The sequence below is a fragment of the Afipia clevelandensis ATCC 49720 genome (genome assembly GCF_000336555.1).
Taxonomy (GTDB): domain Bacteria; phylum Pseudomonadota; class Alphaproteobacteria; order Rhizobiales; family Xanthobacteraceae; genus Afipia; species Afipia clevelandensis.
On sequence record NZ_KB375281.1, the window covers coordinates 3,541,610 to 3,597,153 of the forward strand.

A 55,544-nucleotide genomic window follows, 5' to 3' on the forward strand; every position below is an offset into this window, starting at 1 on the left:
TCTTCGACGATAGCCCCGAGTCGCCCGCCGTCACCGCCTTGGCGGCGTTGCGTGCGGCATCGTTGAGCGCGGTGACGCGGTTCTGCTTCGGCCCCGGCGCGGGAGGTGCCGCGGCGGCAGCCTGCGCGGCGCGCCGTGCGGCCTGAATGAAGTTGGCCGAACTGACCGGCTCCTGCTTGCCGGCGGAAATCTCGTTCAGCACGTCTTCGGATGCTGCGATCCGCTCCGATGGGCTGGAGCCGGATCGCCCCTGCATCCGGGTGCCGGGCTCAAGGGGATGATCCGGCGGCAGGCTCGGATCAATCGGGCTCCGCGGTGTGGGAGGCGGGCGCACGGCGGCGACCGGCGGCGCGGCTTCCGGGGCGTCGTAGGATGGCGCGAGCGCGGGAGCCTGAACGACAGGGGTCGCGGCCGACGCCGGTGCGCGCGCGATCGGAGCCTGGGCCGCAGCCGGATTCGGCATTTCCGGACGCGGCACCGGCGCGAACGAACTGGCCGAACGCGGCGGCTCTGGTGTGTAGGTTTCGCGCGCGCGAGGTTCGGCCATCGCAGGCGGTATGTCGCGTGGGGCGGGCGCGGCGCGTGCGTTGCGCAGGTCGCCCTCGATCTGGGTCAGGCGATCGACCACATGGCCGAGCGTGTTGTGAACCGCCTCGAGCGAATCTTGGGTAGTCCGGTTGGTTTCCGACTGGCTGAAGCGGATATCGGAGAGTTCGCGCTTGATGGTGTCCACCACCTCGCCATCCATCGGCGATACGGCGCGCAATCCCTGATCGGCGCTGGCGCCGCGCTGGCTCTCAAGATGCCGCAGGATGTCGGACAGGCCTTCCTCGACCCGCGAAAGATTCCCGCCGCGCGGGTCCGCCATTTCCAGCCGCTCGAGCAGATGATGCACACGCTGCTCGACATGGTTGAGGGAGGCGGAACTGTCATTGCCGACCTGAAGATTGTCGAGCCGGTCCGAAATGGTCCGCACCGCATTGTCGAAGTACACGGTATCGCCGACGGCGGGCCGGTCGCGCTGCTCGAGCGCAGTGGTCAGCACCGCGATGCGCTGTTCGAGCGCGGAGAGGATGTCGTTGTTGCCGCCTGCATGCGCCAGTTGATCGACCTTGGCTGAAAGACTCTGCACATGGCCTGCGAGTTCGTTCAGCGCCTCGTTCGATGCGACGCTGGAGACGATCCCCTTGAGCGCAGCGATGGCGTCTTCAAGCTGGCGGACCGTGGCAGGATCGGTGCTGGAGCGCACGATCATGTCGATCTTGCCGCCGAGATTGCGGATCGCGTCGTCGAATCCGGCCAGTTGCTCGGCAGGCTTCAGCGTGCGCAGTTCGCTGTAAATCTCGGACAGCGCGCGTTCGATGCCGGACAGGGCGCTGCTGTCGATCCCGGTGGAGCGGGTTTCGTCGATCCGCCGCCCCAGCGACCGGATTTCGCCTTCAAGGGATTCGATCGCGCGGCGCGGCATCGCCTCGGTGATGGCCTGGCGGATTTCGGCCAGTTCGCCCCGGAAGGCGGCGATCGACTGTTCGACGCCGTCGGGACGGCGGAGCGTTTCGATCTGGCTGGTGATCTGGGAGAGTTGCCGCTCCAGCCCGGAGAAGTCCGGCTGGATCGGCGGCGCATGACTGACGAAGGATGGCGGCGGCATCCGCGCCGCTGACGTCATCTGGCGCGGCGCCCCGTCAAGTTCGCCTTGCCGCGCGACGATTTCCGCGATGGAGAAATCCATCGGAGACATTGCAGGGGACGAGACCATCGGTGACGCAGCGGGCGGCGTCATGCGCGGGGCAGGCGCCGCGCGATAGGCCGGATTGGCCGAACCGTTTGAAATCTGCGACAGCCGGGCGTCGAGCCGGGAAATAGCGTCGTTGAGCTGGCGCGCCACGGCTGGCTCGCCCGCAGGTGCGCCGGGTGCACGCGAAATATGCTCGACCTGACGGGCGATGGAGTCGAGGCGGCGATGGATTTCGGCCACCTCCTGCGCCTCGCGGGAATTGCCGCCGGGGCTGCCGATTGCCGAATTCAACCAATCTCCCAAGGACATGCCGGCACGGCGCGCGGAGGCTTCGGCCCTTTCCCGGACCGATGGCTCAATGCCGTCCACACTCCACGATACGCGCGCTGTCATGCCCAGGTCCGGTCTCGGCTCCGGCTTCGGCCAGAGCGCTGCAGGCCCCCGCGTCCCTTTGAAGAGACAATCAAATTTCGGCGCGGGACGTCTGTTTCCAGACCTGACTTTTTCGCGTTACGGTAAATACCGGGTTAATGAAACGCTGGCGGGCTTATTAATAATTATTGCGCCGGGCCGGGAGCGTCAGTTTGAGGACGGCCGGGTGAACAACCCGCTGAGATCGCCCAGATCCGCTTCCGTGATGGTGCAGTGAGCAGAATTCATGACCGACGACTGGCCGATATAGGCCCAGTAGATGAACTCGGCGCGGGGGAGCGACGCCCGCGCGTCGACGCCGGATTCCCGCAGCAGCTTGGCGATATAGGCGACACGCCCGGCATCGACGGTCGCGACGACCCTGGCGGCAACGTCATCGGAGGCGGCCCACGCGCGGAAGGCGCGATCAAGGCTCCGGTCTTCGTTGAACGCCAGCTTCATCAAAGAGGTCAGCCGCGCAGGCCCGACGATCGACGAGTCGATCTCGCGAATCACCCCGTCCGTCGCGCGTTCCTGCCAGGTCGCGAGCAACTGGTTGCGAAAGTCGGCAATGCTCTCGAAATGCCAGTAAAAACTGCCTCTTGAGACCTGCAGGCCCTCGGCCAGCATGCCGGTTTTCAGCGCCGCCTCGCCCTGCCGGGCAAGGGTCCGCAGCCCGTGAGCGATCCATTGCTCACGGGTCAGCCGGTCTTTCGAGAGCGACGATTCGACACTTTCAACCATACACAAGTGTATTGACACAAAATGGCGCCCGGCGCTAGGCTCCGTACAGAGGTGTATGGAGGCCTTGCAGAACTGCGGCACCTGAACTGGCGCGCCCGTCCTGCCGGTGAGCGGGACGCGCAGCGCTGCGGTGGTTGAATTCAACAGAGATATCCGAGGCGTCGGGAGAAATAGCGCCGCTGTGCTGGCCGATCACGGCGCGGATCGCGCGGTTCCGTGTCATGGTGCGGTCATCGAAGGCGGTCCATGTGCTGAAGCCTCGTCGTCAGACAATTCGCATCATCCACGTCCAATTGTGAACCGAGAGACAGTCCAATGACGATCTACAAAGCACCAGTCGAAGATGTGAACTTTCTCCTCAACGACGTTTTCCAGATCGACCGCTACAACAACCTGCCGGGCTTTGCAGACGCCTCCGCCGATGTTCGCGCCGCGATCATCGACGAAGCCGCCAAACTCAGCGAGCAGGTGCTGCATCCGCTCAACCATTCCGGCGATCAGGAGGGTTGCACCCGTCACGACGACGGCCGGGTGACCACGCCGAAAGGTTTCAAAGACGCTTTCAAGCAGCTTGCGGAAGGCGGCTGGCTCGGCCTGTCGGCTCCGGCGGAATTTGGCGGACAGGGCCTGCCGGTCACGCTGTCGCAGACCGTCAATGAATTCATGATGTCGGCCAACATGGCCTTCTCGATGTATCCAGGACTGACGAAGGGCGCGATGGCCGCGCTGCTGGTGCATGGATCGGACGAGCAGAAGAAGACCTTCGTGCCGAAGATGGTCGAGGGTCGGTGGGCCGGCACGATGAACCTCACCGAGCCGCAATGCGGCACCGATCTCGGCTTGATGCGCACCAAGGCGGTGAAGCAGGCCGACGGCACCTACAAGATCAGCGGCACCAAGATTTTCATCTCGGGCGGCGAGCAGGACCTCACCGAGAACATCGTGCATCTGGTGCTGGCGCGCATCGAAGGCGCGCCTGCGGGCATCAAGGGCGTGTCCCTCTTCGTTGTGCCGAAAATGAAACTGAACGCCGACGGCTCGCTGACCAATGAGAAGAACGGCGTGTCCTGCGGTTCGATCGAGCACAAGATGGGCATTCACGGCAATTCGACTTGCGTGCTGAATTTCGACAACGCGGTCGGCACCCTTGTCGGCGAAGAGAACAAGGGCATGCAGGCCATGTTCGTCATGATGAACGAGGCCCGCCTCGGCGTCGGCGTGCAGGGTCTGTCGCAGTCGGAAGTCGCCTATCAGAACGCGGTGAACTACGCGCGCGAACGTCTGCAGGGCCGCTCGCTGACGGGCGCGAAGGAGAAGGACAAGCCCGCCGATCCGATCATCGTGCATCCGGACGTGCGCCGCACGCTGATGTCGATCCGCGCCTTCAATGAAGCGGCGCGCGCGCTGGTGGTATGGACCTCGATCAAGAGCGACCTTGCCCATCGTTCGGACGATGCCGGCGAGCGTCAGGCCGCCGACGATCACATGGGTCTTCTGACCCCTGTCATCAAAGGCATGCTGACCGACCAGGGTTTCGCCAATGCCGTCGCCGCGCAGCAGATGTTCGGCGGCCACGGTTACATCGTCGAGACCGGCGTCGAACAGTTCGTTCGCGATGCGCGCATCTCGATGATCTACGAAGGCGCCAACGGCATCCAGGCGCTCGATCTTGTCGGCCGCAAGCTCGGCCGCGATGGCGGCCGCGCGATCACCGCGTTCTTCGGCGAGGTCTCGGCCTTCATCAAGGAAAACGGCGCGAACGAGGCGCTCAAGCCTTTCATCGCGCCGCTCGGCGCCGCGCTGAAGGATCTGCAGCAGGCTACCATGTGGCTGATGCAGAACGCGCTGGCCAAGCCCGACAATGCAGGCGCCGCCTCGACCGATTATATGCATCTCTTCGGTCTTGTGACGCTCGGCTATATGTGGGCGCGGATGGCCAAGGTTGCGCAGGACAAGCTGGCGGATGGCGGCGATCAGGCCTACCTGAAAACCAAGCTGGTCACCGGAAAGTTCTTCATGGAGCGCATGCTTCCCGAAACCTCGCTGCGGCTGTCGCGCGTCCAGAGCGGCGCCGACACGATGATGGAATTGTCCGCCGAGGCGTTCTGATTTTCCCGATATCATCCCGCGCCGGTTCCCGGCGCGGGATTTTTCCATCACACTGCTTCAAACACATCCCAGGAGGACGTCATGGCAGAGGCATTTATCTACGACCATGTGCGCACGCCGCGCGGCAAGGGCAAATCCGACGGTTCGTTGCACGAGGTGACTGCGCTGGCGCTGGCGACGGCGCCGCTGAAGGCCCTCAAGGAGCGCAACAACCTCGCCGCCGACAGCATCGACGATGTGGTGCTCGGCGTGGTCGATCCGGTCGGTGAGGCGGGCGGCGACATCGCGCGCTTTGCGGCGCTGAATGCCGGGTTCGATACCTCGGTGCCGGGTGTGCAGATCAACCGCTTCTGTGCCTCGGGCCTGGACGCGGTGAACTTCGCCGCGGCGCAGGTGATGTCCGGCCAGCACGAACTGACCATCGGCGGCGGGGCGGAATCCATGAGCCGCGTCGGCATCATGTCGTCAGGCGCGGCCTGGCCGATGGACCCCTCGATGGCGGTGCCGAGCTATTTCATGCCGCAGGGGGTGGCGGCGGATCTGATCGCGACCAAGTACGGCTTCTCGCGTGACAACGTCGATGCCTATGCGGTGCAGAGCCAGCAGCGCGCGGCCAAGGCCTGGGATGAAGGCCGCTTCAAGAAGTCGGTGGTTCCGGTGAAGGATATCAACGGCATCACCATCCTCGACAAGGACGAGCACATGCGCCCGTCGACCACGATGCAGTCGCTCGGCCAGTTGCAGCCGTCTTTCGCGGCGATGGGTGCGATGGGCGGTTTCGATGCGGTGGCCGTGCAGTCGCATCCGGAAATCGAGGCGGTGAATTACGTTCATCACGCCGGCAATTCGTCGGGCATCGTCGATGGCGCAGGTGCCGTGCTGATCGGCAGCGAAGCGGCGGGCAAGAAGAACAACCTGAAGCCGCGCGCGAAGATTCGTGCCTTCGCGAACATCGGCTCCGAACCCGCAATGATGCTGACGGGTCCGGTCGATGTGACCAGGAAGGTGCTGGAGCGTTCCGGCATGAAGCTGTCGGACATCGACCTGTTTGAACTGAACGAGGCGTTCGCCTCGGTTGTCCTGCGCTATATTCAGGCCTTCGACATCGACAACGAGAAGATCAACGTCAACGGCGGCGCTATCGCGATGGGCCATCCGCTCGGTGCAACCGGCGCGATGATTCTCGGCACCGTGCTCGATGAGCTTGAGCGCACCAACAAATCCACCGCTCTGGTCACGCTGTGCATCGGCGGCGGCATGGGCACCGCGACCATCATCGAGCGCGTTTGAGGATCAGCACATGGCTTACAAGAATTTCAAGGTTGAGACCGACGCCGACGGCATTGCTGTCGTCACCTGGGATATTCCCGGCAAGTCGATGAATGTGCTGGACGAGACCACCGGTCTCGAACTCGCCGCCATCGTCGATGCGACCAGCAAGGACGCCGCGATCAAGGGTGTGGTTTTCACCTCCGGCAAGGAAGCGTTCTCCGGCGGTGCGGACCTGACCATGCTGGAAGGCATGAACCGCGCCTATCTCGAACTGCTCAAGAGCAAGGGCGAGGAAGCCGCAAACACCTATGTGTTCGAGGAAGTCCGCAAGCTGTCGCAGACTCTGCGCAACATCGAAACCTCGGGCAAGCCGTGGGTTGCCGCGATCAACGGCCTTGCCTTCGGCGGAGCGTTTGAGCTGGCGCTGGCCTGCCACTATCGGATCGCGTCGGAAAATCCGAAGACCCGTCTCGGCCTGCCCGAGATCAAGGTCGGCCTGTTCCCCGGCGGCGGCGGCACCCAGCGCCTGCCGCGCATGATCCAGCCGATGGAAGCCTTGCAGATGCTGCTCAAGGGCGACGCCATCGACCTCATCAAGGCGAAGTCTCTTGGCATCGTCGGCGCGGTCGTGCCGGTAGCGGATCTGATCAAGGCGTCGAAGGAGTGGATCAAGGCCGGCGGCAAGGCCGTCGCGCCATGGGACGAGAAGGGCTTCAAGCTGCCGGGCGGCGCCGTCTACTCGAAGGGCGGCATGCAACTGTTCCCGCCGGCCAACGCCATCCTGCGCCGCGAGACCTACGACAACTATCCGGCTGCCCGCGCCATCATGCAGTGCGTCTATGAAGGCCTGCAGCTCCCGATGGATGCGGCGCTGCGCGTCGAGTCGCGATACTTCTCGAAAATCCTGCGCTCGAAGGAAGCGGCGGCGATGATCCGCTCGCTGTTCGTGTCGATGCAGGAGCTGAACAAGGGCGCGCGCCGTCCCGCGAACGTTCCGCCGACCAAGGTCAAGAAGCTCGCCGTCATCGGCGCGGGCTTCATGGGCGCCAGCGTCGGCTTCGTCTCGGCGCAGGCCGGCATCGACGTCGTGCTGATCGACCGCGATCAGGACAGCGCCGACAAGGGCAAGGGACACGCCAAGACCATGCTCGACGGCATGATCGCCAAGGGCCGCATGAAGCAGGACAAGGCCGATGCTATTCTCGCCCGTATCTCCGCGACACCGGACTACAATGCGATCAAGGATTGCGACCTCGTGATCGAAGCCGTGTTCGAGGATCGCAAGGTCAAGGCTGAGACCTATGCCAAGGCCCAGCCGCTGCTGAAGGACGGCGCGATCTTCGCCTCCAACACCTCGACCCTGCCGATCAATTCGCTGGCCGAGGAGTGGAAGGACCCGTCGAAGTTCATCGGTATCCACTTCTTTTCGCCGGTCGAGAAGATGATGCTGGTGGAAATCATCGTCGGCAAGAACACCGGCGATCTGGCGCTGGCCACCGCGCTCGATTACGTGCGGCAGATCAACAAGACGCCCATTGTTGTGAACGACTCGCGCGGCTTCTTCGCCAACCGCTGCGTGCTGCGTTACGTCTCGGAAGGCTACGAGATGTTCAAGGAAGGCGTGCCGCCCGCGATGATCGAGAATGTCGGCAAGATGGCCGGCATGCCGGTCGGCCCCCTGTCGCTCAACGACGAAGTCGCCATCGACCTGTCGCTGAAGATTCTCAAGGCCACCGAGGCCGATATGGGCGCGCAGGCCGTCGATCAGGAGCAGAAGGCACTGCTGGTGGAAATGGTGGAGAAGCGCGGGCGTCTTGGCCGCAAGAACGGCAAGGGCTTCTACGACTATCCGGAGAAGGGCAAGGGCCAGAAGAAGCTCTGGCCGGAGCTGACCTCGCTGCAGTCCAAGCACCTCGATCCCGATACGCTGGATGTTGAGGAGTTGAAGCAGCGGTTCCTCGTGGTGCAGGCGGTGGAAGCCGCACGAACCGTCGAGGATCATGTCATCACCGATCCGCGCGAGGCGGATGTGGGCTCGATCCTCGGTTTCGGCTTCGCGCCGTTCACCGGCGGCACGCTGTCCTACATCGACTTCATGGGCACCAAGAACTTTGTCGAGCTGTGCCACAAGTTCGAGAAGAAGTACGGCTCGCGCTTTACGCCGCCGAAGCTGCTGGTCGACATGGCGGCCAAGGGCGAAACCTTCTATGGCCGCTTCGCACCGAAGAAAGCGGCGGCGTAAGCTACATCGTCTTCTAAAGAAAAAGGGCGGGATCATGGGTCCCGCCCTTTTTCGTTGCCGACAATGTGATTGCGCTTACGACGCCTTCATAAGCCCTTCGGCGGTGAGTGCTTCCTGCACCTTCGGGCGCGCCGCGACACGGGCTTTGTAGGCGACGAGATTAGGCAGGCCCGAGATATCGAGGCCGGTGCGATCCGCCCAGGCGAGCATCGTGAACAGATAGGCGTCCGGCACGGTGAATGCGTTGCCCATGATGTAGTCGCGGCCTTTCAGGGCCTGATCGACATACTTGAACTTGCCCATCAGGCGGTCCTTGAAGAATGCCTTGGTGTCGTCGGACAGCACCGGCTGGAACAGCGGGCTGAAGTTCTTGTGCAACTCGCTGGCGATGAAGTTCAGCCACTCCTGCAGCTTGTAACGCTCGCCGGTGCCGTGGGCGGGCGCCAGGTTCTTTTGCGGGGCGCTGTCCGCGATCATCTGGACGATGACCGCGCCTTCGGTCAGCAGGTCGCCGTTGGTCAGGCCAAGCGCGGGCACCTGACCCTTGGGGTTGACCGCAAGATAATCGCTGCCGTCCTCGAGTTTCTTCGCTTTCAGGTCGACCCGGACCAGGTCGAACGGCAGGCCGGCCTCTTTCAGGGCGATATGCGGGGAGAGCGAGCAGGCACCGGGCGAATAATAGAGTTTCATAGGAGGTATCCCTTTGAGAATTCTGCAGGTTGGGGCATTGGCAAGACCGATCGCCACCTCCTAAATGCAGGGATGTCAAGATTGATGCAACTGCATTTATTAGGGTAGACTGGGTCAGCCCGCAGATCGGGCGTCCCAGCGGCATGGACACGACGATGAAACGCAAACCATCCACCGAGGCGACGGAGGTCTGGATCCGCCTGATGCGGGTCCAGAACAAGGTGCTCGGCGCGGTCGAGCAGGATCTCAAGAAGGCGGGTTTTCCGCCGCTGGCCTGGTATGACGCGCTGCTTGAACTGTCGCGTGCGCCGAGCGGCGAACTGCGTCCGGTCGAGCTCGAAAAGCAGATGCTGCTGCCGCAGTATTCGACGTCGCGGCTGATCGACCGTCTGGTCGAGGAAGGCCTCGCGGCGCGGCGCGAGTGCAAGATGGACAAGCGCGGCCTGTTCGTCGAGATCACCGAGGCCGGACGCGAACTGCAGAAGAAAATGTGGAATTCCTATTCGGCAGCGATCGAGCGGCACATCGGCTCAAAGCTGTCGGATGCCGATGCGGTGAAACTCGCGGGCCTGCTGGATCGCCTCGGCTGTTGCGCCGGTGCGCCGGTGGCGATGACGGTCTCGAAAGAGGCCGTCAAGGAATCCCCCAAAGAAGTCACATCGGCCCGATGATTCTTTCTTTACCTCTCGCGGCTACGGATGCCCGCGTCCGTGGCGTCCGCCTGCATCGTGCGCTGACCCTTCAATCACTACGGCTTGTCTGGATGTCCCATGGCGCGTGATCAGATAGATATGACTCCGCTGGAGTCGCGGGACGAACTGGTCGCGTGGCTGGAGGCCGGGGTCAAGCCGAAGTCGGATTTTCGCATCGGCACCGAGCACGAGAAGACACCGTTCACGCTCGAGGGTCACAGGCCCGTACCTTATGAAGGTGCGCGCGGCATCCGCGCGGTGCTCGAAGGCATGCAACTCCTGCTCGGCTGGGAGCCGATCATGGAGAACGGCAACATCATCGGTCTTTACGATGTCACCGGCGGCGGCGCGATTTCACTGGAGCCGGGCGGGCAATTCGAACTGTCCGGCGCGCCGGTCGAAACCATTCACCAGACTTCTTCCGAACTGATGGCGCATCTGGCGCAGGTGCGCGAAGTCGCGGCTCCGCTCGGCATCGGTTTTCTCGGTCTCGGCATGACCCCGTCGTGGTCGCGCAAGGATATTCCGGTGATGCCGAAGGGCCGCTACCGGATCATGACCAATTACATGCCGAAGGTTGGCCAGTACGGTCTCGACATGATGTACCGGACCTGCACCGTGCAGACCAACCTCGACTTCTGTTCGGAAACCGACATGGTCAAGAAGCTGCGGGTGTCGGTGGCGCTGCAGCCGGTGGCGACCGCGCTGTTCGCGAACTCACCATTTACCGAGGGCAAGCCGAACGGCTTCTTGTCGTTCCGCTCGGAAATCTGGCGCGACACCGACAACGCGCGCGCCGGCATGATCCCTTGGGCGTTCGAGGACGGCATGGGCTTCGAGCGCTGGGTCGATTACGCGCTGGATGTGCCGATGTATTTCGTCAAGCGCGGCGATGACTATATCGACGTATCGGGATCGTCGTTCCGCGATTTCTTCGACGGCAGGAACAAGATCATTCCGGGCGAGAAGCCGACGCTGTCGGACTGGGCCAATCATCTGTCGACAATTTTCCCCGAGGTGCGCCTGAAGCGTTATCTCGAAATGCGCGGCTCGGACAATGTGCCGTCGCAACAGTTGCCGTCGCTGCCGGCATTCTGGGTCGGTCTTCTCTACGACGACGAAAGTCTCGATGCGGCTTGGGAAATCGCCAAGGGCTGGACCGCGCATGAGCGGCAGGTGCTGCGCGATGACGTGCCGCGGCTCGGCCTCAAGGCGAAGATTGGCAATCGCTATCTGTCCGAGGTTGCGAAAGACTGCATGGCGCTGGCGCACAAGGGTCTTGCCCGCCGCCACCGGCTTGATTCGCTCGGCCACGACGAGACGCGGTATCTGGAGCCGCTGGATCGGATCATGGACAGCGGCCTCACACCGGCCGAACGGCTGCTGGAAAAATTCAACGGCCCCTGGAAGCATTCGGTCGAACCGGTTTACACAGAATACGCTTTCTAATTCAGCAGTTTATCGCCATCACGCGATTGTTGTTCCGGCATTTATCTGCCGTTCATCTGCCGTACATCCGCGCGGCGATTGAATAAGCAGGGCATCTGCCCGGTTCATCACCGTCCGTCCTGCCGAAAGCGATCTCATGCTCAAAATCTGCGATTTCAGATCATGCATGAGCTTTTCCGTTGCAGCCGTTGTTGCAATCGCCCTCTCGTGTCTTGCTGGAATTCAGCCTGTCCATGCGCAGGCCAGCTTTGATCGGCCGGGCAACGACTATCTGCGGACGGAAATGCCGTCCGGCGATCCCGCGGTCTGCGCCCTGCAATGCGAGCGCGACCGCCGCTGCCGCGCCTGGAGTTTCAACTATCCTGCCGTCAGTGACGAGCACGCAGTATGCTGGCTCAAGAATGCGGTGCCGCCACGGGTGCCGAGCAGTTGCTGCGTCTCCGGTGTGCGCGGCGCGGGCGTCATCGAGCCGCGCAACATCTTCCTCGAGGTCGAAACCGACCGGCCCGGCGGCGACTATCGCAATGTCGAGGTCGAGCACGATCCCAAGGGTGAGACCTGCAAGGCTGTCTGCGAGAGCGACAAGAAGTGCCGGGCGTGGACCTACGCGCGGCCCGGCTATATCAGCAAGTCCGCGCGCTGTTTTCTCAAGGATCACGTCAAACCGCCGCGCCGCAAGCCGGGATTCATCTCGGGCGTGGTGCGGTAGGTCGCGGAATCAAACGATTCCCGGAATGTGTGCTGACACTCTGCGTTGAGTGAATTTTTAGCCTCCGGCGGCGCGTAACATCCGGCCTCCTGCTTTCGTAACTCCCCGAGGGCGACCACGCTGTGCGTTGCCTTCGCGCAAACCCGGGAGGAATTCAAATGCGACAGGTTTACAAAGCACTCAGCATCGCCTTGCTCGTGGCGGCTTTTGCAGTTGCCGGCCTGATTCATGCGGCCTTGGCGTCCACGCCTTATTCGGAAAGCGCGTTCAAGTCCGCTCAGGCCGCCGGCGCTCCTATCCTTGTGGAGATTCACGCCGGCTGGTGCCCGACCTGCAAGGCTCAGGCGCCGATCATCGATGCCCTGGCCGCGGAGCCGAAATTCAAGAACCTCAAGATTTTCCGCGTCGATTTCGATAGCCAGAAATCCGACGTGCAGAAGTTCGGCGCCAAAATGCAATCGACGCTGATTGTCTACAAGGGCAATTCGGAAGTGGGCCGCTCGGTCGGCGATACCAAACGGGATTCGATTGCGGCCCTGCTCAACAAGGGTCTTTGATTCACCGTGACCGTCATCGCGTTGGCGTTCGCGGCGGGGCTGCTGTCGATCCTGTCGCCGTGCGTGCTGCCGCTGCTGCCCATTGTATTGGGCACGGCGGTCACGCAGCACCGATGGGGGCCGATTGCACTCGCATCGGGTCTGGCCATTTCGTTTACGGTGCTCGGGCTGTTCATCGCAGTCGCCGGTTTCGCGCTCGGCCTGGACGGAAACGCATTTCGTCTGGCCGCGGCGATCGTCATGATTGCGATCGGGATGGTTTTGCTGATGCCATCCTGGCAAGTCCGTCTTGCTGCGGCGGGCGGTCCTGTGTCCGGCTGGGCCGACCGGACGCTGGGTGGATTTTCCGGTTCGGGTCTGTGCGGTCAGTTCGCAATGGGGCTGCTGCTGGGGGCCGTCTGGTCGCCTTGCGTTGGACCGACACTCGGCGCGGCGTCGCTGCTCGCTTCGCAGGGACGTGACCTTTTTCAGGTCGCGCTCACGATGATGGCATTCGGCTTCGGCGCGGCCCTGCCGCTGGCTGTTCTGGGACTTCTGTCCCGCTCGGCCCTGATGAACATGCGCGGGCGCATGCTGTCAGCCGGACAATTCGGCAAGGGACTGCTGGGAGTGGCGCTGATCCTGATCGGCGTTGGCATCGTCACCGGCGCAGACAAATGGATCGAGACCGTGCTCGTCAATATCTCACCGGCCTGGCTGACGGAATTAACGACGCGATTCTGACGCGCGGGACAGTGCGCGCTAGCCGGTGCCGCCGACCGTGATGCGGTCCATGCGCAGCGTCGGCTGGCCGACGCCGACCGGCACGCCCTGTCCCTGCTTGCCGCAGGTGCCGATGCCGTCATCGAGCTGCAGGTCGTTGCCGACCATGGACACACGATGCAGGTCCGTCGGCCCGTTGCCGATCAGCATGGCGCCCTTGAGCGGCGCGCCGACCTTGCCGTTCTCGATTCGGTAAGCCTCGGTGCACTGGAAGACGTACTTTCCGGAGACGATATCGACCTGGCCGCCGCCGAAATTCACGGCGTAAATGCCGTTCTTCACCGACGCGAGGATTTCCGCCGGATCGCGCTCGCCCGCCAGCATGTAGGTGTTGGTCATGCGCGGCATCGGCACATGCGCATAGGATTCGCGCCGGCCGTTGCCGGTGGGCTTCATGTTCATCAGCCGCGCGTTCTGGCGGTCCTGCATGTAGCCGACCAGAATGCCGTCTTCGATCAGCATGGTGCGGTTGGTGGGCGTGCCTTCGTCGTCGATGGAGAGCGAGCCGCGCTTCGAGGAGATCGTGCCGTCGTCGACGACGGTGACGCCTTTCGCCGCGACCTGCTGGCCCATCAGGCCCGAGAACGCCGAGGTCTGCTTGCGGTTGAAGTCGCCTTCAAGTCCGTGGCCGACCGCTTCATGCAGCATCACGCCGGGCCAGCCGGGCGCGAGCACCACATCCATTTCACCGGCGGGCGCGGGCACCGATTCCAGATTGACCAGCGCCTGACGGATCGCGCCGTCGGCGGCCGTGCGCCACGCTTTCGTTTCGATGAAGCGCGCATAGCCTTCACGTCCGCCATAGCCGGCGCTGCCGCTTTCCTGCCGGTCGCCTGACCCGGCGACGACGGAAATGTTCACGCGCACGAGGGGGCGGATGTCGCGGTAGCTCTCGCCGTCAGGACGGACGATCTCCACCACCTGCCATGTTGCGCCCAGCGATACCGACACTTGGCGCACGCGCGGATCCTTGTCGCGGACATAGGCGTCGATCTCGGCCAGCAGCTTGACCTTGGTCTCGAAGGTTTGGCCGTCGAGCGGATTGTCGTCGCCATAGAGGCGAACGTTGGTGTGGGACGGCGCGGCCGCGAACGTTCCGGAATAACCGCCGCGCACTGCGCTGACTGTATCGGCGGCGCGGATCAGCGCCGGCAGCGAGACGTCGGAGGAGTGGGCGTAACCCACCGCGTCGTCCTTGACCGCGCGCAGGCCGAAACCCTGCGCCGTGTCATAGGTCGCCTGCTTGAGGCGGCCATTGTCGAAACTCAGCCCCTCGGACTGGCGGTATTCAAGAAACAGTTCGCCGTCGTCCGCGCCGGCGAGCCCGCGAACGATTTCCCGGCGCACGTCGTCGCGGCCAAGACCGGCGCGATCGAGCAGGGAGGTGGTCGCGGGCGTAGCGTCGGACGGATGGCTCATCAAGAACTCCTGGGAATGCCGGGATCGCAGGGCATGGCGGCGGGATCAGGTCCCAAGATAGGGACGATCGTGCCCGAGGGCGAGGGCCGGAGGGACAGGTTCCGCAGGCTCAAGGCAGCTTGTCGTAGCCTTCGCCAAGACCCTTCAGACTGAGCGGGAAGCCGATACCTTCTTCCGGGGTCTCGAAGATGATGAAGGTCGCCGTCTTGGCGGTCTTGAGCTGGTTGAGCAGGGTGTCGTCCATCACGACTTCGGCAACGCAGCCGTTGGGCAGGCAGCGCACGAATCCGGCCCGGCCCACATCCTTGTCGTCGAGCTTGAGTCCGAGGCCTGAGGGCAGCAGCACGCCCAACGGGGCAACCACCCGCATCAGCTTGCTCTTCTGGTCTGCGGTTTTAAGAATAATGACGGTCAGGCCCGCATTGGAGCGGTCTTCCGCCACCACGCTCTGGATCAGGGCGCATTGTTCGGCCTGCGCACCGGCGGGGGTGTCGCAGCGAATCTGCCAGTCGCCATGGACCGATTTGACGGCTCCCTGAGCCAGGGCTGGCGCGGTCCCTGCAAAAACCGCCACAACGGCTGCAGCGACAAGCCAGACCGGCGCCATCGCGCGGCTGCGGGTCAGGGAAGGCTGGTTTCGCACGCCCATCGGGCTCAATCCTTGCTCAATCTCTGGCATAAGTCCGGTAATCCGGCGTTTTCCCGCGCCACGCCTGTCTGGCCGCTGGTTGACAGGGCAATGACGGCGGCTTGAGGGCAGGCCTGCGGGCAGAATCTGCCACCGGAATACACCATCACCGCCGCGAATCGGGTCCTCGCTGCGTATCTCGCCCGTGCGTACAACGGGCATTCCAAGTGTCAAGCATTCTCGGGCCGCCGGGGTGCCGGTTTTCAGCCCATTTGCCAATGGGATTCCGCCTGTGTGCCCGCCTTATTACGTGCATTGCGGTAGGCATGGAATTATGGTTTGAGAAGCTTGAAATTCGACGCGTTCTAACCTTCGGCTTTCGGCCGAAACAATGACCGCGCCTGAGAATGCAGGCTTAAATGCAGATCTTGCCGCCCGGCAGGATCGCTGGGGTGACGAAAGCAGGAGCGATAGCGGCATGAAGATGTCGAATGGCCAGATGGGCCGGCGAGTACTGGGCTTTGCGGTGGCTGCCACCGTGCTTGCCGCGGCAGGGGCAGCTTTCGCGGCGGGCGGGACCCTCGGTCAGCCGTCGCCCTGGGAATATACGCTCCAGCCGTCCGCATCGCCGGTGATGGACAACATCACCTGGTTCCACAACTTCCTGCTCTGGATCATCAGCGCGATCACGATTTTCGTGCTGATCCTGCTCATCCTCGTTGCGGTGAAGTTCAACGCGAAGTCGAACCCCGTTCCGTCGAAGACCACCCATAACACGCTGATCGAAGTGGTCTGGACCATCGTGCCGGTCCTCGTTCTCGTCGGCATCGCGGTGCCGTCGTTCCGCCTGCTGTTCCAGCAGCTCGACATTCCGAAAGCCGATCTCACCATCAAGGCCACCGGAAAGCAGTGGTACTGGACCTACACCTATCCGGATAACGGCAAGTTCGAGTTCGATTCGCTGATGGTCGCCGACAAGGCGCCGCGCCTGCTCGCCGTGGACAACGAGGTCGTGGTGCCGGTGAACAAGGTGATCCGGGTGCAGGTCACCGGCGCCGACGTCATCCATTCCTTCGCGATGCCGGCGTTCGGTGTGAAGATCGACGCCGTTCCGGGCCGCCTCAACGAAACCTGGTTCAAGGCGACCAAGGAAGGCATGTATTACGGCCAGTGCTCCGAGCTTTGCGGCAAGGACCACGCCTACATGCCGATCGCGATCAAGGTCGTGAACGATCAGGAATTCACCACCTGGGTCGAGGCGGCGAAGAAGAAGTACGCAACCAACCCCGCAAATTCCTATGCGTCGATCGGGACGGTTGCGCAGTAAGCACATTAAGACGGGCGGGCGAGGCGCAAGCCGCCCGCACCGCAAGGCTGACAGGATTAGCTGACGGCACTACGAGGCTAAAGGGATTAGAAAATGGCCACCTCCGCTGCAACACATGATCACGCCCATGACGACCATGCGCACGATCACCCGACCGGGTGGCGTCGCTATCTCTATTCGACGAACCATAAGGACATCGGCACGATGTACCTTATCTTCGCGATCATGGCGGGCATCATCGGCGGCGCGATGTCGGTCGCGATCCGCATCGAGCTGATGTATCCGGGCGTGCAGCTCTTCCACGAAGCGCACACCTACAACGTGTTCGTCACCTCCCACGGCCTGATCATGATCTTCTTCATGGTGATGCCGGCGATGATCGGCGGGTTCGGCAACTGGTTCGTGCCGCTGATGATCGGCGCGCCGGACATGGCCTTCCCGCGCATGAACAACGTCTCGTTCTGGCTGCTGCCGGCCTCGTTCGCGCTGCTCCTGATCTCGACATTCGTCGAGGGCGAGCCGGGCGCCAACGGCGTCGGCGCCGGCTGGACCATGTACGCGCCGCTCTCGACCTCGGGTCACCCGGGTCCGGCGGTGGACTTCGCGATCCTCTCGCTCCACATCGCGGGCGCGTCGTCGATCCTCGGCGCGATCAACTTCATCACCACCATCTTCAACATGCGCGCGCCGGGCATGACCCTGCACAAGATGCCGCTGTTCGTGTGGTCGATCCTGGTCACCGTGTTCCTGCTGCTGCTGTCGCTGCCCGTTCTCGCCGGCGCGATCACCATGCTGCTGACCGACCGTAACTTCGGCACCACCTTCTTCGCGGCCGAAGGCGGCGGCGATCCGGTCCTGTTCCAGCATCTGTTCTGGTTCTTCGGCCACCCCGAAGTGTACATCCTGATTCTGCCGGGCTTCGGCATGATCTCGCAGATCGTCTCGACCTTCTCGCGCAAGCCGGTGTTCGGTTATCTCGGCATGGCCTACGCGATGGTCGCCATCGGCGGCATCGGCTTCGTGGTCTGGGCGCATCACATGTACACGGTGGGCATGTCGTCGGCGACGCAGGCCTACTTCGTGGCGGCCACCATGGTCATCGCGGTGCCGACCGGCGTGAAGATCTTCTCGTGGATCGCCACCATGTGGGGCGGCTCGATTGAATTCCGCGCGCCGATGATCTGGGCGATGGGCTTCATCTTCCTGTTCACCCTCGGCGGCGTGACCGGCGTGGTGCTTGCCAACGCCGGCGTCGACCGCGTGCTGCAGGATACGTATTACGTCGTCGCGCACTTCCACTACGTGCTGTCGCTGGGCGCCGTGTTCGCGATCTTCGCGGGCTGGTACTACTGGTTCCCGAAGATGTTCGGCTACATGTACTCGGAGACCATTGCGAAGGCGCACTTCTGGGTCACCTTCGTCGGCGTGAACCTGATCTTCTTCCCGCAGCACTTCCTCGGCCTGTCGGGCATGCCGCGCCGCTACGTCGACTATCCGGATGCCTTTGCTGGCTGGAACCTGATCTCGTCGATCGGCTCCTACATCTCCGCTTTCGGCGTGCTGATCTTCCTCTACGGCGTGATCCAGGCCTTCGTCCGCAAGGAACGGGCCGCGGACAATCCGTGGGGTGCCGGTGCGACCACGCTGGAATGGACGCTGTCGTCGCCGCCTCCGTTCCATCAGTTCGAGGTTCTGCCGCGCGTTCAGTAAGCACGCGGATTCAAGACAGGCATCCGCCGCGGCCCAGCGGCCACGGCGGATGAAACGTTCAGGAAGCGAGTTCAGATTTTGTCGGTTGTCGACCATCACGCGATTGATCTGTCGCCCCGCATCTCGGAAGCGGGCGTCGCCGATTACATTGCGCTGCTGAAGCCGCGGGTGATGTCGCTGGTGGTGTTCACCGCGCTGGTCGGCCTTGTCATCGCTCCCGGCCATTTCCATCCCGTGCTGGCGATCACCTCGATCCTCTGCATCGCCGTCGGCGGCGGCGCCTCCGGCGCGCTGAACATGTGGTACGAGGGCGATATCGACGCACTGATGTCGCGCACCGCGAACCGTCCGATCCCGCGCGGCCGCATCCTGCCGGGTGAAGCGCTGGCCTTCGGCCTGACCCTCGCCTTCTTCTCGGTGATGACGCTCGGCATTCTGGTGAACTGGCTGGCCGGCGCGCTGCTCGCATTTACGATCTTCTTCTACGTCGTGGTCTACACGATGGGTCTCAAGCGCTATACGGCGCAGAACATCGTGATCGGCGGCGCCGCAGGCGCGTTGCCGCCGGTGGTGGCATGGGCCGCGGCGACGGGTTCGCTGTCGCCGGAGCCGATCCTGCTGTTCCTGATCATCTTCCTGTGGACGCCGCCGCACTTCTGGGCGCTGGCGCTGTTCCGCACCGATGATTACGGCCGCGCCAACATCCCGATGCTGCCGAATGTTGCCGGTCCCGATGCGACGCGGCTGCAGATCCTGCTCTACACCATCCTTCTGGTGGCGGTAGCGGCCTCGCCCTGGCCGCTCGGCTATTTCAGCGCGGTGTATGGCGTGACGTCGCTTGTGCTCGGCGCAGGCATGCTGTGGTACGCGATCCAGGTCTATCGCCATCGCACCGGCAGCGCGGCGCTGCGCGCCACGCGCGGGCTGTTCAAGTTCTCGATCCTGTATCTGTTCGCACTGTTCGCTGTGCTGCTGCTCGAAGTCGTGGCGTCGGCGGTGATGCGGGCGATCGGATCATGAGCGCGGGCCTGGTCATGGACAGCAAGAAACCGCAGCAGCAGGGTATCGTTCTCACGCCGGAGCAGAAGAAGCGCCAGCGCGAGCGTTCGATCGCCATTGCCGTGGCGCTCGGCGTGCTGGTCCTGCTGTTTTTCGCGGTCACGCTTGTGAAGGGCCCGGCCGTCCTTCAGCGGCCGATCTGACGGAGGCGATGCGCGACATGACGCAACAGCCCGCCAGCAAGAAGCCTCGCATCAGCCGCGACGTCATGATCGCGTCGATCTGCGGCTTCGTGGTCGCCTTCATGGTGGGCGCGTCCTACGCGGCGGTGCCGTTCTACAACTGGTTCTGCCGCACCACCGGCTTTAACGGCACCACGCAGGTCGCCACCTCCACGCCGGAAAAATCGCTCGAGCGTCGCATCAATGTGCGCTTCGATTCCAATGTCAGCGGCGGATTGCCGTGGAAATTCCAGCCCGAGCAGAACGAGATTTCGGTCAAGATCGGCGAGGTGGTGACCGTCTATTACACCGTTACGAATCAGTCGGCGCGTGCGACCACGGGCGTCGCCGCCTACAATGTCGCGCCGCTGACGGTCGGAGCCTTCTTCCAGAAGATCAACTGCTTCTGCTTCACCGAGCAGGCCTTCGGGCCCGGTGAAAAGCGCGAGATGGCGGTGGTCTTCTATGTCGATCCGGCGCTCGCCGCCGACCGCGAATATGACGACCTCAACACCATCACCCTGTCTTACACCTTCTACCCTGTGAAAGATCCGGCACCGAAGCCGCTCGCGGCGACGGAGACGGACAAGCGCAAGGGCAATCTTTGATTTTTCGGCTATAACTACGACACGCGCCGGCTGATACCGGCATCACGGAGAGACCACATGGCAACGGGCCAAGCCAAGCACCACGACTATCACCTCGTCGATCCGAGCCCGTGGCCGGTCGTCGGCTCCATCTCGGCCTTCATCATGGCTGTCGGCGCCGTCGCATGGATGCACAAGATGTTCGCCGGTGCGCCGATCGTGTTCGGCGTCGGCACCATCGGTGTGCTCTACACCATGGCAAGCTGGTGGGGCGATGTGATCCGTGAAGCCCAGTACAAGGGCGACCACACCCGCGTCGTGCAGTTGCATCACCGCTACGGCATGATCCTGTTCATCGCCTCCGAAGTGATGTTCTTCGTGGCGTGGTTCTGGGCCTACTTCAACGCGGCGCTGTTCCCGGCCGATCCGGTTCACATGACCCGCGATGCGCTGTTCGGCTGCGGCGCCGGCGTGTCTCCGGCGGATTGCAAGATTCCGGGCGTCTGGCCGCCGCACGGCATCGAGACCTTCGATCCGTGGCATCTGCCGCTGCTCAACACCCTGATCCTGCTGACCTCGGGCACCACGGTGACCTGGGCGCATCACGCGCTGCTCGAAGGCGACCGCAAGGGCCTGAAGTGGGGTCTGATCCTCACTGTGGTGCTCGGCGCGCTGTTCACCTGTGTGCAGGCTTTCGAGTACAGCCATGCGGCGTTCAGCTTCGCCGGCAATGTCTATGGCGCGACCTTCTTCATGGCGACCGGCTTCCACGGCTTCCACGTTCTGGTCGGCACCATCTTCCTGCTGGTCTGTCTGTTCCGCGCCTATGCCGGTCACTTCACGCCGAAGCAGCATCTCGGCTTCGAGTTCGCTGCCTGGTACTGGCACTTCGTCGACGTGGTGTGGCTGTTCCTGTTCATCTGCATCTATGTCTGGGGACACGGCGCCTCGACCATGGCTCACGGCGCGCACTGATCGCGCCCGGCCTGAAATCATCAGGGCGGCCTTCGGGCCGCCCTTTTTCGTGATCGGAGACCTCTTGCGAGGATGCGTTCGCGGGCGTAGCGAAAGGCGATGAGGAGAACGGCATGACCACCGATATGGCTCCGGCGACGCTGTCGCAGACCGTCATGCGCGGCCTCGCCTGCAAGTGCCCGCGCTGCGGCGAGGGCAAGCTCTATGCGGGCTTTCTGTCGCTGCGGCCCCATTGCGAGTCGTGCGGTCTCGACTATGCCTTTATCGACGCGGGCGACGGCCCGGCGATTTTCATCATCATGATCGCCGGCTTCATCGTGGTCGGCGCCGCATTGTTCGTGGAGATAAAGTATCAGCCGCCGTTCTGGGTTCATGCGGCGCTCTGGGGACCGCTGATTTTGGCAACGACCCTGCTGCCGCTGCGCGCGATGAAAGCGTTATTGATCGACCTGCAATACTTTCACAAGGCGGCCGAAGGCCAGCTTGTGAAGCGCGAATCGAAATGACGGGGCAGCCGGCAGTTCAGCCGCAGCACGCGCGAGGCATTTTCGGCCTCGCGGTGATCGCGCTGGTCATGGTGTCGGTGCTTGTCAGCCTTGGCCTGTGGCAGCTTCGCCGCAAGGACGAGAAGCACGCGCTGATCGCAGCGCTGACCGAACGGTTGGCCGCCGCTCCGGTTGCGCTGCCGGCGGCGGCGCAATGGCCCGCGCTCACCCCGGCGCATGACGAATTCCGGCGGGTCAAGTTCACCGCGACGCTTGAGAACAAGCCGGACGCGATGGTCTACAGTTCCGGCTCCGCGGTGCGCGACGATGTAACCGGGCCGGGAACATGGACATTCGTTCCGGCGCGGCTGGCGGATGGACGCAGCGTCGTCATCAATGCGGGCTTCGTCCAGAATACGATGCAGGATCGCGCGCAGCAGGATCGCGCCGTCCGCCCGCTGATTACCGGCACACCGGCCGAATTCACCGGCTATCTGCGCTTTCCCGAAGCCGCGGGAACGCTGACGCCCCATGAGGACAGCAGCAAGCGGCTCTGGTTCACACGCGATGTTCCGTCGATGGCGCAGGCGCTCGGATGGGGCGAAATCGCGCCGTTCTATATCGACCTCGAATCGCCGCAGCCGCTATCCGGCATTCCGAAGCCCGGCCCGCTGCATGTGCGGCTCAAGGACGATCACCTGCAATATGCCATCACCTGGTTCGGTCTGGCGCTGGTGGTCGCAGGGGCCTTCGTGGCCTGGGTGATCCAGCGCCGTCGGGCATGACCCGCGCTATTCGGCTTCCTTGTGAAGGCGGAAAACAGCCGATATGGTGCGGCTCGATCCGGCGGGTAGCTGGATAATTTAATCATCATTATCAAAGGCTTGCGACGGGCTTGAGCCTTTGGAGGATCGCTTGACGAGCTACATTTCGACACGGGGCGAAGCGCCCCGGCTTGGCTTCTGTGACGTGATGCTGACCGGGCTTGCCCGCGACGGCGGGTTGTATGTGCCGGAGGTCTGGCCGCAGCTCAGTGCCGAGACCATCGCGGGATTTTTCGGCCGTCCGTATTGGGAAGTCGCGGTCGAGGTGATCCGTCCGTTTGTCGCGGACGAAATTTCCGAAGCCGATCTCGGACGCATGGCGATCGAGGCCTACGCGACCTTCCGCCATCCCGCGGTGGTGCCGCTGAACCAGATTGCGCCGGATCGCTTTGTGCTGGAGCTGTTCCACGGCCCGACGCTCGCGTTCAAGGACGTGGCGATGCAGTTGCTCTCGCGGCTGATGGATCATGTGCTGGCCAAGCGCGGCCAGCGCACCACCATCGTTGTCGCGACCTCGGGCGATACCGGCGGCGCGGCGGTGGATGCGTTCGCGGGCCGCGACAATGCCGATCTGATTGTGCTGTTTCCGGACGGGCGCATCTCCGACGTGCAGCGCCGCATGATGACCACGAGCGGCGCGGGCAATGTCCATGCGCTCGCGATCGAAGGCACGTTCGACGATTGCCAGAGCATCGTGAAGGGCCTGTTCAATCATCACAAGTTTCGCGACTCGGTTTCGCTGTCCGGGGTCAACTCGATCAACTGGGCGCGCATTGTCGCGCAGGTGGTCTATTACTTCACCTCCGCCGTCGCGCTCGGCGCACCTGCGCGCGAGGTCGACTTCACCGTGCCGACCGGGAATTTCGGCGACATCTTCGCCGGCTATGTCGCCAAGCGCATGGGATTGCCGGTGCGCCGTCTGCGCATCGCTGCCAACATCAATGACATTCTGGCGCGTACGCTGAAGACCGGCATCTACGAGGTGAAGCAGGTTCACGCCACCACCTCGCCCTCGATGGACATCCAGATCTCGTCCAATTTCGAGCGGTTGTTGTTTGAAGCCACCGGGCGCGACAGCGCCGTGATCCGCTCACTGATGGGATCGCTGGCGCAGTCGGGCCGCTTCGTTCTCAGTGACGCCGTGCTCAAGCGCATCCGCGAAGACTTCGACGCGGGCCGCGCCGATGAGACCGAAACCAGTGCGGCGATCCGCGCGGCATGGCGCGAGGCGGGCGAACTGGTCGATCCGCATACCGCGGTGGCGCTTGCGGTGGCGGATCAGGACAAGCCGGTGTCCACCGTGCCCAACATCGTTCTCTCGACGGCACATGCGGCGAAATTCCCCGATGCCGTCGAAGATGCCTGCGGTGTGCGTCCGCAGCTTCCGGCCTGGCTCGACGGGTTGATGACAAAGCCGGAACACATCAAGGTCATGAAGAATGACCAGGCTGAGATTGAACGGTTTATTCTCTCGATAAGCCGTGCCGCGAAGCAGGGAATTGCCTGATGGGCGTTGAAATTACCAAGTTGCCATCCGGACTGACCGTCATCACCGATACGATGGCGCATCTCGAAACCGCCGCACTCGGTGTGTGGACCGGTGTCGGCGGCCGCGACGAAAAGCCGGATCAGCACGGCATGTCGCATCTGCTCGAACACATGGCCTTCAAGGGAACCACGCGGCGCTCGGCGCAACAGATCGCAGAAGAAATCGAGGCGGTCGGCGGTGACCTCAACGCCGCCACCAGCAACGAGACCACGACCTATTATGCGCGTGTGCTCAAGGCTGACGTCGCGCTCGGGCTGGATGTCCTCTCGGATATTCTCGCCAATCCGTCCTTCGATGCGGAAGAACTGGAGCGCGAAAAAAGCGTGATCGAGCAGGAAATCGGCGCGGCGCAGGACACGCCGGACGATGTGGTGTTCGAGCATCTCAACGAACTGTGCTATCCGGACCAGCCGCTCGGCCGCTCATTGCTCGGCACGCCGCAAACGCTTGCGAGCTTCAGCCGCGACAACCTCTACGATTATCTGTCGACGCACTATCACGGCCCCGACATGGTGGTGGCTGCGGCGGGCGCGGTCGACCACAAGCAGGTCGTGGCCGAAGCCGAGCAGCGCTTTGCAAGTTTCGCCGGCACGCCCGCGCCGAAGCCTGTGCCGGCCATGTTCGGCAAGGGCGGCTCCCGTGTCATTCACCGAGATCTCGAACAGGCGCACCTGACTTTGGCGCTGGAAGGCCTGCCGCAATCGGACCTGTCGCTGTTCAGCCTTCAGGTGTTCTCCAACATCCTCGGCGGCGGCATGTCATCGCGGCTGTTTCAGGAAGTGCGCGAGAAGCGCGGGCTTTGCTACTCGATCTACACCTTCCACGCGGCGTTTTCCGACACTGGCTTCTTTGGTCTCTACACCGGCACCGATCCGGCCGATGCGCCGGAGATGATGGAAGTGATCGTCGACGAGATGAACAACGCCGTCGAGACCCTGACCGAGCAGGAAATCGCCCGGTCCAAGGCGCAGATGAAAGCCGGCCTCCTGATGGGTCTGGAAAGCTGCAGTTCACGGGCCGAGCAAATGGCGCGGCATATCCTCGCCTATGGCCGTCCGCTCACAGTGGACGAACTGGTGGCACGGATCGAAGCGGTCAGCGTCGAATCGACGCGCAATGCCGCGCGCGGTTTGCTGACCCGCAGCCGTCCCGCCGTGGTTGCGCTCGGCGAGGGGCGGGGACTCGATACCGCGGTGGGCCACGCCGAGGGCCTGGCGCGCCCGCCGGCCAGGGCGTTGCTGCATTGATGCCGCGCTGGCGCTGACGGCGTGACCGGCGATCCTGCAGGCAATCTCAAGCAATCGCGGTTAGCGCGCGGGATTTTTCTTGTTCTGGGATTTATCTTTGTCGCGCTCGGTTTTGTCGGTGCGTTCCTGCCGGTGCTGCCGACAACGCCGTTTCTCATTCTGGCGGCCGCCTGCTTTGCGCGCTCGTCGACGCGGTTTGAAAACTGGCTGCTGAATGATCCCCGCTTCGGGCCGCTGCTGAAAGACTGGCGCGCGCGCGGTGCGATTCCACGCAAGGCGAAGGTCGCGGCGCTGGCGGGAATGGTCTTCGGCTTCACCGTGTTCCAGCTTGCCAGCCATCCCGGCCTGCCGCTCACGCTGGCGGTCGCCGCGTTAATGCTGACCGGCCTTGTCTACGTGTTCTCGCGGCCGTCATAGAACCGGCTGCGCGGCAGGCGCATCCGGCCGCGGATTGTGCTAGAAAGGTAGCGGGTGCATCCTTGTATGCATCCTGGCGCCCACAATGGGAGAGGTCCGGCATGGCCCTGTTTCGCTTGCCTTCGACGACAGCGCCGCCGCTCGCGCCGCGCGGCCGCGGCTTGCTGCTGCGGGCGCCGCAGATGACCGATTACCCGCAGTGGAGCGAACTGCGCGGTCAGAGCCGATCCTTTCTGACGCCGTGGGAGCCGATCTGGCCATCGGACGATCTGACCCGGTCCGGCTTTCGCCGCCGCCTGCGGCGCTATGCGGAGGATATTGGCGAGGACAGGGCCTATCCGTTCCTCGTCTTTCGCGAGGACGACGGCACGCTGCTGGGCGGTGTGACGCTGGCCAATGTCCGGCGCGGCATCGTGCAGGCGGGCACCCTCGGTTACTGGGTCGGGCAGCCTCATGCGGGCAAGGGCATCATGACTGCGGCGCTCCGGGTGCTGCTGCCGACCCTGTTCGGCGAACTCAACCTCCACCGCATCGAGGCCGCCTGCATTCCCACCAACCAGTCCTCGATCAGGGTGCTGGAAAAATGCGGCTTTGCCCGTGAAGGTCTCGCGCGGCGCTACCTCTGCATCAACGGTGTCTGGCAGGACCACTGCCTGTACGGCCTGCTGGACGAGGATTTCCGCGGTTAACCAGCCCCCTCGGCACGGGCTGTCTGCGCCTTTGGTTCGCCGTGTTTGGCCTGCTATAAGGCCACCTCGGTTCCGATTTGTTCAACCTGGAAGCAATGATGGCGGGTGGCAGGCGTTTGAAGCGCGCAGCAATGGCTGCGCTGGCTGTGGCGGCGGGTGCAGCGCTGTCGGGCTGCGGCGGCGGCAGCATGTTTGGAGGCTCGTCCGGCAGTTCGTCGACCGGCTCCTCCATCGGCAGCCGGTTCAGCCAGTTGTTCGGATCCAATTCGCAGGAAGCCAGCACGTCGTCCGGGCCCTCGACGCAGGCAACGCAGAACAGCGAACTGACCTGCCCCAGCGTGTCGATCCGTTTTGGCGCATCGACACTGTCGGTCGGGCTGCCAGGCAAACCCGCTTCGGGCAATGACCTGCGCTATCAGGGCAACATCACGCGCACGGCGCGCGACTGCAACCTGCAGAACGGACAGGTCACGGCGCGGATCGGTGTCATGGGCCGGATCATCGCTGGGCCTGCGGGCGCGCCGCCGACCGTGGAGGTGCCGATGCGCGTCGCGGTGGTTCAGGATGGCGCGCCGGAAAAAGTCATCACGACCAAGGCGGTTCGCACGACCGTGACCATGGAAAGCGACAACACCGAGTTCAGCCTTGTCGCCGAGGACATTACCTATCCCGCGCCGACGGAAGCTGCCAACGACAAGTATATCTTCTACGTCGGTTTCGACCCGGCGGCGCTGAAGCCGGAGCCTGCGGGCCGCAAGCGCCGGAAGTAGCGTTCGGCCTCGATCCAGGAACAAAAAAAACCGGCCTCGCATCAACGAGGCCGGCTTTTTGTTTGAGCGTGATGCCGTCAGTTCAGCTTGCTGCGAACGTCCTGAATGCCCTTGGCGACCAGATCGTTGGCGACCGCGCCCTTGACCGAGGTCGTCATGATCGACGACGCCGCGCTGACCGCGGCCTCGGCGGCGGCTGCACGGACATCGGCAATCGCCTGGCTCTCGGCCTGGGCGATCTTGCTTTCAGCGGTCTTGGTGCGGCGGGCAACGAAGTCTTCCATCTTCGCCTTGGCTTCGGCGGCGATGCGCTCGGCATCGGCCTTGGCGCTGGCGACGATGTCCTGGGCTTCACGCTCGGCGCTGGCGCGGCGGGCACGATACTCAGCGACCAGCTTGGTGGCCTCTTCCTTAAGACGGCGGGCGTCCTCGAGTTCCTTCTTGATCCGGTCGCGGCGATGATCGAGCGCCTGCAGGATCGTGCGGTGAACGCCGAAATAGCCGAACACACCCATCAGAATGAGGAATGCGACGGCGACCCAAAATTCTGCCTGGAACATCGTCGTTATCCCTTCAAGGACGTATCGACGGCGCTTTCGACAGTCTTGCTGTCGGGCGCGACGCCGGTGAGGCGTTGAACGATCGCGGTTGCCGCGTCCGATGCGATCGAGCGGACATTGCCCATCGCGGCGGTGCGCGTTGAGGCAATGGTCTTCTCGGCATCGGCCAGCTTGGCCGCGAGCGTGGCTTCGAGCGCCTTGCGGTCGCTTTCAGCCTGCGCGTTCAGCTTGTCACGAGTCTCGGACCCGATGGCCTGAGCCCGCGCGCGCGCCTCGGCGAGCTCGGTTTCATAAGCCTTCAGAGCCTGATCGGACTCGTCCTTCAGCTTTTGCGCTTCGGCAAGATCGTTTTCGATCACGCCTTCGCGGTTCGCGATGATGCCGCCGACGCGCGGAAGCGCGAACTTCGACACGATGAAGTAAAGCAACGCAAAGGCAATCGCGAACGACACCAACTGAGAGGCAAACGTCTCCTTCTGGAAAGGCGGAAAACCCGCCTTGCCATGGCCGTCTGCTTCGGTGTGGGCGGTCGTGCCCTTTGCAGTGCCCTGACCCGTCGCCATGAGCGTCTCCTGTTGGCGTTTGCCGCGGCTCTAATGAGCCCGCGGCAAACGCATCATCCGGTCTGACTTAGACGGCGAACAGCAGCAGCAGCGCGATCAGCAGCGAGAAGATGCCGAGCGCTTCGGTCACGGCGAAGCCGAAGATCAGGTTGGCGAACTGGCCCTGCGAGGCCGACGGATTGCGCAGCGCGCCGTTCAGGAACTGGCTGAAGATCATGCCGACGCCGACGCCTGCGCCGCCCATGCCGAGGCAAGCGATACCTGCGCCGATGTACTTTGCTGCAACTGGATCCATGGTGAAACTCCTTCTTGGGGGTGTTGGTGTTGGTGGATTTTAGGAAAATCCGGACAGTGTCCGAGGTCAGTGTCCGGGATGAAGTGCGTCGTTCAGATAGATGCAGGTCAGGATCGTGAAGACGTAGGCCTGCAGGAAAGCCACGAGAAGTTCGAGGCCGGTCAGCGCGGTGGTCATTGCCAGCGGCAAGATCGAGCCGAGAACGCCCACAGCGCCGAGCGCGCTCAGCGAGGTCACGAAGCCGGCGAACACCTTGAGAGTGATGTGACCGGCCAGCATGTTCGCGAACAGACGCACCGAGTGGGACACCGGCCGTGACAGGAACGAGATCACCTCGATCACCATGATCAGCGGCAGGATGTAGAGCGGAATGCCCGAGGGCACGAAGAGCTTGAAGAACTTGAAGCCGTTCTTGTAGAGGCCGTAGAGCAGAACGGTCAGGAACACCAACAGCGCGAGCGCCAGCGTGACGATCAGATGGCTGGTGACGGTGAAGGTGTAGGGAATGATGCCGATCATGTTCGCGGTCAGGATGAACATGAACAGGGAGAAAACGAAGGGGAAGAACTTCATGCCTTCGTCGCCGACGCTTTCTCGCAGCGTATTCCCGACGAATTCGTAGGACAGTTCCGCGAGCGACTGGAAGCGTCCGGGGATCAGGCTGCGCGCTGCGCTGCCGCCGATCATCAGCAGCGAAACGACTGCGACCGCGCCGAACATGTAGGCGGAGGAGTTGGTGAAAGCGATCTCCTGACCACCGATGTGGCCCAGCGAGAAGATCTTGTGGATTTCAAATTGATGGATCGGATCGGCCATCCACGTTCGTCTTTCATCTTTGCCGGCATCGCCGGACAGTCACACCCGCCAGCGAACTGGCTTGAAATTCCAGGCGATTCCCAGGACCGGTCGCAGGTTTGTCAGGAGCGGTCGGACGCATCGCGGTTTGCGACGCCGGCTGTCCGCATCACGTTGATCACGCCGGCGGTGAAGCCGAGCAGAAAAAACACGATCAGACCCCACGGGGACGTCGAAAAAAGACGGTCGATGCCCCAGCCGATGACCGCTCCGACAAGGACACCTGCGATCAACTCGGAGGAGAGGCGAAACCCGCGCGCCATCGCTGATGCGTTGGCGGAGGCTGCCCCGCTTCCTGACTGATCTGTCTGGTTCTTGCGGTCATTCCGGAATGTGGAAAGCCGCTGATTCAGACGTACGAGCCTTGCGGAGAGCGCAGTTTCGTCGGCCGACGGTTTGTCTCGTCCGTTCTCGCCGCGGCCCTTGTCATGTGCGCCCACCATCTTGTCGACACCCACGCCCCGCCGCGCGATTTGAGAGAAAAACGCCCCGCCACCCGCCAAAACCGCGCGGACCATACTGACGGCCCATCGTCAAGTCAAGATTGCGCGGTTGACAAGTATCGCTTTGAAAATACTTGCGAAATCTTGGAAAAAATCCAGCCGCTGCGCGCACTCGCCGCACTGCGATAAACAGGACACAGAATGTTGTGCCTGCGGATGCCGTCCCGCCCGATTGTGATATGACCTGAGCGACCTGAAATCGTGCAGCCGGAGGACCAATGTCGCGCCAGATCGACTACTATTTTTCGCTTCAGTCGCCATGGGCTTACATTGGGCACGCGCTGTTTGAGGACCTTGCCGCCACGCACCGGCTCAAGGTCAGTTACAAGCCGGTTCTGTTGACCGACGTGTTTTCCGAGACCGGTGGTTTGCCGCTGGCGAAGCGCCACCCGGCGCGGCAGCGTTACCGGATGCTGGAGCTGCAGCGCTGGCGCGAGAAGCGGGGACTCGCCTTCAACCTGAAGCCGGCGTTTTTTCCCGGCGATCCGCGCCTGGCCGACGGGGTTGCGGTTGCCGCGGTCGCCGCGGGGCTAAATCCGGAGCCGTTCATGCGCCGCGCCTTCTCGGGCCTGTGGGAACAGCAACTTGATCTTGCCGACCCCGCGACTGTGACCCGGCTCGCCGATGAGGCGGGGTTGCCGGGCGCGAAACTGGTTGGACAGGCGGCCTCCAGCGAGATCGCTGCGGCTTACGAGCAGAATCGTCAGGACGCGATTTCCGCCGGCGTGTTCGGTTCGCCGTGCTGGGTGCTCGATGGCGAGGTTTTCTGGGGGCAGGACCGGATCGAATTGCTGGCCGATGCGTTGAATTCCGGGCGCAAGGCCTACACATCGCAAGTGTAGGACGACAGCGCGGCGATTGCAGGGGAGGCCGGTCCATGCGTTTCCACTCAGACAGGATCGCTCTGGCGATGGCCGCAACGGCCGTGATGATGTCAGGTCATGGAGCCGGTGCTCAGACCGCGCCGGACACCGAGAATGGCCGCTATACCCTGTCGCCGGTGACCGACGGGTTCCTGCGGCTCAACACCCGTAATGGCGAAGTCTCGATCTGCACCAACAAGAACGGCTGGACCTGCCGTCTGGTGCCGGATGAGCGAACTGCGCTCGATTCCGAGATCGGCCGTCTGCAGAGCGATAACAAGCAGTTGCGGGACCAGCTTGCCCTGCGGGACTTGGGCAAGGACTCGGGTAAGACCGATACGCCCGTGGCGAAGGGCGATACGGACAAGAGCGCGCAGGCAGCGCCGGACAAGAATCTCGATCTGCAGTTGCCGCCCGAGCACGAAAAGCTGCTGGCGCTCATCGACCGCATCTGGGATCGGATGATCGACATGGCGGTCCGTCTCCAGAAACGGCTGTCCGAAAAAATCTGAGACTTTCAACAAACATAAAAAAACGGCCGCGGAGCGATCCGCGGCCGGTGCGTTTGGAGGAGAGGCAGGCGGTGACGCCTGCCCCTCGATCGTTACTTGGTGATATCGACGTCCTTGGTTTCCGGCAGGAAGAAGAAGCCGATCACCACGGTAATCAAGGCGAAAGTCACCGGGTACCAGAGGCCCGCGTAAATATCGCCGGTCGATGCCACGATCGCGAACGAGGTCGCTGGCAACAGACCACCGAACCAGCCGTTGCCGATATGGTAGGGCAGCGACATCGAAGTGTAGCGGATCTTGGTCGGGAACAGTTCGACCAGCATTGCCGCGATCGGGCCGTACACCATCGTCACGAAGATCACGAGGATGAACAGCAGGCCGATGATTGCCGCCACCTGAGGACGGAAGATATCAAACGGACTGGACATCTTCACGATACCGGGTGCGCCGGCCGTCGGATAACCGGCTTCCTTCACTGCCGCAGCGACAAGCGGATTGCTGGTCTTGGCGTCGGTGTAGGGCACTTCCTTGCCGTTCACCATCACTTTCACACCTGAACCGGCCGGGCCGGCGCTGGTCGAGTACTTGACCGACGACTGGGCGAGGAACGAACGCGCGGTGTCGCAAGGTGCGGAGAACACGCGGGTGCCGACCGGATTGAACAGGTCGCCGCAGCCCTTCGGATCCGCCACCACTTCCACCTTCGTCGTTTCGATGGCCTTTTCCAGCGCCGGGTTGGCATTGGTCGAGATCATGCGGAAGATCGGGAAGAAGGTGAGGGCGGCGATCAGGCAGCCTGCGAGGATGATGGGCTTGCGGCCGATCTTGTCCGACAATGCGCCGAACACGATGAAGAAGCCGGTGCCCAGCAACAGCGACCATGCGATCAGCAGGTTCGCGGTGTAGCCGTCGACCTTGAGGATCGATTGCAGGAAGAACAGCGCGTAGAACTGGCCAGTGTACCAGACCACGCCCTGACCCATCACGCCGCCGAGCAGCGCGATCAGCACCAGCTTGGCATTCGACCAGTTGCCGAAGGATTCGGTCAGCGGCGCCTTCGAGCCCTTGCCCTCTTCCTTCATCTTCTGGAAGACCGGCGATTCGTTCAGCTTCAGTCGGATGATGACGGACACGCCGAGCAGCACGACCGAGAGCAGGAACGGAATGCGCCAGCCCCAGGCGGCGAATTCCGCTTCACCCAGCATGGTGCGGGTGAACAGAATGACCAGCAGCGAGAGGAACAGGCCGAGTGTCGCGGTGGTCTGAATGAACGAGGTATAATAGCCGCGCTTGCCGGGAGGGGCGTGTTCGGCGACGTAGGTCGCTGCACCGCCGTATTCGCCGCCGAGTGCGAGACCTTGCAGCAGGCGCAGGCCGATCAGGATGATCGGAGCCGCGATGCCGATGGTGGCCGCATTCGGGAGCAGGCCGACGATGAAGGTCGAAAGACCCATGATGAGAATGGTGACGAGGAAGGTGTACTTGCGGCCGACGAGATCGCCGACACGTCCGAACACGAGGGCGCCGAACGGGCGGACCAGGAAGCCCGCGGCGAAGGCCAGCAGCGCGAAGATGTCACGGGTGGCCGGCGGATAGGCGCTGAAGAACTGCGCGCCGATGATCGCGGCCAGCGAGCCGTAAAGATAGAAATCGTACCATTCAAAGACGGTGCCGAGCGAAGACGCGAGAATGACGAAGCGTTCGTCCTTCGTCATGCCACTCGCGCGCGGCGAGGTGGTCGTTACGGTAGCCATTTGGATGCTCCCCAGAATGTTGCTGATAAAATCGCTTCTGTGCGCCGATCTTTGGCCGGCTCAAACGCATTAGAAGTTCGTAATGAAGGTAACATCGGCGTGAAACTTCGCCCTATAAGACTTTCGACCGAACGAACAGCAAAGGAACAGGCGCTTCGCAGTGCACAATGAGCGCGTTAAGCACATGCATGGCTTTTGGTTTCAGACCACGGCTTGCAAGACTAAACATGACGGTAAACACTGGAATTCAATGAGCCTCGGGCTCTTTTAGCCTCCGCTAGCGGGATCAATGACCATCGCTGCCAACACCCATCTTGTCATCGCTGACGACCATCCGCTCTTTCGCGATGCTCTGCGACAAGCCGTCGCGTCCGTCGTCGCCACCGCTCAGGTCGATGAGGCGGGATCGTTCGAGGAATTGACTGACCTGCTCGAGCGCGAGTCGGATGTCGATCTGATCCTGCTCGATCTGGCGATGCCTGGAATCAGCGGCTTTTCCGGGCTGATCTATCTGCGTGCCCAGTTCCCGGCCATTCCGGTGGTGATCGTGTCGGCCAGTGACGATGCCGGAACCATCCGCCGTTCGATGGATTTCGGGGCGTCGGGATTCATTCCCAAGCGGTTCGGCGTCGAAACGCTGCGTGAAGCCATCGGCAAGGTGATGAACGGCGATGTCTGGGTGCCTGCCGACGTCGACCTGTCCGCGGCGGCGGACCCGGACATGACGAAACTGCGCGACCGCCTCGTGACGCTGACGCCGCAGCAGGTTCGCGTGCTGATGATGCTGTCCGAAGGCCTGCTCAACAAACAGATCGCTTACGAACTCGGTGTGTCGGAAGCGACCATCAAGGCCCACGTCTCCGCGATCCTGCAAAAGCTCGGCGTCGAAAGCCGCACGCAGGCGGTGATCGCCGCCGCGAGGATCGCCGGCGGCGAATGGAAACAGGCCGATCCGGCAAAATAACCGCTCATCCGTGCGCCGCAGCGCCATGGAAAACGAGCCAAGCGAGAAATAAAACATCATGATTGAGGCGGTGATCTGGGATTTTGGCGGTGTGCTTACCACCTCGCCATTCGAGGCGTTTGCGCGGTTCGAGAACGAACGCAGGCTTCCCGCCGGTATCATCCGGCGCACCAATGCCGCCAACCACTTCGAGAATGCCTGGGCGAAATTCGAGCGCGCTGAAGTGGACCTTGCCACTTTCGACGCCCTGTTCGCGGCTGAGTCTCTGGCGCTTGGCGCGGAGGTGCGTGGCCGCGATGTGGTGCCGCTGCTGTCGGGCGATCCGCGTCCGGAGATGGTCGAGGCCCTGCGGCGGATCAAGCAGCGGTTCAAGACAGGCTGCATCACCAACAATCTGCCCGCCAATGCTATCGGCAGTTCCGGCGGGCGCGCACTCTATGTCGCCGAGACGATGGCGCTGTTCGATCATGTCATCGAGTCGGCGAAGATCGGCCTGCGCAAGCCCGATCCGCGCATCTACCGGATGATGACGGACGCGCTGGACGTCGATCCGAAGAATTGCGTTTATCTGGACGACCTCGGCGTCAACCTGAAGCCGGCGCGCGAGATGGGCATGACCACCATCAAGGTGATCGACGCGCCGCAGGCAATCCGCGACCTGGAAGCGGCGACGGGGATTGCGCTGGCCGATTTGATCCGGGCCTGAGCCGCTCTATTCCGCCGCCACCATCTGCTGCGCCCGCCATTGCGCGAGCAGCGCGCGCAGCGCCGCCGGCTTCACCGGCTTGTTGAGCACGACAATTCCGTCTTCGCGCGCGGCATCGCGGACATGCGGGCTGCGGTCCGCCGTGATCAGGATCGCCGGAATGCCGTCGCCGAAGCGCTGGCGGATGTCGCGGATCGCCGCGATGCCGGTGCCGCGGTCGAGGTGATAGTCGACCAGAAGCCCCGTCACACGCTCATCGGTCGCGGCGATGGCTTCCGCTGCGGCCGCCGGATCGGTGGCCGCGATCACCTTGGCGTCCCACCCGGTCAGCAGTGTCTTCATGCCGTCGAGAATCGCGCGGTCGTTTTCGATGCAGACGATCAGCGTGCCGCTCATCGGCGTCTTCGATGAAATGCTGGCACCAGCCAGTGCGCCGGTTTGCGTCACGGTCTTGGCGATCGGCATGGTGACCGCGAAACGCGAGCCGCCGCTGCGGTTGGATTCCACCGCGATGTTGTGATTGAGAACGCGGGCGAGACGCTCCACGATCGACAGGCCGAGGCCGAGGCCGCGCGCGATGCGCGCGCCCTGATCCAGCCGGTGAAATTCCTTGAAGATCTCCGCCCGCTTCTGCGCCGGAATGCCCAGCCCGGTGTCGTAGATTCCAATCTCAAGCGATTGTCCCCGGCGGCGGCAGCCAACCAGCACGCGGCCTTTCGGGGTGTACTTGATGGCGTTGGAGATCAGGTTCTGCAGCAGGCGGCGCAGCAGGGCGCGATCGGATGAGACCGGCAGCGAACAGGGCACAAAGGTGAGCTTGAGCTTGCGCGCCTTGGCGATGGGCGCGAACTCCACTTCGAGCGAGCGCATCAGGTCGCTCATCCGGAAGCTGGAAATCGACGGCGTCATCGCGCCCGAGTCCAGCCGCGAGATATCGAGCAGCGCGCCGAGAATTTCCTCGATGGCTTCCAGCGAGTCGTCGATATTGCCGACAAGGCGGGCGTCCTCGCCGCCGCTCTGCCGCTCGACCAGGCTGGTGACATAGAGCCGCGCCGCGTTCAGCGGCTGCAGGATGTCATGGCTGGCGGCCGCCAGAAACCGTGTCTTGGAGATGTTGGCTTCTTCGGCGGTGCTCTTGGCCATCGCCAGTTCGCTGTTGAGGCGGGTCAACTGTTCGGTGCGCTCGCGGACACGCTTTTCCAGCGTGGCGTTGGCGCGCTCCAGCGCTTCCGCCGCTTCAAAACTCGGCGTGATGTCGGAGAAGGTGATGACCAGCGCGCCGCCCGGCATGCGGTTGGCGCGAACCTCGACCACCATGTTGCGGTCAGTCAATCGTTCCAGATAGGGCTCGCCCTCGGTGGTGTAGGCGGCGAGCCGCCGCTGCAACGCGGCCGGATCGGCCGGCGCATCCGGTTGCCCGTTGCTGCCGATGAATTCGAGAATCTCGACCAGCGGAATCCCGATCTGGGAATACTGCGCGGGCAGGTCGAGAATCTCGCCGAACTGCTGGTTCGAGGTGATGAGCTGAAGCTCGGGATTGAACACCGCGATGCCCTGCCGCACATGATTGAGCGCGGTCTGCAGCATCTCGCGGTTGAAATGCAGCGCGGTGTGCGCATCGTCGAGCAGTTTCAGCGCGGCCTTGGCCGAGACGGCGCGCTTGCGCAACAGGAGCGACAGCACGAGCCGCGAGGAGGCCGCGCCGATGGATGATGCGATCAGATGTTCGGCGTGGCGCAGCAGCCGGAAGTCCGCGGGAGCGGCGCGGTCGATATTGATGTTGTGGGACGCGGCAAAGGTTTCAAACGATTGCTGCGCGCGTTCCGGGCCGAGATATTGCGCAACGGTGCTGAGGAGGTCCTGCACCGTGACCGTGGTGCGCCAGCGCCGGAAGTTCGGCGCGATCGGCGCCAGTTCGCTGGGCACGAACAGATCGGCCTGCACGCGCTCGATCGAGGTCGGCTGACGCAGCAGTGACAGCACGACATAGGTCAGAAGGTTCAGCGACAGGCTCCAGAGCACGCCATGGATCAGCGGGGCCATTTCAGTGCCGAGCAGGGCCCGGGGCCGCAGTGCGCCGATGCCGAACGGCCCTTCACTGAGCCAGATCACGCCGCGCGGATCGAGGTCGATGAAGCTCGGCAGAAACAGCGTGTAGGCCCAGACCGCGAAGCCGATCAGCATGCCGCCCATGGCGCCGCGCGCGGTGGCGCGCCGCCAGAACAGGCCGCCGAAGAAGGCCGGCGCGAGCTGCGCCACGGCGGCGAACGACAGCAGGCCGATGGCGGCGAGCTGCGCGTTTCCGAGCGCGTGATAATAGAGATAGGCCATCGCCATGATGACGAAGATCGCGACGCGCCGGACCTTGAGCAGGAAGCTGCCGAAATTGGCTTCGGCGGGCTGCGAGGAAGGCCGCCGCTTCAGCGCCAGCGGCATGATGATGTCGTTCGACACCATGATGGCGAGCGCCACGCACTCCACGATCACCATGGCGGTTGCGGCGGACAGGCCGCCGATGAACACGATCACACTGAGCGTCGTTGCCTTGGCCTGGATCGGCAGCGCCAGCACGTACATGTCGCTGTCGGAAGCGCCGAACGGGAACGTCACAAGGCCGGCGATGGCGATGGGGATCACGAACAGGTTGATGGCGACGAGATAGAGCGGAAACAGCCAGCGGGCGCGGCGGACTTCGGCCTCGGTCGAATTCTCGACCACGCTGACGTGGAATTGCCGCGGCAACAGCATGATCGCGAGGAACGACAGCAGCGTCATGGCGAGGAAGTTGCCGATCGACGGCGAGGCTTCGATGGCGCGGACGGCTTCCGGCATCTTCATCGCGCGCTCCATCAGGTCCGATGGTCCGAACATGATGAAGGTTACGAACACGCCGGCGGCGAGAAAGGCGATGAGCTTGACCAGCGACTCGGTCGCAACCGCGAGCATCAGGCCATGCTGGTGTTCGGTGGCGTCGGTCTGGCGCGTGCCGAACAGCACCGCGAAGGCGGCCAGCGTAATGGTCACGATGAAGGCGATATCGCCGATATAGGGAATGCTGGAGACATCCTGATCCTGATTGAGGATCGTTTCCAGCGACGACGCGACGGCCTTGAGCTGAAGTGCGATGTAAGGCACCGAGCCGATAATGGCGATGCATGCGGCGGTGGCTGCAACGGCCTGGCTCTTGCCGTAGCGCGCCGCGATGAAGTCCGCGATCGAGGTGATGTTCTGCGATTTGGCCAACTGGATCACGCGCATCAGCAGCGGCGTGCAGAACGCGATCATCACGATCGGGCCGACATAGATCGCGAGAAATTCGACGCTGGTCCGCGTCGCAAGGCCCACTGAGCCGAAGAACGTCCAGGACGTGCAGTAGATCGCCAGCGACAAGGGATAGATCATGGTGCCGAGGCGGCCGCGCTGGACCTGTGTCAGCCGTTCGCCATAGCTGGCGACGACGAACAGAAAGCCGATGTAGCCGAAGGCGGCTGCGATCACGCCCCAGTCATGCAGCATCGAAGTGGGTCCTGACGTTGCCGCGCCGCCTGGCGTTTCCCTTGAGGATCATGTTTCCGACCGAAGAGCTGTTTCCGAAGCCAGGCTCCGGACGATGCTTTTTGAGACCTTAGCCCGCTCCGGCCTCCGGCGCACCCGGAGGGAGGTCCGTCTGGCGAACGAAACCTTGGCCGATTCCGCGAATCAGCGTATACACGTATAAGTTGCAATATGGATGTGGCGCACGAAGGAGCTGCCCGATGGGCCAGATGCTACCTTTCATTCTCCGGAACGCGCCCGTTGTGGTCGTGGATGACGATCCCTCTGTCCGCGACGCCTTGCTGCTGTTGTTGCGGATCGACGGGTTCGAGGCAAAAGCGTTCGGCGACGGGGAATCCTTTTTCGAGTCCCTGACCTCATGCACACCGTCCTGCGTGATCCTCGACCTGCAGCTTCCGGGGCGGTCAGGTCTCGCCGTGCTGAAACAACTGGCCGACATCCGGTTTGCTCCGCCGGTGTTTGTCATCTCCGGCCAATCCGATATTCCGATGGCTGTCGAGGCCATGAAACTCGGCGCAATCGACTTTCTGGAAAAGCCGTTCTCGGCGGGGGCCATGATTGATCGGGTTCGCGACGCGGTCCGGACTTATTGCGGGACAGTGGCGGGGCGCATCGACGGCCTCGGCGATTTTCCGGGGATGCTGCTACTGACGCGGCGCGAGCGGGATGTGCTGGCGCTGGTAACCAATGGTGCGTCCAACAAGGAAGCAGGGCGAAAGCTCGGTATCAGTCCCCGCACGGTAGAAGTTCATCGCGCACGGATCATGGACAAGCTCGGCGCACGCAACGCCGCGGACCTGATGCGGATCGTGCTGTCGGGAGAACCGTCAACATCACGCCGGGCGGCCCCGGCGATGTAATGCGAACCGCGCCGTGAGCGGACAGCCGCCGAATGCCTATTCGGCCGCGATCGGCTTGGCGTTTAGCGGCAGCTTCAATTGTTCCCAGACCTGAACCAGCGCCTCGGCGAGGGCGTCGATCAGCGCGTCCTCATGGTAGGGCGACGGCGTGATGCGAAGCCGCTCGGTGCCTTTCGGCACGGTCGGATAGTTGATCGGCTGGATATAGATGCCATGCTGCTCCAGCAGCAGATCGCAGGCTTTCTTGCAGCGCTCCGGATCGCCGACAAACAGCGGAACGATGTGGGTGTCGCTCGCCATCACCGGCAGGCCGGCGGCGGTGAGAATAGCCTTGAGCCGCGCGGCGCGGTCCTGATGCCGCTCCCGTTCCCAGCTCGATGACTTCAGGTGCTTGATCGCGGCAGTGGCAGCGGAGCAGATCGCAGGCGGAAGCGCCGTTGTGAAGATGAAGCCCGGCGCATAGGAGCGCACGGCATCGACCATTTTGGCGCTGCCAGCGATATAGCCGCCGAGGCAGCCGAACGCCTTGGCCAGCGTGCCTTCGAGGATATCGATCCGGTGCATGACGCCGTCACGCTCGGCGATGCCGCCGCCGCGCGGGCCGTACATGCCGACGGCATGGACTTCATCGACATAGGTCATCGCGCCGTACTTTTCGGCGAGATCGCAGATCTTCGCCAGCGGCGCGACATCGCCGTCCATCGAGTAGAGGCTCTCGCACACGATCAGTGTCGGGCGGCCCGCATGGGCGCGCAGCAGCTCTTCAAGATGTGCAACATCGTTGTGGCGGAACACGATGTATTCGGTGCCCGACTGACGGATGCCCTCGATCATCGAGTTGTGGTTCAGCGAGTCCGACAGGATCAGGCAGTTCGGGATCAGCTTGGCCAGCGTCGAGATGCCGGTCTGGTTGGACACATAGCCCGAGGTGAAAACCAGCGCGGCTTCCTTGCCGTGCAGATCCGCGAGTTCCTGCTCAAGCTGGATCAGGGAGTGGTTGGTGCCGGCGATGTTGCGGGTGCCGCCGGCGCCGGTGCCGACGCGGGTGGCGGTTTCGACCATCGCGCCGACCACCTTCGGATGCTGGCCCATGCCGAGATAATCGTTGGAACACCAGATCACGACATTCCGCTGGCCTTTCGGCGCGTGCCAGACCGCATGCGGAAAGCGTCCGGCGATGCGCTCCAGATCGGCGAACACGCGGTAGCGCCGCTCGTCATGGAGGCGGTTGAGAGCGTCACCGAAGAACTTGTTGTAATCCATACCATTAACCCTGGATGGGGACCCGGATGACGGCAGCCGGCCCATAAAGTTTTCGCAGGGTCTTCTGTCGCGCGCAGGGTCTTTTTAGAGCTTTTCCAGGTTTGCTGTCGAGGCCGTTTTCGCCGGTCTTCCATGCGGTTGGCGCGGAATTGACCTGAATCAACCGGCCCATTCGGCGCCGGTATCGCAGTCAGGCCGCGGAGAAACGCAGCACGCCGTCAGCGCCGACATTCGGGGTCAGGCGGCCATGGGCCAGCATGTGATTGACATGGGCGATCAGTTCGCCGGCGGCGAAGCCGGTCTGGTGCGCGTCGAGCACATGCTTGTGGAACACGACGGGGACCAGTTGCGCGGATGTCTGCGCCGATGCGCGGCAAGCCTCGGCAATGAGCTGGCAGCGCTCCTCGTGATGATCCGCAAGCTGCTTGATACGGGTCTTCACGCCATAGAACGGCACGCCATGACCCGGCAGCACGAGAACGTCGTCCCGCAGCAGTTTTGAAAGTTCATCCAGCGAGGTCAGGTATTCGCCGAGCGAGTTCGCCTCCGGCTCGACTGCCCATACGCTGACATTGGGCGAAATCTTACTGAGGACCTGATCGGCTGAGAGAAAGATGTTGTCGGCTTCGCAATAGAGCATCACCTGATCGAGGGCGTGTCCGCCGCCGGTGATGACCTTGAAGGTGCGCGCGCCGATGGCGATCTCGTCGCCCTTCGACAGGCGCTGGTAGGACGCGGGAAGAATCGACACGCGGGTGAGATAATCCTGCCCCTTGCCGAGCAGCGCTTCGGTGATTTCCTCGTCCATGCCGTGACGGCGGAAGAACAGGCGCTGCGCCAGCTTGCGCTCGGGTGAGCCGCGATGCTGGTGATATGCCGCCTGCAGATATTCGACCTGGGACATGTGCAGCTTGCAGCCGAAGCGCTCGACGATCCAGCCTGCGAGGCCGACATGATCGGGATGCGCATGGGTCACGATCAGCCGCGTGATCCTGAAACCCTTGAGCGGACCTTCAAACAGCGTGGTCCATGCGGCGATGGTGGCGTCGTTGCCGATGCCAGTGTCGATCATGGTCCAGCCGTCGCCGTCGGCGATCAGATAGATGTTCACATGGTTGAGACGGAACGGCAGCGTCAGGCGCACCCACATCAGGCCGGGCGCGATTTCAATCGCTTCATCCGGCTTCGGCGGCGTTTCGATCGGATAGCGCAGGCCATCCGGAGCTGCAGTGAGGGTGGCGGTCTTGGTGTGCATCGTCTCGCAATCGCAATTGTTCAGGTCCGGCTTAACGCGGCAAATCCCGCCGCGCTAGTGTCTGGCCTTCCGAAACAACCTGTTTTGCGGACTGCGCCGGCATGGTTGCCATGCAGGCCGCCATGCCTTCCGTTTCAAACGGCCTCAGGACACCGCTGCGCCGCTTGCTGAAACAGCCGCCGGTTTCGCCTCGCCATGCGCGTGGCCGCAATGGCCATGGTCGTCGTGTTTGGCATCGTCGAGCTTCGACTTGATGCCGAGACGGTCGAGCAGATTGGCGTCGCGTTCGGTCTGCGGATTCTTCGTGGTCAGCAGCACGTCGCCGATGAAGATCGAATTGGCGCCGGCGACGAAGCACAGCGCCTGCAATTCGTCGGTCATGTACTGGCGGCCCGCCGACAGGCGCACAACGCTGCGCGGCATCATGATGCGCGCGACGGCGACCATGCGCACCAATGCGATCGGATCGGGACGCTCGGCGGTGTCGTTGACCGGCACGCCCTTGACCTCGTTCCACATGTTGATCGGCACGCTCTCCGGATGCTCAGGAAGGTTTGCCAGCAGCGCCAGCATGCCGAGACGGTCATCGACCTGCTCGCCCATGCCGATGATGCCGCCGCAGCAGACCTTGAGGCCAGCTTCGCGTGCATGCGCCAGCGTGTCGATGCGGTCCTGCATCGTGCGCGTGGTGATGATCTTGCCGTAGAACTCCGGCGAGGTGTCGACATTGTGGTTGTAGAAATCGAGGCCGGCGTCGTGCAGCCGCTGCGCCTGCTTGTCGGTCAGCATGCCGAGCGTCACGCAGGTCTCCATGCCGAGACCCTTCACCGCGGTGATCATCTCGCAGACCTTGTCGAGGTCCTTGTCCTTCGGATTGCGCCAGGCGGCTGCCATGCAGAAGCGTTCCGCGCCGGCATCGCGGGCGCGCTTCGCGGTCGCGACGACATCGTCTTGCTCCATCAGCTTCGACGCCTTGAGGCCGGTGTCGTACTTGGCGCTTTGCGAGCAGTAGCCGCAGTCTTCGGGGCAGCCGCCGGTCTTGATGCTGAGAAGGCTCGCGGTCTCGACATGGTTCGGGTCGAAGTTGCGGCGGTGGATGCTCTGCGCCTGGAAGATCAGGTCCGCGAACGGAAGATCGTAGAGTGCCTGCGCTTGTGCGCGGGTCCAGTCGTTGCGCGGCTCGATCAGCGCGTCGCGCCCGACCGAAACTCCGCCATTCACATCCGAACCTGGCACTATGCTCATGCGCTGACCCCTTAGCGGTTTTAGAAACGTCGCCTTCAGGCGCCGCTGTCTCAATTCGTCAGGCAGAATGCGATGTCTTGCCCTGATCACCCTAGCAAGGACCATGGAGGTCCAGAAGAGTCAATCTGCGCATGGTTCGTCCTGCGGACCGCAGGCTGAAAGTGCCGCAAAATCACGCTGTTCCAAGGCATGCGCGCTCCGCGTTTTCGCTATTGCGCGCGTCTTTAACGGATTGGGGCCCGGAGCTGAAAGCACCGGACCCCAAAACAGACGACAGGCATGCCAGATGGCATAGCGCGTAGACGCAATTCGCGCGCTACGCGGCCCGGATGTTGAGCAGGAAGGCATCGACCTCGGCGCGAAGCGTGTCGGCCTCGCGGCGAAGTTCGTTCGATGCATTCAGCACCTCGCCTGCGGCGGTGCCGGCCTCGCTCGAGGCGCGGCTGACGCCGACGATGTTGCTGGAGACTTCCGAGGTGCCGGTGGCTGCCTGCTGGATGTTGCGGGCGATTTCCTGTGTCGCCGCGCCCTGTTCCTCGACCGCCGCCGCGATGGCGGTGGTAACCTCGTTGATCTCGGTGATGGTGGCGCCGATATTGCGGATTGCGCCGACAGCCGAGGAGGTGACGGTCTGCATATTGGCGATCTGCGCGCGGATTTCGTCGGTCGCCTTCGCGGTCTGCTCGGCGAGACCCTTGACCTCCGATGCGACCACGGCGAAGCCGCGGCCCGCTTCGCCTGCGCGCGCGGCCTCGATGGTGGCGTTAAGCGCAAGCAGGTTGGTCTGCGATGCGATTTCCTGAATCAGGTCGACCACGCTGCTGATGCGGCTGGCGTTCTCGGCAAGGCCCTGCATGGTGGCGTCGGTCTTGCCGGCTTCGCTGACCGCGTTGGCGGCGATCCTGGTCGAGTTGCTGACCTGGCGGCTGATCTCCTGGATCGATGACGACAGTTCCTCGGTGCCGGACGAGACGGTCTGCACGTTGACCGAGGTTTCCTCGGCGGCCGATGCGACGGTGTTGACCAGAGCGCTGGAATGCTCGGCCGTTGTCGACATGCTCTCGGCGGTGGACTGCATGACATTCGCGGAGGTCATCAGGCTGTCGAGTGCAACGCGGACCTTGTCCTCGAAGCTGACGATCTGGTTTTCGATGCGCGATGCGCGCTCGGCCTTGGCGATGCGGTCCTGATCCTGCTCGCTGCTCAGGGCGCGCGAGCGGATCATGCTTTCGCGGAAGACTTCGAGCGAGCCGGCCATGACGGCGATTTCGTCCTGCTGGCGGCTGTGCTTGACTTCGGCGTCGAGGTCGCCTTCCGACAGCCGCTGCATCACGGTCTGCAGGTTGCGGATGCGGGCCAAGATGTTGCGGCCGACATACAGCCAGACGAACAGGGCCGATCCGACCAGCGTCAGCGCACCGAGCGCCAGCATGACCGTGGTCGCCAGCGAGATGGTGTTTTGAGCCTGCTTCGATGCGGCTTCGGTTTCGGCGCGCACGTCATCGACCAGCCGCTTCACGCTCATGTCCAGACCGCGATTGAGCTTGCCGGTCTCTTCAAGAATGAGCTGGCCGTAATCAATCGCATCCATCTCCTTCTGGCGGACCTTGTAGACGCTTTGCTTGCCTTCGCCGAGCGCAACGATCTGCTCCAGCGGCGCGCGGATCGCCATGTCCATCCCGCTCGCCTTCAGGCTGTTGAGCTTGTAAAGGACACCTTCCTTCTTGCCGCGGAAGGCTTCTTCAAGCGGGCTGAGGACTTCGGTGTTCGGGGCGGCGAGCGCCGCGGTCATGTCGGCTGCCATCAGGTTGGTGTCGGTGATGACGCTGCCGAGCAGATCGACGGTGCGGGCGGCTTCCATGGCATCGCTCTGCGGGATGGTCACCGAGCCGAGCACCGCGTTCAACTGCGTTTGCGCATCCAGCATCGCGAGCGTCGCGGCGGCGAGGAATGCGGTATGCGCCTTGCGCAGTTGCGCCGATTCCTTCTCGCGCAGCGCCGCCGTATCGAGCCGCTCTTTCGCGGCCGATCCGATGCTGCCGACCATGTCGCCGATGTTCTTGCTGATCTCGCTCATGGCGTCGATGACGGTCTTGTCGGCGCCAAGGCGGGAAATCTCGGCGAGCTTGGCCGCAGCGGTCTGCTGCGTTTCGCGCATCTGCTTGCTGCGTTCTTCCAGTATGGCCTCGCTGCCGGAGGCGAGCAGTGCCTGACCTTGTGTCGAGAGGCTTGCGCTATGCGCGGAGAGTTCGAGGCTGGCGGCCAGCCGCGGAATGTTCTGACCGCTGAGATCGGTCATCATGCCGCCGAGCCTGCCGAGCAGCACGCTGGCGCTGCCGCTGATGACGATCGCCATGGCGGCGATGGCGGCGAATGCCAGGAACAGGCTGCCGCGGACACCGAGCCTGATGCGCGGCAGTTTGAAACGAAACAGATTTTTCTTGAAGTTGAACCGCAAAGCCATTGCCCCAAATCCCCCCGGATTCCGTAGTTCTACGTGCGGGCGCAGTATCGGGTTGGCTGGTTAAAATTTTCGCGAAGTTTCAGCGCCTTCGGTGAAATTTCAGCAATTTTTGCGATTCATGCCGTCACCGGAGCAAAACTCAAGCATCTGAAACTGATGATGTTTTGCGCTCATCGGTAACGGGACGCCGTTGCAGGTCTGCTCTGCATCGCATCGAACAGTCCGGCTAAACGAGATTCTCGCTCACGCCAGCGACCGCGCGACGTCGGTCGGCTGCGCGACTTGCGACGCGGACACCGGCAAGCCCCGGCGTTCTGCTTCCGCGGTCAGCACGGTCTTTGTCCAGCGTTGCGCCGGACGCTCGACGAAACGCCAGACGATCCATGACAGCAGCAGCACTCCCGCGATGATTGCGGCAACAGCCCATATGACCGAAGCGGGCTGGATGGCACTCAGGACGACGTAGCCGAGCTGCATATGCAGCAGATAGAGCGGGTAGGTGATGCCGCCGATCGCCATGACAAGACCGGCCGGCAGGGGAAGCTGCCGCAGGCGAGTTGCAAGGAATATGATCGCAATGGATATCAGGCAGATCGCCACGATCACTCCGGACTCGAACGACACGCCTGCAGGCGAGTCGATGTGTGTGGCTCTGTGCAGGCACTGAAACACGGCTGTGCCGACCGACAACGCGAAAATGGTGTACAGCTTGAGATCGCGTCGGCCGCGATAGAATTCGTAGATCACAAGTCCAACCGCGAAGAAGCCGCTGTCGTCGGCGAGGAACAGCCGCTCGAAGATCGGCGCGTCGATGGTGAGTTCGTTCGCGAAGGTGAGGCCGAGCCAGATCAGGATGATCAGATCGAGGCGGCGCGGAAACACCTTGAACGCCATCAGCACCGCGACCCAGGCATAGAACACCACTTCAACCACCAGCGACCAGTAGGCCCCGTCCATGTAGGGCTGACGGAACATGGGTGCGGCAATGAAAAGGTTGGCGCACCACTGCGCGAACGAGGTGGTGAAGTTCGGCGGCCCCATCGTCAGCAGCGCGAGAAACGTCAGCGTCATGCAGAACAGAAAGGTGGGATAGATCCGGCTGAAGCGAGCAATTGCAAAGCCCGTCGCCGTTCGACCTTCCGCGGAATACGCGATCACGAAGCCGCTGATGACGAAGAAAATCGGGACGCCGAGAAAGCCGTATTGGGAAAAGCTCGCCATCCACGGAAGCGCCACCTGCGTCCCACCCTGGGATGGCGGGCCTCGAAAGCCGTAGTGATAGAAAATCACGCCGACAACGGCGACGAGGCGGAGCAGGTCGAGGACCTGCACTCTCGAAGCCGCCTTGAGATCATTTGCAGACATATTTGACGGCTCGCGTGGAGCGCACAAAGTACCGCTGCCGGATAAAGGACTGCTTACCGGCACCGCATAAAGGTCCGCGATCCGAGCCCCCGTCAGCGCGTAGCCAGGCTGGCGCAGACGGATGAGGCGGATGTTTCAGGATCGCTCCGGGGTCGTCCCGGCGGATGCGGTTAAAGTGTTGATATTTCAGCAGAAGGGCTGGTGCTGCCAGACAGGATTGAACTGTCGACCTCTCCATTACCAATGGAGTGCTCTACCACTGAGCTACGGCAGCGAACGCCAGACACATTAAAGAGCCGGAACCGTACCGTGTACGTGAATCAGGCAAAAGGCCTCTGAAGGCGCGCGTTCCTTTGCCATAAGGCCACCGATGGCGCAAGCGCCGAGCGCCCATTCTTCCAAACCCCGCGGCCGGAACTCAGGTTTTGGTCTTGTATTTCGCCAGTTCGGGGCCGATCCGGGCGCTCAACAGGCTGCTGAGGGCTTCCAGCGCCCTGAAGGGCCGGATCATCACTTCGAATTCGATGATCTTGCCGCTCGCATCGAATTTCACTAGGTCGACGCCTTTCAACTGCAGTTCGCCGATATTGGCGCTGAACTCCAGCGCGACATCGTGGGCTCCGGCGACGAAGGTGCGGTGATAGCGGAAGTTCTCGAAAATCTGCACGACCGCGCCGAGGATCAGGACGCTTGCAGGCCGGCCGAGGATCGGCAGATGTACGAAGGGCGAGCGGAAGACGGTGGTGTCCGCGAACAGCGGTGGCAGCGCGTCCTCGCGTTTGGTTTCGACAAAGCGGTGCCAGTCGCGGAGCGTGTCCTGCGCCGCCGGGGCGAGCGACCCGATATGTCCCGTCATGCATTCCTCTGTGATATGGCGCATCGTATCCGGTAGAATGGCAACTGACCGCCATCGGTCATGACGGTCAAGACGGGATGCGAGCGGCGCTGATATGACGGATACGCCCGGAAAGAGCGATGCAAAGTCGGCGCGCGAGGCGCGGCTGAAATCCGCCTTGCGCGACAATCTGAAACGGCGCAAGTCGCAGGCGCGCGGCCGCGCCGGAGCGGCGATCGTGACGCCGGACGACGACGCACGCCAGCGCGATGAAGAATTGAGCACAGGCCGGCGCGACGGGGAGCGCTGATCTTCAGTTACAGAAGTCGCTTGAATCTTCGCAACGCCGACACGATCTGACATTATCGTTTGTGATCCCGGATAGGGGATCGCGCCCTTCTGCCGAATGCAAGGAACATCACGATGGCGACCGATCAGGCGGCAGCGACCGCGACCGGCGCGGAGCAAGCCGACACTGCGCGCGCGACATTCCCGCGCTTCGAGCAGACGTTCCCGAAACTGACGGATGCCGAGATCGACCGCATGCGCCGCTTCGGCGAGGTGCGCCAGTACAAGGATGGCGCGTTGCTGTTCGAGAGCGGCAAGGTCGGTCCCGGCATGTTTGTGATCCTCTCGGGGCATGTTGCGATCACCCAGCGCGACGGCATGGGCCATGTCACGCCGGTGATAGATCAGGGACCGGGCCAGTTTCTTGCCGAGATCGGGCAGCTCTCCGGCCGCCGTGCGCTGGTGGACGGCACCGCCGAGGGCGATGTCGAGGTCTTGCTGATTCCCCCGGACAAGCTGCGCGCGCTGCTCGTCGCGGAAGCGGATCTCGGCGAGCGCATCATGCGGGCGCTGATCCTGCGCCGTGTGAATCTGATTCAGGGCGGAGTCGGCGGGCCGGTGCTGATCGGCTCGCCAACGCTGGCCGATCTGGTGCGCCTGCAGGGATTTCTGTCGCGCAACGGCAATCCCTATCACGTCCTCGATCCCGCCGTTGACAAGGACGCGGCCGATCTTGTTGCGCGCTATTCGCCATCGCCGCGCGACCTGCCGCTGGTGGTGTGTCCGGACGGCACCGTGCTGCGCAATCCCGGCGAGACCGAACTCGCTTACGCGATGGGCATGATCGGCGGCGCGATCAAGGACAAGCTCTACGATGTGGCCATTGTCGGCGGTGGTCCCGCCGGGCTTGCGACCGCGGTGTATGCCGCGTCCGAAGGCCTGTCCGTTGCCGTGGTGGACGCGCGGCATTTCGGCGGTCAGGCCGGAGCCAGCGCACGGATCGAGAACTATCTTGGATTTCCCACCGGGATTTCGGGGCAGGCGCTGGCCGGGCGGGCCTACAATCAGGCGCAGAAATTCGGCGCCGACATGATGATCCCGGTCGAGGCCAGATCGCTTGACTGCACCAAGAAAGACGGTGCGTTCGGTATCGCCACCGAATGCGGTCATCTGCTGAAAGCGAAATCCATCGTGGTCGCCAGCGGCGCGCGCTACCGCCGGCCGGCTATCGAAAATCTCGACAGGTTTGAAGGGCGTGGGGTCTGGTACTGGGCCTCGCCGATCGAAGGGCGGCTCTGCGCGCAGCAGGACATTGTCCTGGTGGGCGGCGGCAATTCCGCGGGGCAAGCCGCGGTGTTTCTGTCGGGCCATGCCAAGCGGGTGCGCATGATGATCCGCAGCGGCGGTCTTGCTGACAGCATGTCGCGTTATCTGATCGACCGCATCATGGCGACGCCGAACATCGAACTGCTGATCCATACCGAGATCGTCGCGCTGGACGGCGGCGACGGCGGGCTTGAGCAGGTGCGCTGGCGCAACCGCAAGACCGGGATCGAGACGCTTGAGGACATCCGCAACGTCTTCCTGTTCGTCGGCGCCGAGCCCGCAACATCGTGGCTCGATGGCTGCGGCGTCGAGCTTGATCGCAACGGCTTTGTGGTGACAGGTTCGCAATGCGAAGAGGGCAAGCCGGTATCCGGTCTCGAGACGTCCGTGCCGGGAGTTTACGCTGTCGGCGATGTGCGCGCCGGTTCGGTCAAGCGTGTCGGCGGTGCCATCGGCGAGGGCGCGCAGGTGGTGGCGGCATTGCACGGCTTTCTCAGCGATAAGCCGCTTGAGGCTGAAAGGGCTTGACCATGCCATGCAAGCACATTGCACAGATCAATGACGTGACGCCGAGTGCGCTCGGCTGTGAGGAATGCCTGAAGACCGGCGACGTGTGGCTGCATTTGCGGATCTGCCGGACCTGCGGCCATGTCGGCTGCTGCGACTCTTCGCCGAACAAACATGCCACCAAACATTTTCACGCCACGCAGCATCCGGTGATCGAGGGCTACGATCCGCCGGAAGGCTGGGGCTGGTGTTATGTGGATCAGGTCATGTTCGACCTGTCGTCGCGCAAGACACCGCATAACGGCCCGATCCCGCGTTACGACTAAAGAATGGCGGCCCGATTTGCCTGATACCCTCGGCTAACCGGACGCGGTCTGCCATTGTGGCGCATATATTCAGGAGATTTCCGATGCGTCATTTTTTTCGGATTGTTCGCGATGCAGCCTGTGCCGGGTTGTTGGCGGTTTCACTGTTTATTTCCGCGCCCGACAGCGCTGCCGCGCAATCGGCGCCGCAAAGCCGCTCCGCACAGGTCAACGGCGTAAAGCTGAACTATCTGATCGCCGGCAAAGGCGATCCTGTCGTTCTGCTTCATGGCTATGCCGAAACCAGTCATATGTGGCGGCCGCTGTTTCCCGGCCTCGTCAACACGCACACGGTCATCGCGCCCGATCTGCGCGGCTTCGGCAAATCCGATGCGCCCGAGAGCGGCTACACCAAGAAGGAAATGGCGCAGGATATCCACGCGCTGGTGAAAAGCCTCGGATACAGCAAGGTCAAGATCGTCGGCCACGACATCGGCCTGATGGTTGCCTATGCCTATGCGGCGCAATATCCCGCGGAGGTCGACCGCATTGTCTTGATGGACGCCTTCCTGCCGGGCGTCGGCGACTGGAAGAGCGTCTGGCTGCTGCGCGATCTCTGGCACTTCCATTTCTACGGCAAAACGCCGCTGGCACTGGTTCAGGGCCGCGAGCGCATCTATCTCGAGCACTTCTGGAACGACTTTGCCGCAGACCCCGCGAAGTCGATCTCGCAGAAGGACCGGAAGTTTTATGCCAAAGCCTATGCCCGACCCGGTCATATGAAGGCCGGGATGGAGGTCTTCCGCGCCTTCGAGAAGGACGCCGACGATTTCGCAGGTTTGGCCAAGACAAAACTGCCGATGCCGATGCTTGTCTTATCCGGAGAAAAGGCAGGCGGCGCCTTTCTGATCGAGCAGGGCAAACTCGTCGCCACGAATGTCGAAGGCGTCATCATCAAGGGTTCGGGCCATTGGCTGATGGAAGAAGCGCCGGGCCAGGTGATTCCGAGGCTGGTGGACTTTCTCAATCGCTGATGGGCATCGGCAAAATCTTGCAAAATTCGCTGCAGCGGCGCGTGCGGAAATGGAACTTCTGTTGCACAGCCATGCGGATGATGTAGCGTTAAAGCAATTCTAAACAGGGGCGCATCATGACATTTACGGTTTTCCATCTCATCATCAGCATGATTGCCATCGGCCTCGGGTTTGTCGTGGCGGGCGGCATCCTCTCATCGAACCGGCTTCCGCGCTGGACGCTGTGGTTTCTGATCCTGACCATCCTCACCAGCGCCACCGGCTTCCTGTTTCCGTTCACCAAGCTGTTGCCCTCGCACATCGTCGCGATCATCTCGCTGGTGCTGCTGGCGATCGCGGTCTACGCGCTTTACGGCAAGGGCCTCGCCGGCATCTGGCGCACGGTCTATGTCGTCACCGCGATGCTGGCGCTCTGGTTCAACGTGTTCGTTCTGATCGCGCAATCGTTCCAGAAAGTCGCCTTGCTGAACGTATACGCGCCGACCGGCGCCGAGCCGCCATTTGCGATCACGCAGGGTATCGTGCTGGTGTTCTTCATCTTCCTGATCGTGCTCGGCATCAAACGGTTCAAGACGGCCTGACGACAAGGCGACGGGAGCGCCGATGAAAGTCATTGTCTTCGGCGCGACCGGCATGGTCGGGCAGGGCGTGCTGATCGAATGTCTGCGCGATCCCGATGTGACGCAGGTGCTGACCGTGGGCCGCAGTGTCACTGGCCAGCACGACCCGAAGCTGCGCGAGATTACGCATTCGGATTTTCTCGACTTCTCCGCCATCGAGAACGACCTGACAGGTTACGACGCCTGCTTCTTCTGTCTCGGCGTGTCGTCGATCGGCATGGACGAGGAGCGTTATCGCCGTCTGACCTATGACATCACGCTGGCGGCGGCGCGCACGCTGGCGCGGATCAATCCCAGCATGACCTTTACCTATGTCACCGGGGCCGGCGCGGACAGCACCGAACGGGGCCGCGTGATGTGGGCGCGTGTGAAAGGCAAGACCGAGAACGACCTGCTCAGGCTGCCGTTCAAGGCCGCCTACATGTTTCGGCCCGGTGCGATCCAGCCGCTTTATGGGGTCCGTTCAAAAACCGGCTGGGTGCAGGGAATTTATGTGGCGACCGCGCCGCTTTTGAGTTTCCTGCATCGGGTCGCGCCGAACCATGTCACTACGACCGAAGAAGTGGGCCGCGCCATGCTCAGTGTCGCCAAACATGGCTATTCAAAGCCGGTTCTGGAAATGGAAGACATCCACAAGCTAGGGGCCTGAGATTTGGCCGAACCGGGCGGCCGGCGGTGTCCGTGACACAATTCGAGCGATATTTCAGGTAATTAAGCGGAAGTTCCGGGTTTCGGGCACCCCGGCCGCGCGGTTTCCACTCCCCGTGAAACGCGCTAAAAGCCGGTTATCTCAACAGGGCAGGTTTGGCATGGATCGCATTCGCATTGTCGGCGGCAACAAGCTCAATGGCACGATTCCGATTTCCGGTGCGAAGAACGCGGCCCTGCCGCTGATGATCGCCAGTCTGCTGACTGACGAAACCCTGATTCTGGATAACGTGCCGCGCCTCGCCGATGTCGCGCAGTTGCAGCGCATTCTCGGCAATCACGGCCTCGACATCATGGCGGCGGGCAAGCGCCCTGGCGACCATGAGTATCAGGGCCAGACCCTGCACATTTCCGCGGCCAACATCATCGACACCACCGCGCCCTATGAACTGGTCTCGAAGATGCGCGCGAGCTTCTGGGTGATCGCGCCGCTGCTCGCGCGCATGCATGAGGCCAAGGTCTCGCTGCCCGGCGGTTGCGCCATCGGCACCCGCCCGGTCGATCTTCTGATCGACGCGCTGGAAAAGCTCGGCGCGCAACTGCAGATCGACGGCGGCTATGTGATCGCAAAGGCGCCCGGCGGCCTTGTCGGCGCGGAGATCAATTTCCCGAAGGTCACCGTCAGCGGCACCCACGTTGCGCTGATGGCGGCAACCCTCGCCAAAGGCACGACGGTGATCAATAACGCCGCGTGCGAACCCGAGATCGTGGACGTCGCCGATTGTCTCAACAAGATGGGCGCGAAGGTGTCCGGTGCGGGCTCGCCGCGCATTGTCATCGAGGGCGTGAGCAAGCTCCACGGCGCGCGCCATACCGTGCTGCCGGACCGCATCGAGACCGGCACCTATGCCATGGCAGTGGCCATGACCGGCGGCGATGTCCAGCTCGCGGGTGCGCGTCCAGAACTCTTGCAGTCGGCGCTCGACGTGCTGACCGAGGCCGGCGCGACCATCACGCCTAACAATGAAGGCATTCGCGTTGCGCGCAACGGCGCCGGCATCAATCCGGTCACGGTCTCGACCGCGCCATTCCCCGGTTTCCCGACCGATCTGCAGGCGCAGCTCATGGCGCTGATGACCCGCGCCAAGGGTTCGTCGCACATCACCGAGACGATCTTTGAAAACCGCTTCATGCATGTGCAGGAGCTGGCGCGGTTCGGCGCACGGATTTCGCTGGACGGCGAAACCGCCATCATCGATGGCACAGCCAAACTCAAGGGTGCGCCAGTGATGGCGACCGACCTGCGCGCATCCGTCTCTCTGGTGATTGCCGCGCTGGCGGCGGAAGGCGAAACCACCGTCAATCGGGTCTATCATCTCGACCGTGGCTTCGAGCGGCTGGAGGAAAAGCTCTCGGCCTGCGGCGCGACGATCGAGCGGATCAGCGGATAAACTTTTTCTGGATGGAGCCGGTGGACACCATGTCCCAGAGCGAGGCGAGTGAAAACAAGGCATCCCGGCGCAGGCTCGTGGCGCTGGATGATGACGATCTTGCGGTGATTTCCGCCCACGTTCAGGACGCCGCGGTGGTCGCTGCGGACATCCTCTGGCGTCAGGCCGAGAACCGCCTCGTCATCGCGATGCGCCGGATCGACTGCGAGGACATCATTGCCGGTGACTGCGTGCCCCGGCGGCTGATCTCGGCGCTGCGCTTTGATCGCGTGCTGTCCTGCCGTTCGCGTGCGATCGACATGAGCGCGTCCGATCTTCCGCTGACCCTGCTCGGAATTGAGTTTTACCGGGGCAAGAAACCGGGCGGCGAGGTGCTGCTGCTGTTCGCCAGCGGCGGTGTGCTGCGGCTTGAGGTCGAGTGTCTTGAATGCGAACTCGCCGATCTTGGACCTGATACATCGCAGGCCGATCCGGCTCCGCCGGAGCGGCGCAATCTGCCAGCGGGCACAGACATTTAGCAACCAATCCGCGCGGTCCCCGCTCGCGGTTTTTCCCTGACAATGTTATGGGTTGGCGGTGACCCGGCATGCCAGCCGGGATCGCATCGTTAAATGATTGAATGAGCGCGTGATTTTGGGATCATGCGCGAGCCTGCCGGACCCTGTAATGCCGATCCGCCTCACCAGCCATACCGCTGATTTTGCCGAGCGCTTCAACGCATTTCTCGCAACGAAGCGAGAGGTTTCGGCCGATGTCGAAAACGCCGTTCGCGCCATCGTCGATGACGTGCGTCGGCGCGGTGATGCCGCTGTGATCGAGGCCACCCGGACGTTCGACCGGTTCTCTGTCGCGGCCGATGGCCTGCGCTTTACGCCCGCCGAGATCGACGAGGCCGTGAAGGCATGTGACGCTGCGACGCTCGATGCGCTGAAGTTCGCGCGCGACCGGATCGAGGCATTTCACAAGCGGCAGATGCCGAAGGACGAGCGCTTTACCGATGCGGCCGGTGTTGAACTCGGCTGGCGCTGGAGCGCGGTCGAAGCCGTCGGCCTTTACGTGCCGGGCGGAACCGCGGCCTATCCCTCGTCGGTCCTCATGAATGTTGTGCCGGCGATCGTTGCCGGAGTGCCGCGCGTGGTGATGGTCGTGCCGACGCCGGACGGGAAAATCCTCAATCCGCTGGTGCTGGCCGCTGCGCGTCTGAGCGGCGTTTCCGAAATCTATCGTGTCGGCGGCGCGCAGGCGGTGGCCGCACTCGCGTATGGCACTGCGACCGTCAAGCCGGTGGCCAAGATCGTCGGCCCCGGCAATGCCTATGTCGCGGCGGCCAAGCGGCTGGTGTTCGGCAAGGTCGGCATTGACATGATCGCAGGTCCCTCCGAAGTGCTGGTGATCGCGGACCGTACCGGGAATCCGGACTGGATCGCGGCTGATCTTCTGGCGCAGGCCGAGCACGGCGCGGACTCGCAATCGATTCTGATCACCGACGACGAAACGCTGGCGAACGACGTCGCCCGCGCCGTCGAAGCACAACTGACCACGCTGCCGCGCGGAGAGATCGCGCGCGCCTCGTGGAACGATTTCGGCGCGATCATTCTGGTCAGGTCGCTCGACGAATCCGTCGCGCTGGCGGATGCCATCGCCGCCGAACATCTCGAAATCATCACCGCCGATCCCGAATCTTTGAGTGCGAAGATTCGTAACGCCGGCGCGATCTTTCTCGGCG

At 63.0% G+C, this 55,544-nt stretch carries 54 protein-coding genes and 1 tRNA gene (2 of these 55 running past the window's edge); 35 read left to right on the forward strand and 20 right to left on the reverse strand.

Features of this window, described 5'->3' with window-relative positions; genetic code table 11:
- Both HMPREF9696_RS16925 and HMPREF9696_RS16930 read right to left on the reverse strand, forming a co-directional pair.
- On the reverse strand, positions 1-2,131 hold the 5' portion of the coding sequence (locus HMPREF9696_RS16925) for an SEL1-like repeat protein (RefSeq protein ID WP_002714261.1). The gene continues 1,163 nt to the left of window position 1, outside the view; the window shows 2,131 of its 3,294 coding nt (coding positions 1-2,131); its start codon is at positions 2,129-2,131; the stop codon falls past the left edge of the window.
- 186 nt (positions 2,132-2,317) lie between these two features.
- Positions 2,318-3,037, reverse strand: a complete 720-nt coding sequence (locus tag HMPREF9696_RS16930; protein WP_002714262.1) for a TetR/AcrR family transcriptional regulator — start codon at positions 3,035-3,037, stop codon at positions 2,318-2,320.
- 171 nt (positions 3,038-3,208) lie between these two features.
- Here HMPREF9696_RS16930 and HMPREF9696_RS16935 point away from each other — a divergent pair, with 171 nt between their 5' ends.
- The 3 genes from HMPREF9696_RS16935 to HMPREF9696_RS16945 all read left to right on the forward strand — a co-directional run bounded on the left by HMPREF9696_RS16935 (position 3,209) and on the right by HMPREF9696_RS16945 (position 8,516).
- Positions 3,209-5,002: an acyl-CoA dehydrogenase C-terminal domain-containing protein gene (locus HMPREF9696_RS16935; RefSeq protein ID WP_002714263.1), complete on the forward strand. Its 1,794-nt coding sequence runs from the start codon at positions 3,209-3,211 to the stop codon at positions 5,000-5,002.
- 81 nt (positions 5,003-5,083) lie between these two features.
- Positions 5,084-6,292: an acetyl-CoA C-acetyltransferase gene (locus tag HMPREF9696_RS16940; protein WP_002714264.1), complete on the forward strand. Its 1,209-nt coding sequence runs from the start codon at positions 5,084-5,086 to the stop codon at positions 6,290-6,292.
- Positions 6,293-6,302: 10 nt separating this feature from the next.
- Positions 6,303-8,516 carry a 3-hydroxyacyl-CoA dehydrogenase NAD-binding domain-containing protein gene (locus tag HMPREF9696_RS16945; protein ID WP_002714265.1) on the forward strand — a complete coding sequence of 738 codons (2,214 nt, stop codon included), beginning with the start codon at positions 6,303-6,305 and terminating at the stop codon, positions 8,514-8,516.
- 75 nt (positions 8,517-8,591) lie between these two features.
- Here HMPREF9696_RS16945 and gstA read toward each other — a convergent pair whose 3' ends face one another.
- The gene (gene gstA / locus HMPREF9696_RS16950; RefSeq protein WP_002714266.1) at positions 8,592-9,206 is read right to left on the reverse strand and encodes a glutathione transferase GstA; all 615 of its coding nucleotides are present in this window, start codon (positions 9,204-9,206) and stop codon (positions 8,592-8,594) included.
- 155 nt (positions 9,207-9,361) lie between these two features.
- Here gstA and HMPREF9696_RS16955 point away from each other — a divergent pair, with 155 nt between their 5' ends.
- On the forward strand, positions 9,362-9,877 hold the full coding sequence (locus HMPREF9696_RS16955) for a MarR family winged helix-turn-helix transcriptional regulator (RefSeq protein WP_002714267.1): 516 nt from the start codon (positions 9,362-9,364) through the stop codon (positions 9,875-9,877).
- A 99-nt stretch (positions 9,878-9,976) separates the two neighbouring features.
- Positions 9,977-11,347 carry a glutamate--cysteine ligase gene (locus tag HMPREF9696_RS16960; RefSeq protein ID WP_002714268.1) on the forward strand — a complete coding sequence of 457 codons (1,371 nt, stop codon included), beginning with the start codon at positions 9,977-9,979 and terminating at the stop codon, positions 11,345-11,347.
- An 18-nt stretch (positions 11,348-11,365) separates the two neighbouring features.
- Here the strand turns inward: HMPREF9696_RS16960 and HMPREF9696_RS21695 are convergent, their stop codons facing one another.
- Positions 11,366-11,515, reverse strand: coding sequence for a hypothetical protein (locus tag HMPREF9696_RS21695; protein ID WP_009735013.1), 150 nt, complete (start codon positions 11,513-11,515; stop codon positions 11,366-11,368).
- Here HMPREF9696_RS21695 and HMPREF9696_RS16965 point away from each other — a divergent pair.
- From HMPREF9696_RS16965 to HMPREF9696_RS16975, 3 genes are all read left to right on the forward strand, one after another.
- Entirely contained in the window at positions 11,514-12,056 is a 543-nt protein-coding gene (locus HMPREF9696_RS16965; protein WP_040302131.1) for a PAN domain-containing protein, read from the forward strand. The two genes, HMPREF9696_RS21695 and HMPREF9696_RS16965, sit on opposite strands and share 2 nt — an antisense overlap.
- A 158-nt stretch (positions 12,057-12,214) precedes the next feature.
- Complete coding sequence (locus HMPREF9696_RS16970; RefSeq protein ID WP_002714270.1) at positions 12,215-12,613, forward strand: thioredoxin family protein; 399 nt, start codon at positions 12,215-12,217, stop codon at positions 12,611-12,613.
- 6 nt (positions 12,614-12,619) lie between these two features.
- Positions 12,620-13,336 (forward strand): cytochrome c biogenesis CcdA family protein, encoded by a 717-nt coding sequence (locus tag HMPREF9696_RS16975; RefSeq protein ID WP_002714271.1) that lies wholly within the window; start codon positions 12,620-12,622, stop codon positions 13,334-13,336.
- Positions 13,337-13,354: 18 nt separating this feature from the next.
- Here the strand turns inward: HMPREF9696_RS16975 and tldD are convergent, their stop codons facing one another.
- Positions 13,355-14,794, reverse strand: a complete 1,440-nt coding sequence (tldD, locus tag HMPREF9696_RS16980; RefSeq protein WP_002714272.1) for a metalloprotease TldD — start codon at positions 14,792-14,794, stop codon at positions 13,355-13,357.
- Between the two features lie 109 nt (positions 14,795-14,903).
- Entirely contained in the window at positions 14,904-15,443 is a 540-nt protein-coding gene (locus tag HMPREF9696_RS16985) for an invasion associated locus B family protein (protein ID WP_002714273.1), read from the reverse strand.
- A gap of 457 nt (positions 15,444-15,900) precedes the next feature.
- Between HMPREF9696_RS16985 and coxB the strand changes: the two genes are divergently transcribed.
- The 13 genes from coxB to HMPREF9696_RS17050 all read left to right on the forward strand — a co-directional run bounded on the left by coxB (position 15,901) and on the right by HMPREF9696_RS17050 (position 27,222).
- On the forward strand, positions 15,901-16,749 hold the full coding sequence (coxB, locus tag HMPREF9696_RS16990; RefSeq protein ID WP_002714274.1) for a cytochrome c oxidase subunit II: 849 nt from the start codon (positions 15,901-15,903) through the stop codon (positions 16,747-16,749).
- 93 nt (positions 16,750-16,842) lie between these two features.
- The gene (gene ctaD / locus HMPREF9696_RS16995; RefSeq protein WP_040301557.1) at positions 16,843-18,459 is read left to right on the forward strand and encodes a cytochrome c oxidase subunit I; all 1,617 of its coding nucleotides are present in this window, start codon (positions 16,843-16,845) and stop codon (positions 18,457-18,459) included.
- Positions 18,460-18,537: 78 nt separating this feature from the next.
- On the forward strand, positions 18,538-19,479 hold the full coding sequence (locus HMPREF9696_RS17000) for a heme o synthase (RefSeq protein ID WP_002714276.1): 942 nt from the start codon (positions 18,538-18,540) through the stop codon (positions 19,477-19,479).
- A complete protein-coding gene (locus HMPREF9696_RS17005) occupies positions 19,476-19,661 on the forward strand; it encodes a hypothetical protein (protein WP_002714277.1) in 186 nt (61 codons plus the stop codon). The genes HMPREF9696_RS17000 and HMPREF9696_RS17005 overlap by 4 nt, the downstream gene beginning before the upstream one ends.
- Positions 19,662-19,678: 17 nt before the next feature.
- Complete coding sequence (locus HMPREF9696_RS17010) at positions 19,679-20,287, forward strand: cytochrome c oxidase assembly protein (RefSeq protein ID WP_002714278.1); 609 nt, start codon at positions 19,679-19,681, stop codon at positions 20,285-20,287.
- A 57-nt stretch (positions 20,288-20,344) separates the two neighbouring features.
- Positions 20,345-21,241 (forward strand): cytochrome c oxidase subunit 3, encoded by an 897-nt coding sequence (locus HMPREF9696_RS17015; protein ID WP_002714279.1) that lies wholly within the window; start codon positions 20,345-20,347, stop codon positions 21,239-21,241.
- Between the two features lie 113 nt (positions 21,242-21,354).
- A complete protein-coding gene (locus tag HMPREF9696_RS17020) occupies positions 21,355-21,747 on the forward strand; it encodes a DUF983 domain-containing protein (protein ID WP_002714280.1) in 393 nt (130 codons plus the stop codon).
- Positions 21,744-22,511 (forward strand): SURF1 family protein, encoded by a 768-nt coding sequence (locus tag HMPREF9696_RS17025; protein ID WP_002714281.1) that lies wholly within the window; start codon positions 21,744-21,746, stop codon positions 22,509-22,511. The genes HMPREF9696_RS17020 and HMPREF9696_RS17025 overlap by 4 nt, the downstream gene beginning before the upstream one ends.
- Before the next feature lie 130 nt (positions 22,512-22,641).
- Positions 22,642-24,057, forward strand: coding sequence for a threonine synthase (gene thrC, locus HMPREF9696_RS17030; RefSeq protein ID WP_002714282.1), 1,416 nt, complete (start codon positions 22,642-22,644; stop codon positions 24,055-24,057).
- Positions 24,057-25,346 (forward strand): M16 family metallopeptidase, encoded by a 1,290-nt coding sequence (locus HMPREF9696_RS17035; protein ID WP_002714283.1) that lies wholly within the window; start codon positions 24,057-24,059, stop codon positions 25,344-25,346. Before thrC ends, HMPREF9696_RS17035 begins: the two co-directional genes overlap by 1 nt.
- A 21-nt stretch (positions 25,347-25,367) precedes the next feature.
- On the forward strand, positions 25,368-25,763 hold the full coding sequence (locus HMPREF9696_RS17040) for a YbaN family protein (protein ID WP_002714284.1): 396 nt from the start codon (positions 25,368-25,370) through the stop codon (positions 25,761-25,763).
- A gap of 101 nt (positions 25,764-25,864) precedes the next feature.
- The gene (locus tag HMPREF9696_RS17045) at positions 25,865-26,452 is read left to right on the forward strand and encodes a GNAT family N-acetyltransferase (protein WP_002714285.1); all 588 of its coding nucleotides are present in this window, start codon (positions 25,865-25,867) and stop codon (positions 26,450-26,452) included.
- Positions 26,453-26,550: 98 nt separating this feature from the next.
- The gene (locus tag HMPREF9696_RS17050; protein ID WP_002714286.1) at positions 26,551-27,222 is read left to right on the forward strand and encodes a hypothetical protein; all 672 of its coding nucleotides are present in this window, start codon (positions 26,551-26,553) and stop codon (positions 27,220-27,222) included.
- 77 nt (positions 27,223-27,299) lie between these two features.
- On the opposite strand, the gene HMPREF9696_RS17055 is transcribed toward HMPREF9696_RS17050, so the two are convergent.
- The 5 genes from HMPREF9696_RS17055 to HMPREF9696_RS17075 all read right to left on the reverse strand — a co-directional run bounded on the left by HMPREF9696_RS17055 (position 27,300) and on the right by HMPREF9696_RS17075 (position 29,938).
- The gene (locus HMPREF9696_RS17055) at positions 27,300-27,782 is read right to left on the reverse strand and encodes a F0F1 ATP synthase subunit B family protein (RefSeq protein WP_002714287.1); all 483 of its coding nucleotides are present in this window, start codon (positions 27,780-27,782) and stop codon (positions 27,300-27,302) included.
- Between the two features lie 5 nt (positions 27,783-27,787).
- Complete coding sequence (locus tag HMPREF9696_RS17060) at positions 27,788-28,345, reverse strand: F0F1 ATP synthase subunit B family protein (RefSeq protein WP_002714288.1); 558 nt, start codon at positions 28,343-28,345, stop codon at positions 27,788-27,790.
- 67 nt (positions 28,346-28,412) lie between these two features.
- A complete protein-coding gene (locus HMPREF9696_RS17065; protein ID WP_002714289.1) occupies positions 28,413-28,640 on the reverse strand; it encodes a F0F1 ATP synthase subunit C in 228 nt (75 codons plus the stop codon).
- Positions 28,641-28,706: 66 nt separating this feature from the next.
- Positions 28,707-29,456: a F0F1 ATP synthase subunit A gene (locus HMPREF9696_RS17070; protein WP_002714290.1), complete on the reverse strand. Its 750-nt coding sequence runs from the start codon at positions 29,454-29,456 to the stop codon at positions 28,707-28,709.
- Positions 29,457-29,557: 101 nt separating this feature from the next.
- The gene (locus tag HMPREF9696_RS17075) at positions 29,558-29,938 is read right to left on the reverse strand and encodes an AtpZ/AtpI family protein (RefSeq protein WP_040302135.1); all 381 of its coding nucleotides are present in this window, start codon (positions 29,936-29,938) and stop codon (positions 29,558-29,560) included.
- Between the two features lie 278 nt (positions 29,939-30,216).
- On the opposite strand from HMPREF9696_RS17075, the gene HMPREF9696_RS17080 reads away from it, so the two are divergent.
- Positions 30,217-30,840, forward strand: coding sequence for a 2-hydroxychromene-2-carboxylate isomerase (locus tag HMPREF9696_RS17080; protein ID WP_002714292.1), 624 nt, complete (start codon positions 30,217-30,219; stop codon positions 30,838-30,840).
- A gap of 35 nt (positions 30,841-30,875) precedes the next feature.
- Positions 30,876-31,373 (forward strand): hypothetical protein, encoded by a 498-nt coding sequence (locus tag HMPREF9696_RS17085; protein ID WP_002714293.1) that lies wholly within the window; start codon positions 30,876-30,878, stop codon positions 31,371-31,373.
- Between the two features lie 92 nt (positions 31,374-31,465).
- Here HMPREF9696_RS17085 and HMPREF9696_RS17090 read toward each other — a convergent pair whose 3' ends face one another.
- On the reverse strand, positions 31,466-33,127 hold the full coding sequence (locus HMPREF9696_RS17090) for an MFS transporter (RefSeq protein WP_002714294.1): 1,662 nt from the start codon (positions 33,125-33,127) through the stop codon (positions 31,466-31,468).
- 289 nt (positions 33,128-33,416) lie between these two features.
- Between HMPREF9696_RS17090 and HMPREF9696_RS17095 the strand changes: the two genes are divergently transcribed.
- Together HMPREF9696_RS17095 and HMPREF9696_RS17100 are read left to right on the forward strand one after the other, a co-directional pair.
- Positions 33,417-34,091, forward strand: coding sequence for a response regulator (locus tag HMPREF9696_RS17095; RefSeq protein WP_002714295.1), 675 nt, complete (start codon positions 33,417-33,419; stop codon positions 34,089-34,091).
- Between the two features lie 58 nt (positions 34,092-34,149).
- Positions 34,150-34,797 carry an HAD-IA family hydrolase gene (locus HMPREF9696_RS17100; RefSeq protein ID WP_002714296.1) on the forward strand — a complete coding sequence of 216 codons (648 nt, stop codon included), beginning with the start codon at positions 34,150-34,152 and terminating at the stop codon, positions 34,795-34,797.
- A gap of 6 nt (positions 34,798-34,803) precedes the next feature.
- Here the strand turns inward: HMPREF9696_RS17100 and HMPREF9696_RS17105 are convergent, their stop codons facing one another.
- Positions 34,804-38,313, reverse strand: a complete 3,510-nt coding sequence (locus tag HMPREF9696_RS17105) for a PAS domain-containing hybrid sensor histidine kinase/response regulator (protein ID WP_002714297.1) — start codon at positions 38,311-38,313, stop codon at positions 34,804-34,806.
- A gap of 239 nt (positions 38,314-38,552) precedes the next feature.
- Here HMPREF9696_RS17105 and HMPREF9696_RS17110 point away from each other — a divergent pair, with 239 nt between their 5' ends.
- Positions 38,553-39,212, forward strand: coding sequence for a response regulator transcription factor (locus HMPREF9696_RS17110; protein WP_002714298.1), 660 nt, complete (start codon positions 38,553-38,555; stop codon positions 39,210-39,212).
- Between the two features lie 36 nt (positions 39,213-39,248).
- Here the strand turns inward: HMPREF9696_RS17110 and hemA are convergent, their stop codons facing one another.
- From hemA to HMPREF9696_RS17145, 7 genes are all read right to left on the reverse strand, one after another.
- Positions 39,249-40,475 (reverse strand): 5-aminolevulinate synthase, encoded by a 1,227-nt coding sequence (gene hemA / locus HMPREF9696_RS17115; protein WP_002714299.1) that lies wholly within the window; start codon positions 40,473-40,475, stop codon positions 39,249-39,251.
- A gap of 190 nt (positions 40,476-40,665) precedes the next feature.
- Entirely contained in the window at positions 40,666-41,730 is a 1,065-nt protein-coding gene (locus HMPREF9696_RS17120; RefSeq protein ID WP_002714300.1) for an MBL fold metallo-hydrolase, read from the reverse strand.
- A gap of 144 nt (positions 41,731-41,874) precedes the next feature.
- Positions 41,875-42,975 (reverse strand): biotin synthase BioB, encoded by a 1,101-nt coding sequence (gene bioB, locus HMPREF9696_RS17125; RefSeq protein WP_040301560.1) that lies wholly within the window; start codon positions 42,973-42,975, stop codon positions 41,875-41,877.
- A gap of 316 nt (positions 42,976-43,291) precedes the next feature.
- On the reverse strand, positions 43,292-45,439 hold the full coding sequence (locus HMPREF9696_RS17130) for a methyl-accepting chemotaxis protein (protein ID WP_002714302.1): 2,148 nt from the start codon (positions 45,437-45,439) through the stop codon (positions 43,292-43,294).
- 243 nt (positions 45,440-45,682) lie between these two features.
- Positions 45,683-46,771 (reverse strand): acyltransferase family protein, encoded by a 1,089-nt coding sequence (locus tag HMPREF9696_RS17135; RefSeq protein ID WP_002714303.1) that lies wholly within the window; start codon positions 46,769-46,771, stop codon positions 45,683-45,685.
- A gap of 232 nt (positions 46,772-47,003) precedes the next feature.
- A tRNA-Thr gene (locus HMPREF9696_RS17140) sits at positions 47,004-47,078 on the reverse strand.
- 144 nt (positions 47,079-47,222) lie between these two features.
- Positions 47,223-47,684: a nuclear transport factor 2-like protein gene (locus HMPREF9696_RS17145; RefSeq protein ID WP_245259240.1), complete on the reverse strand. Its 462-nt coding sequence runs from the start codon at positions 47,682-47,684 to the stop codon at positions 47,223-47,225.
- Positions 47,685-47,754: 70 nt separating this feature from the next.
- Between HMPREF9696_RS17145 and HMPREF9696_RS17150 the strand changes: the two genes are divergently transcribed.
- The 9 genes from HMPREF9696_RS17150 to hisD form a co-directional block, all read left to right on the forward strand.
- Positions 47,755-47,949, forward strand: a complete 195-nt coding sequence (locus HMPREF9696_RS17150; protein WP_002714305.1) for a hypothetical protein — start codon at positions 47,755-47,757, stop codon at positions 47,947-47,949.
- A gap of 113 nt (positions 47,950-48,062) precedes the next feature.
- The gene (locus HMPREF9696_RS17155; protein WP_002714306.1) at positions 48,063-49,781 is read left to right on the forward strand and encodes an FAD-dependent oxidoreductase; all 1,719 of its coding nucleotides are present in this window, start codon (positions 48,063-48,065) and stop codon (positions 49,779-49,781) included.
- A gap of 2 nt (positions 49,782-49,783) precedes the next feature.
- Positions 49,784-50,086 carry a UBP-type zinc finger domain-containing protein gene (locus tag HMPREF9696_RS17160; protein ID WP_002714307.1) on the forward strand — a complete coding sequence of 101 codons (303 nt, stop codon included), beginning with the start codon at positions 49,784-49,786 and terminating at the stop codon, positions 50,084-50,086.
- An 83-nt stretch (positions 50,087-50,169) separates the two neighbouring features.
- On the forward strand, positions 50,170-51,099 hold the full coding sequence (locus HMPREF9696_RS17165; RefSeq protein WP_002714308.1) for an alpha/beta fold hydrolase: 930 nt from the start codon (positions 50,170-50,172) through the stop codon (positions 51,097-51,099).
- 116 nt (positions 51,100-51,215) lie between these two features.
- Positions 51,216-51,680, forward strand: coding sequence for a hypothetical protein (locus HMPREF9696_RS17170; RefSeq protein WP_002714309.1), 465 nt, complete (start codon positions 51,216-51,218; stop codon positions 51,678-51,680).
- A gap of 22 nt (positions 51,681-51,702) precedes the next feature.
- On the forward strand, positions 51,703-52,368 hold the full coding sequence (locus HMPREF9696_RS17175) for a Rossmann-fold NAD(P)-binding domain-containing protein (protein WP_002714310.1): 666 nt from the start codon (positions 51,703-51,705) through the stop codon (positions 52,366-52,368).
- Positions 52,369-52,528: 160 nt separating this feature from the next.
- Positions 52,529-53,818, forward strand: a complete 1,290-nt coding sequence (gene murA, locus HMPREF9696_RS17180; protein ID WP_002714311.1) for a UDP-N-acetylglucosamine 1-carboxyvinyltransferase — start codon at positions 52,529-52,531, stop codon at positions 53,816-53,818.
- Positions 53,819-53,829: 11 nt separating this feature from the next.
- On the forward strand, positions 53,830-54,336 hold the full coding sequence (locus tag HMPREF9696_RS17185; RefSeq protein ID WP_002714312.1) for a DUF2948 family protein: 507 nt from the start codon (positions 53,830-53,832) through the stop codon (positions 54,334-54,336).
- Between the two features lie 148 nt (positions 54,337-54,484).
- On the forward strand, positions 54,485-55,544 hold the 5' portion of the coding sequence (gene hisD / locus HMPREF9696_RS17190; RefSeq protein WP_002714313.1) for a histidinol dehydrogenase. The gene runs 239 nt beyond the window's last position; only the first 1,060 of its 1,299 coding nucleotides appear in the window; it begins with the start codon at positions 54,485-54,487; the stop codon falls past the right edge of the window.

Coding starts and splice junctions, on each gene's coding strand:
- HMPREF9696_RS16945 (WP_002714265.1), top strand. CDS start 6,303: ATGGCTTACAAGAATTTCAAGGTTGAGACCGACGCCGACGGCATTGCT.
- HMPREF9696_RS16960 (WP_002714268.1), top strand. CDS start 9,977: ATGGCGCGTGATCAGATAGATATGACTCCGCTGGAGTCGCGGGACGAA.
- hemA (WP_002714299.1), bottom strand. CDS start 40,475: ATGGATTACAACAAGTTCTTCGGTGACGCTCTCAACCGCCTCCATGAC.
- HMPREF9696_RS17105 (WP_002714297.1), bottom strand. CDS start 38,313: ATGCTGCATGACTGGGGCGTGATCGCAGCCGCCTTCGGCTACATCGGC.
- bioB (WP_040301560.1), bottom strand. CDS start 42,975: ATGAGCATAGTGCCAGGTTCGGATGTGAATGGCGGAGTTTCGGTCGGG.
- HMPREF9696_RS17010 (WP_002714278.1), top strand. CDS start 19,679: ATGACGCAACAGCCCGCCAGCAAGAAGCCTCGCATCAGCCGCGACGTC.
- HMPREF9696_RS17085 (WP_002714293.1), top strand. CDS start 30,876: ATGCGTTTCCACTCAGACAGGATCGCTCTGGCGATGGCCGCAACGGCC.
- HMPREF9696_RS17045 (WP_002714285.1), top strand. CDS start 25,865: ATGGCCCTGTTTCGCTTGCCTTCGACGACAGCGCCGCCGCTCGCGCCG.
- ctaD (WP_040301557.1), top strand. CDS start 16,843: ATGGCCACCTCCGCTGCAACACATGATCACGCCCATGACGACCATGCG.
- HMPREF9696_RS17005 (WP_002714277.1), top strand. CDS start 19,476: ATGAGCGCGGGCCTGGTCATGGACAGCAAGAAACCGCAGCAGCAGGGT.
- gstA (WP_002714266.1), bottom strand. CDS start 9,206: ATGAAACTCTATTATTCGCCCGGTGCCTGCTCGCTCTCCCCGCATATC.
- HMPREF9696_RS21695 (WP_009735013.1), bottom strand. CDS start 11,515: ATGCATGATCTGAAATCGCAGATTTTGAGCATGAGATCGCTTTCGGCA.
- HMPREF9696_RS17145 (WP_245259240.1), bottom strand. CDS start 47,684: ATGCGCCATATCACAGAGGAATGCATGACGGGACATATCGGGTCGCTC.
- HMPREF9696_RS17110 (WP_002714298.1), top strand. CDS start 38,553: ATGGGCCAGATGCTACCTTTCATTCTCCGGAACGCGCCCGTTGTGGTC.
- HMPREF9696_RS17175 (WP_002714310.1), top strand. CDS start 51,703: ATGAAAGTCATTGTCTTCGGCGCGACCGGCATGGTCGGGCAGGGCGTG.
- HMPREF9696_RS16955 (WP_002714267.1), top strand. CDS start 9,362: ATGAAACGCAAACCATCCACCGAGGCGACGGAGGTCTGGATCCGCCTG.
- HMPREF9696_RS16935 (WP_002714263.1), top strand. CDS start 3,209: ATGACGATCTACAAAGCACCAGTCGAAGATGTGAACTTTCTCCTCAAC.
- HMPREF9696_RS17150 (WP_002714305.1), top strand. CDS start 47,755: ATGACGGATACGCCCGGAAAGAGCGATGCAAAGTCGGCGCGCGAGGCG.
- HMPREF9696_RS17050 (WP_002714286.1), top strand. CDS start 26,551: ATGGCGGGTGGCAGGCGTTTGAAGCGCGCAGCAATGGCTGCGCTGGCT.
- HMPREF9696_RS17160 (WP_002714307.1), top strand. CDS start 49,784: ATGCCATGCAAGCACATTGCACAGATCAATGACGTGACGCCGAGTGCG.
- HMPREF9696_RS17075 (WP_040302135.1), bottom strand. CDS start 29,938: ATGGTGGGCGCACATGACAAGGGCCGCGGCGAGAACGGACGAGACAAA.
- HMPREF9696_RS16985 (WP_002714273.1), bottom strand. CDS start 15,443: ATGGGCGTGCGAAACCAGCCTTCCCTGACCCGCAGCCGCGCGATGGCG.
- HMPREF9696_RS17065 (WP_002714289.1), bottom strand. CDS start 28,640: ATGGATCCAGTTGCAGCAAAGTACATCGGCGCAGGTATCGCTTGCCTC.
- HMPREF9696_RS16940 (WP_002714264.1), top strand. CDS start 5,084: ATGGCAGAGGCATTTATCTACGACCATGTGCGCACGCCGCGCGGCAAG.
- HMPREF9696_RS17025 (WP_002714281.1), top strand. CDS start 21,744: ATGACGGGGCAGCCGGCAGTTCAGCCGCAGCACGCGCGAGGCATTTTC.
- HMPREF9696_RS17060 (WP_002714288.1), bottom strand. CDS start 28,345: ATGGCGACGGGTCAGGGCACTGCAAAGGGCACGACCGCCCACACCGAA.
- HMPREF9696_RS17130 (WP_002714302.1), bottom strand. CDS start 45,439: ATGGCTTTGCGGTTCAACTTCAAGAAAAATCTGTTTCGTTTCAAACTG.
- HMPREF9696_RS17090 (WP_002714294.1), bottom strand. CDS start 33,127: ATGGCTACCGTAACGACCACCTCGCCGCGCGCGAGTGGCATGACGAAG.
- HMPREF9696_RS17070 (WP_002714290.1), bottom strand. CDS start 29,456: ATGGCCGATCCGATCCATCAATTTGAAATCCACAAGATCTTCTCGCTG.
- HMPREF9696_RS17055 (WP_002714287.1), bottom strand. CDS start 27,782: ATGTTCCAGGCAGAATTTTGGGTCGCCGTCGCATTCCTCATTCTGATG.
- HMPREF9696_RS17080 (WP_002714292.1), top strand. CDS start 30,217: ATGTCGCGCCAGATCGACTACTATTTTTCGCTTCAGTCGCCATGGGCT.
- HMPREF9696_RS17185 (WP_002714312.1), top strand. CDS start 53,830: ATGGAGCCGGTGGACACCATGTCCCAGAGCGAGGCGAGTGAAAACAAG.
- murA (WP_002714311.1), top strand. CDS start 52,529: ATGGATCGCATTCGCATTGTCGGCGGCAACAAGCTCAATGGCACGATT.
- HMPREF9696_RS16970 (WP_002714270.1), top strand. CDS start 12,215: ATGCGACAGGTTTACAAAGCACTCAGCATCGCCTTGCTCGTGGCGGCT.
- HMPREF9696_RS17155 (WP_002714306.1), top strand. CDS start 48,063: ATGGCGACCGATCAGGCGGCAGCGACCGCGACCGGCGCGGAGCAAGCC.
- HMPREF9696_RS17170 (WP_002714309.1), top strand. CDS start 51,216: ATGACATTTACGGTTTTCCATCTCATCATCAGCATGATTGCCATCGGC.
- HMPREF9696_RS16965 (WP_040302131.1), top strand. CDS start 11,514: ATGAGCTTTTCCGTTGCAGCCGTTGTTGCAATCGCCCTCTCGTGTCTT.
- HMPREF9696_RS17020 (WP_002714280.1), top strand. CDS start 21,355: ATGACCACCGATATGGCTCCGGCGACGCTGTCGCAGACCGTCATGCGC.
- tldD (WP_002714272.1), bottom strand. CDS start 14,794: ATGAGCCATCCGTCCGACGCTACGCCCGCGACCACCTCCCTGCTCGAT.
- HMPREF9696_RS17095 (WP_002714295.1), top strand. CDS start 33,417: ATGACCATCGCTGCCAACACCCATCTTGTCATCGCTGACGACCATCCG.
- HMPREF9696_RS17165 (WP_002714308.1), top strand. CDS start 50,170: ATGCGTCATTTTTTTCGGATTGTTCGCGATGCAGCCTGTGCCGGGTTG.
- HMPREF9696_RS17015 (WP_002714279.1), top strand. CDS start 20,345: ATGGCAACGGGCCAAGCCAAGCACCACGACTATCACCTCGTCGATCCG.
- HMPREF9696_RS17100 (WP_002714296.1), top strand. CDS start 34,150: ATGATTGAGGCGGTGATCTGGGATTTTGGCGGTGTGCTTACCACCTCG.
- coxB (WP_002714274.1), top strand. CDS start 15,901: ATGAAGATGTCGAATGGCCAGATGGGCCGGCGAGTACTGGGCTTTGCG.
- HMPREF9696_RS17120 (WP_002714300.1), bottom strand. CDS start 41,730: ATGCACACCAAGACCGCCACCCTCACTGCAGCTCCGGATGGCCTGCGC.
- HMPREF9696_RS17035 (WP_002714283.1), top strand. CDS start 24,057: ATGGGCGTTGAAATTACCAAGTTGCCATCCGGACTGACCGTCATCACC.